The 56702-nt window shown below is 72.1% G+C and carries 47 protein-coding genes (1 of these 47 cut by a window edge); 28 read left to right on the plus strand and 19 right to left on the minus strand.

The window, feature by feature from the left end:
• Positions 1–153: 153 nt before the first annotated feature.
• Positions 154–954, plus strand: coding sequence for an SGNH/GDSL hydrolase family protein (locus ACWGKQ_RS25200; RefSeq protein WP_453294199.1), 801 nt, complete (start codon positions 154–156; stop codon positions 952–954).
• A gap of 11 nt (positions 955–965) precedes the next feature.
• Here the strand turns inward: ACWGKQ_RS25200 and ACWGKQ_RS25205 are convergent, their stop codons facing one another.
• From ACWGKQ_RS25205 to ACWGKQ_RS25220, 4 genes are all read right to left on the minus strand, one after another.
• Positions 966–2555 carry a serine/threonine-protein kinase gene (locus ACWGKQ_RS25205; RefSeq protein WP_453294200.1) on the minus strand — a complete coding sequence of 530 codons (1590 nt, stop codon included), beginning with the start codon at positions 2553–2555 and terminating at the stop codon, positions 966–968.
• A gap of 46 nt (positions 2556–2601) precedes the next feature.
• On the minus strand, positions 2602–4365 hold the full coding sequence (locus tag ACWGKQ_RS25210) for a nickel transporter (RefSeq protein WP_453294201.1): 1764 nt from the start codon (positions 4363–4365) through the stop codon (positions 2602–2604).
• A complete protein-coding gene (locus tag ACWGKQ_RS25215; RefSeq protein ID WP_453294202.1) occupies positions 4362–5777 on the minus strand; it encodes a tetratricopeptide repeat protein in 1416 nt (471 codons plus the stop codon). The genes ACWGKQ_RS25210 and ACWGKQ_RS25215 overlap by 4 nt, the downstream gene beginning before the upstream one ends.
• 121 nt (positions 5778–5898) lie before the next feature.
• Positions 5899–7425, minus strand: coding sequence for a DUF4331 domain-containing protein (locus tag ACWGKQ_RS25220; protein WP_453294203.1), 1527 nt, complete (start codon positions 7423–7425; stop codon positions 5899–5901).
• Between the two features lie 206 nt (positions 7426–7631).
• Between ACWGKQ_RS25220 and ACWGKQ_RS25225 the strand changes: the two genes are divergently transcribed.
• The 3 genes from ACWGKQ_RS25225 to ACWGKQ_RS25235 all read left to right on the plus strand — a co-directional run bounded on the left by ACWGKQ_RS25225 (position 7632) and on the right by ACWGKQ_RS25235 (position 9390).
• Positions 7632–8174 (plus strand): sigma-70 family RNA polymerase sigma factor, encoded by a 543-nt coding sequence (locus ACWGKQ_RS25225; protein WP_453294204.1) that lies wholly within the window; start codon positions 7632–7634, stop codon positions 8172–8174.
• Positions 8171–8983, plus strand: a complete 813-nt coding sequence (locus tag ACWGKQ_RS25230) for an anti-sigma factor (protein WP_453294205.1) — start codon at positions 8171–8173, stop codon at positions 8981–8983. Before ACWGKQ_RS25225 ends, ACWGKQ_RS25230 begins: the two co-directional genes overlap by 4 nt.
• Positions 8984–9120: 137 nt before the next feature.
• Entirely contained in the window at positions 9121–9390 is a 270-nt protein-coding gene (locus ACWGKQ_RS25235; RefSeq protein WP_189264881.1) for a hypothetical protein, read from the plus strand.
• 23 nt (positions 9391–9413) lie between these two features.
• On the opposite strand, the gene ACWGKQ_RS25240 is transcribed toward ACWGKQ_RS25235, so the two are convergent.
• The 3 genes from ACWGKQ_RS25240 to ACWGKQ_RS25250 are packed head-to-tail and all read right to left on the minus strand — an operon-like array spanning position 9414 to position 12352.
• Complete coding sequence (locus tag ACWGKQ_RS25240; RefSeq protein WP_453294206.1) at positions 9414–10610, minus strand: CaiB/BaiF CoA transferase family protein; 1197 nt, start codon at positions 10608–10610, stop codon at positions 9414–9416.
• Between the two features lie 33 nt (positions 10611–10643).
• Positions 10644–11420, minus strand: a complete 777-nt coding sequence (locus ACWGKQ_RS25245; RefSeq protein ID WP_453294207.1) for an ABC transporter permease — start codon at positions 11418–11420, stop codon at positions 10644–10646.
• A complete protein-coding gene (locus ACWGKQ_RS25250; protein WP_453294208.1) occupies positions 11417–12352 on the minus strand; it encodes an ATP-binding cassette domain-containing protein in 936 nt (311 codons plus the stop codon). The genes ACWGKQ_RS25245 and ACWGKQ_RS25250 overlap by 4 nt, the downstream gene beginning before the upstream one ends.
• Before the next feature lie 63 nt (positions 12353–12415).
• Between ACWGKQ_RS25250 and ACWGKQ_RS25255 the strand changes: the two genes are divergently transcribed.
• A complete protein-coding gene (locus ACWGKQ_RS25255; protein WP_453294209.1) occupies positions 12416–13120 on the plus strand; it encodes a TetR/AcrR family transcriptional regulator in 705 nt (234 codons plus the stop codon).
• A gap of 90 nt (positions 13121–13210) precedes the next feature.
• On the opposite strand, the gene ACWGKQ_RS25260 is transcribed toward ACWGKQ_RS25255, so the two are convergent.
• Genes ACWGKQ_RS25260 through hmgA form a run of 3 tightly spaced genes read right to left on the minus strand, consistent with a single transcriptional unit; the run spans position 13211 to position 16506 of the window.
• Positions 13211–14362: a type ISP restriction/modification enzyme gene (locus ACWGKQ_RS25260; RefSeq protein WP_453294210.1), complete on the minus strand. Its 1152-nt coding sequence runs from the start codon at positions 14360–14362 to the stop codon at positions 13211–13213.
• 12 nt (positions 14363–14374) lie between these two features.
• Positions 14375–15124: a GntR family transcriptional regulator gene (locus ACWGKQ_RS25265; protein ID WP_453294211.1), complete on the minus strand. Its 750-nt coding sequence runs from the start codon at positions 15122–15124 to the stop codon at positions 14375–14377.
• A gap of 26 nt (positions 15125–15150) precedes the next feature.
• Complete coding sequence (gene hmgA, locus ACWGKQ_RS25270) at positions 15151–16506, minus strand: homogentisate 1,2-dioxygenase (protein WP_453294212.1); 1356 nt, start codon at positions 16504–16506, stop codon at positions 15151–15153.
• Between the two features lie 166 nt (positions 16507–16672).
• Between hmgA and ACWGKQ_RS25275 the strand changes: the two genes are divergently transcribed.
• The 12 genes from ACWGKQ_RS25275 (at position 16673) to ACWGKQ_RS25330 (ending at position 34183) form a co-directional block, all read left to right on the plus strand.
• A complete protein-coding gene (locus ACWGKQ_RS25275) occupies positions 16673–17242 on the plus strand; it encodes a hypothetical protein (protein ID WP_453294213.1) in 570 nt (189 codons plus the stop codon).
• Positions 17243–17306: 64 nt separating this feature from the next.
• Entirely contained in the window at positions 17307–17924 is a 618-nt protein-coding gene (locus tag ACWGKQ_RS25280; protein ID WP_453294214.1) for a TetR family transcriptional regulator, read from the plus strand.
• 67 nt (positions 17925–17991) lie between these two features.
• Entirely contained in the window at positions 17992–18867 is an 876-nt protein-coding gene (locus tag ACWGKQ_RS25285; protein ID WP_453294215.1) for a hypothetical protein, read from the plus strand.
• Positions 18868–18939: 72 nt separating this feature from the next.
• Positions 18940–24336: a caspase family protein gene (locus ACWGKQ_RS25290; RefSeq protein ID WP_453294216.1), complete on the plus strand. Its 5397-nt coding sequence runs from the start codon at positions 18940–18942 to the stop codon at positions 24334–24336.
• A gap of 83 nt (positions 24337–24419) precedes the next feature.
• Positions 24420–26651, plus strand: coding sequence for a molybdopterin oxidoreductase family protein (locus tag ACWGKQ_RS25295; protein ID WP_453294217.1), 2232 nt, complete (start codon positions 24420–24422; stop codon positions 26649–26651).
• Positions 26652–26772: 121 nt separating this feature from the next.
• The gene (locus tag ACWGKQ_RS25300; protein WP_453294218.1) at positions 26773–28167 is read left to right on the plus strand and encodes a CitMHS family transporter; all 1395 of its coding nucleotides are present in this window, start codon (positions 26773–26775) and stop codon (positions 28165–28167) included.
• 95 nt (positions 28168–28262) lie between these two features.
• Positions 28263–29507 carry an MFS transporter gene (locus ACWGKQ_RS25305; protein WP_453294219.1) on the plus strand — a complete coding sequence of 415 codons (1245 nt, stop codon included), beginning with the start codon at positions 28263–28265 and terminating at the stop codon, positions 29505–29507.
• Positions 29508–29608: 101 nt separating this feature from the next.
• Positions 29609–30409, plus strand: coding sequence for a hypothetical protein (locus ACWGKQ_RS25310; protein ID WP_453294220.1), 801 nt, complete (start codon positions 29609–29611; stop codon positions 30407–30409).
• On the plus strand, positions 30396–31052 hold the full coding sequence (locus ACWGKQ_RS25315) for a class F sortase (RefSeq protein WP_453294221.1): 657 nt from the start codon (positions 30396–30398) through the stop codon (positions 31050–31052). Before ACWGKQ_RS25310 ends, ACWGKQ_RS25315 begins: the two co-directional genes overlap by 14 nt.
• A gap of 87 nt (positions 31053–31139) precedes the next feature.
• Entirely contained in the window at positions 31140–31592 is a 453-nt protein-coding gene (locus ACWGKQ_RS25320) for a DUF3574 domain-containing protein (protein WP_453294222.1), read from the plus strand.
• A 100-nt stretch (positions 31593–31692) separates the two neighbouring features.
• Positions 31693–33081 carry an aldehyde dehydrogenase family protein gene (locus ACWGKQ_RS25325; RefSeq protein WP_453294223.1) on the plus strand — a complete coding sequence of 463 codons (1389 nt, stop codon included), beginning with the start codon at positions 31693–31695 and terminating at the stop codon, positions 33079–33081.
• A gap of 13 nt (positions 33082–33094) precedes the next feature.
• A complete protein-coding gene (locus ACWGKQ_RS25330; protein ID WP_453294224.1) occupies positions 33095–34183 on the plus strand; it encodes a Zn-dependent alcohol dehydrogenase in 1089 nt (362 codons plus the stop codon).
• 7 nt (positions 34184–34190) lie between these two features.
• Here ACWGKQ_RS25330 and ACWGKQ_RS25335 read toward each other — a convergent pair whose 3' ends face one another.
• Both ACWGKQ_RS25335 and ACWGKQ_RS25340 read right to left on the minus strand, forming a co-directional pair.
• Positions 34191–35135, minus strand: a complete 945-nt coding sequence (locus tag ACWGKQ_RS25335) for a DMT family transporter (protein ID WP_453294225.1) — start codon at positions 35133–35135, stop codon at positions 34191–34193.
• A 287-nt stretch (positions 35136–35422) separates the two neighbouring features.
• Entirely contained in the window at positions 35423–36070 is a 648-nt protein-coding gene (locus ACWGKQ_RS25340; protein ID WP_453294226.1) for a TetR/AcrR family transcriptional regulator, read from the minus strand.
• A gap of 61 nt (positions 36071–36131) precedes the next feature.
• On the opposite strand from ACWGKQ_RS25340, the gene ACWGKQ_RS25345 reads away from it, so the two are divergent.
• The 3 genes from ACWGKQ_RS25345 to ACWGKQ_RS25355 all read left to right on the plus strand — a co-directional run bounded on the left by ACWGKQ_RS25345 (position 36132) and on the right by ACWGKQ_RS25355 (position 38366).
• Positions 36132–37283 carry an acyl-CoA dehydrogenase family protein gene (locus tag ACWGKQ_RS25345; protein ID WP_453294245.1) on the plus strand — a complete coding sequence of 384 codons (1152 nt, stop codon included), beginning with the start codon at positions 36132–36134 and terminating at the stop codon, positions 37281–37283.
• A gap of 59 nt (positions 37284–37342) precedes the next feature.
• A complete protein-coding gene (locus ACWGKQ_RS25350) occupies positions 37343–37630 on the plus strand; it encodes a YiaA/YiaB family inner membrane protein (RefSeq protein ID WP_453294227.1) in 288 nt (95 codons plus the stop codon).
• A gap of 112 nt (positions 37631–37742) precedes the next feature.
• Complete coding sequence (locus tag ACWGKQ_RS25355) at positions 37743–38366, plus strand: TetR/AcrR family transcriptional regulator (RefSeq protein ID WP_453294228.1); 624 nt, start codon at positions 37743–37745, stop codon at positions 38364–38366.
• A 14-nt stretch (positions 38367–38380) separates the two neighbouring features.
• On the opposite strand, the gene ACWGKQ_RS25360 is transcribed toward ACWGKQ_RS25355, so the two are convergent.
• A complete protein-coding gene (locus ACWGKQ_RS25360; RefSeq protein ID WP_453294229.1) occupies positions 38381–38842 on the minus strand; it encodes a MaoC family dehydratase in 462 nt (153 codons plus the stop codon).
• A 122-nt stretch (positions 38843–38964) separates the two neighbouring features.
• Between ACWGKQ_RS25360 and soxR the strand changes: the two genes are divergently transcribed.
• Positions 38965–39435, plus strand: coding sequence for a redox-sensitive transcriptional activator SoxR (gene soxR, locus ACWGKQ_RS25365; RefSeq protein ID WP_453294230.1), 471 nt, complete (start codon positions 38965–38967; stop codon positions 39433–39435).
• A 62-nt stretch (positions 39436–39497) separates the two neighbouring features.
• On the opposite strand, the gene ACWGKQ_RS25370 is transcribed toward soxR, so the two are convergent.
• Positions 39498–39944 carry a DUF2690 domain-containing protein gene (locus ACWGKQ_RS25370; protein ID WP_453294231.1) on the minus strand — a complete coding sequence of 149 codons (447 nt, stop codon included), beginning with the start codon at positions 39942–39944 and terminating at the stop codon, positions 39498–39500.
• Positions 39945–40062: 118 nt separating this feature from the next.
• Between ACWGKQ_RS25370 and ACWGKQ_RS25375 the strand changes: the two genes are divergently transcribed.
• The gene (locus tag ACWGKQ_RS25375) at positions 40063–43110 is read left to right on the plus strand and encodes a tetratricopeptide repeat protein (protein ID WP_453294232.1); all 3048 of its coding nucleotides are present in this window, start codon (positions 40063–40065) and stop codon (positions 43108–43110) included.
• A gap of 204 nt (positions 43111–43314) precedes the next feature.
• On the opposite strand, the gene ACWGKQ_RS25380 is transcribed toward ACWGKQ_RS25375, so the two are convergent.
• Positions 43315–44382 carry an RNA ligase (ATP) gene (locus tag ACWGKQ_RS25380; protein ID WP_453294233.1) on the minus strand — a complete coding sequence of 356 codons (1068 nt, stop codon included), beginning with the start codon at positions 44380–44382 and terminating at the stop codon, positions 43315–43317.
• 117 nt (positions 44383–44499) lie between these two features.
• On the minus strand, positions 44500–45408 hold the full coding sequence (locus ACWGKQ_RS25385; protein WP_453294234.1) for a helix-turn-helix domain-containing protein: 909 nt from the start codon (positions 45406–45408) through the stop codon (positions 44500–44502).
• Between the two features lie 269 nt (positions 45409–45677).
• Here ACWGKQ_RS25385 and ACWGKQ_RS25390 point away from each other — a divergent pair, with 269 nt between their 5' ends.
• On the plus strand, positions 45678–46484 hold the full coding sequence (locus ACWGKQ_RS25390) for a G1 family glutamic endopeptidase (RefSeq protein ID WP_453294235.1): 807 nt from the start codon (positions 45678–45680) through the stop codon (positions 46482–46484).
• An 80-nt stretch (positions 46485–46564) separates the two neighbouring features.
• On the opposite strand, the gene ACWGKQ_RS25395 is transcribed toward ACWGKQ_RS25390, so the two are convergent.
• Positions 46565–47167 carry a hypothetical protein gene (locus ACWGKQ_RS25395; RefSeq protein ID WP_453294236.1) on the minus strand — a complete coding sequence of 201 codons (603 nt, stop codon included), beginning with the start codon at positions 47165–47167 and terminating at the stop codon, positions 46565–46567.
• A gap of 268 nt (positions 47168–47435) precedes the next feature.
• Here ACWGKQ_RS25395 and ACWGKQ_RS25400 point away from each other — a divergent pair, with 268 nt between their 5' ends.
• Complete coding sequence (locus ACWGKQ_RS25400; RefSeq protein WP_453294237.1) at positions 47436–50222, plus strand: penicillin acylase family protein; 2787 nt, start codon at positions 47436–47438, stop codon at positions 50220–50222.
• A 53-nt stretch (positions 50223–50275) separates the two neighbouring features.
• Here the strand turns inward: ACWGKQ_RS25400 and ACWGKQ_RS25405 are convergent, their stop codons facing one another.
• Together ACWGKQ_RS25405 and ACWGKQ_RS25410 are read right to left on the minus strand one after the other, a co-directional pair.
• Complete coding sequence (locus ACWGKQ_RS25405) at positions 50276–51595, minus strand: serine-threonine protein kinase (RefSeq protein ID WP_453294238.1); 1320 nt, start codon at positions 51593–51595, stop codon at positions 50276–50278.
• Positions 51596–51675: 80 nt separating this feature from the next.
• Positions 51676–52917 carry an exo-beta-N-acetylmuramidase NamZ family protein gene (locus tag ACWGKQ_RS25410; protein ID WP_453294239.1) on the minus strand — a complete coding sequence of 414 codons (1242 nt, stop codon included), beginning with the start codon at positions 52915–52917 and terminating at the stop codon, positions 51676–51678.
• Positions 52918–53106: 189 nt separating this feature from the next.
• Here ACWGKQ_RS25410 and ACWGKQ_RS25415 point away from each other — a divergent pair, with 189 nt between their 5' ends.
• The 4 genes from ACWGKQ_RS25415 to ACWGKQ_RS25430 all read left to right on the plus strand — a co-directional run.
• Positions 53107–53871, plus strand: coding sequence for an SDR family oxidoreductase (locus ACWGKQ_RS25415; protein WP_453294240.1), 765 nt, complete (start codon positions 53107–53109; stop codon positions 53869–53871).
• Between the two features lie 8 nt (positions 53872–53879).
• Entirely contained in the window at positions 53880–55544 is a 1665-nt protein-coding gene (locus ACWGKQ_RS25420; RefSeq protein ID WP_453294246.1) for a class I adenylate-forming enzyme family protein, read from the plus strand.
• 29 nt (positions 55545–55573) lie between these two features.
• On the plus strand, positions 55574–56167 hold the full coding sequence (locus tag ACWGKQ_RS25425; protein WP_453294241.1) for a TetR/AcrR family transcriptional regulator: 594 nt from the start codon (positions 55574–55576) through the stop codon (positions 56165–56167).
• Between the two features lie 66 nt (positions 56168–56233).
• Positions 56234–56702 carry the 5' portion of a type 1 glutamine amidotransferase domain-containing protein gene (locus tag ACWGKQ_RS25430; protein ID WP_453294242.1) on the plus strand. It continues 227 nt past the right edge of the window, so only the first 469 of its 696 coding nucleotides appear in the window; the start codon lies at positions 56234–56236; its stop codon lies off the right edge, out of view.

Raw genomic sequence — 56702 nt, forward strand, 5'->3', positions numbered from 1 at the left:
GTCATGGCCGCGTAATCAAACGTGCCGGGAACGCGCAGGAACGGTCCGGTTAGGGCTGGTTGAGATCGTGAACAGTTTTGGCATGGACACTTCCCGTCAACACGCGTAGTTGCTACGACAGTTATGGCAGAGATCCTGCTAAAGGGAGGTTCCATGAGACGTTCCCGAATTACGGCATACGTGACTTCACTCCTCCTCGCCACCGGCCTCGCCCTCACCGGGGCGGCCGCGACGGAAGCGCAGGCCGCGACCGGGGGCTATGTGGCACTCGGCGACTCGTACTCCTCCGGTGTCGGCGCCGGCAGCTACATCAGCTCAAGTGGCAGCTGCGATCGCAGCACCAACGCCTACCCCTACCTGTGGAACGCCGCCCACAGCCCGTCCTCGTTCTCGTTCCTCGCCTGCTCGGGCGCCACCACCGACGACGTGCTCTCCGGCCAGCTCGGCACCCTCAGCTCCTCGACCGCCCTGGTCTCGATCACCATCGGCGGCAACGACGCGGGCTTCACCGACGTCATGACGACCTGTGTGCTCAACTCCGACAGCACCTGCCTGTCCCGGATCAGCACCGCCGAGGCCTACGTCGACTCCACGCTCCCCGGCAAGCTCGACAACGTCTACAACGCGATCAGCGCCAAGGCCCCCAACGCCAAGGTCGTCGTCCTCGGCTACCCCCGCTTCTATCTGCTGGGCACCACCTGCCTCGGTCTCTCCTCGACCAAGCGCTCCGCCATCAACGCCGCCGCCGACTACATCGACACCGCGATCGCCAAGCGCGCCGCCGACCACGGGTTCGCCTTCGGCGACGTCCGCACCGCGTTCTCCAGCCACGAGATCTGCTCCGGCAGCTCCTGGCTGCACAGCCTCAACCTGCTGGACATCACCGAGTCGTACCACCCCACCGCGGCCGGCCACTCCGGCGGCTATCTGCCGGCCCTGACCAGCAACGCGTGACCTTCGGTACGTCAGCCGGAGCTTGACGGCGAAGGCGAAGCGGAGGCCCCGTCGCTCGGGGTCTCCGTCGTCTTGGTGCAGGTCACCGTGAACGGCACCAAGTTGGACGTGGTCTCCACCGGGCTGCGCACCTCGACGGCGATCGCGTCGCTCAGCGTCCCGCTGTCGGACCAGGTCGTCACGGTCACCCTGGTCTGCCGGGTCTTCCCGCCGCCGTCCGGGAAGGACAGCGTCTTCCAGCCCTGGTCGTCGAGCTTCCCGTTCTTCAGCACCCACCGGTACTGCACGTCCTCGGGCACGCTCCCCACCGTGAACGTCGCCGTGAACGAGGGCGCCTGCGCGGTGGACGGCGGACAGGCCCCCGAATAGTCCGTGCCGGACCCGGCCACACTGACCTTCACACTCTGCGCGGGCGCGCTGCTGCTCGCGGACGCCGACGGGGACTGGGACTTGGTGCTGCTGCTCCTGCTGGGCGCCGGGGAGCTGAGGTTGCTGGCCGACTGGCTCGCCCCCGCGTTGCCGCCGCTGCCGTCGTTGTTGTTGCGGTTGAGGAGGGCGTACGTCAGCCCGCCGAGCGCGAGGACGACCAGCACCAACCCGATGAGCAGCACGGTACCGGCCCTGCGGTTGCCGTCGCGGTCGGAGACGGGCGGCCGGGTGTCGGCCGGGGTGGGCAACGGGGGCGTGGGGGAGGACGGCTGGGGCTGCCGGGCGACGAGGGTCGGTGTCTCGTACGGCCCCGGGACCGGGACGGTGGCGGCCGTGCTCGGGGTGCCCCCGGCCGCGACCAACCGCAGGTCGTGCTCCGCCTGTTCGGCCGGCAGCCGCTGCGCCGGGTCCTTGCGGAGCAGCCCCTCGATGACGGGGGCGAGCGGCCCGGCCCGGTACGGCGGCGGCAACTCCTCGTCCACCACGGCCCGCAGCGTGCTCAGCGGGGTGTCCTGCCGGAACGGCGAGGTGCCCTCGACCGCCGCGTACAGCAGCACACCGAGCGACCACAGGTCGGACTCGGGGCCGAACGCCCGCCCCAGCGCCCGCTCCGGGGCCAGGAACTCGGGTGAGCCGATCACCTCGCCGGTCATGGTCAGCGCCGAACTGCCCTCGACCGTGGCGATCCCGAAGTCGGTGAGCACCACCCGGCCGTCGTTCGACAGCAGTACGTTGCCGGGCTTCACGTCCCGGTGCAGCACCCCGGCGGCGTGCGCGGCCCGCAGTGCGGACAGCACCTCGGCGCCGACGCCCGCGGCCCGCTGCGGGGACATCGGCCCCTCCGCCTCCAGCACGTCGGCGAGGGACACGCCCTGGATCAGCTCCATGACGATCCAGGGCCGTCCGCCCTCCATCGCCACGTCGTACACGGTCACCACATTGCGGTTCGCGACCCGGGCCGCGGCCCAGGCCTCGCGTTCCAGACGGGCGTACATCCGCTCGACGTCGGAGCCGGACAGCCCGAAGGGAGCCCGCACCTCCTTGACGGCGACATCACGGCCCAGCACTTCGTCGCGGGCGCGCCACACGGTGCCCATGCCGCCCTCGCCGAGCGGGGACAACAGTCGGTAGCGGCCCGCGATCACTCGCTCACGGCCCGGCTCTTCGGTCACGGGTGCCCCCCACGGCAGCTCGCGCGAAATTCATCCCAAACGTAACTCACAGCAGTGCGGATGCGGCCCCCTTGACCACCAGTCCGACACCCAGGGCCACGACCACGAGCGCCGAGGCGAGCGGGGTGGTCCTGCGGATCAGGGTGGCCATGGGATGGGTGGTCCAGCGAGGGCGTTTGTCCATCACCCGAGTCATTCCCGTACCCAGCTTGACGACGGCGAACCCGGCGGCGGTCAGCGTCAGCGCGAGACCGACGCCGTAGGCGACGACCAGAAGCAGCCCGAACCAGGCCTGGCCGAGGGCGGCGGCCCCGATGAGTACGACCACGGCGGAGGGGCTGGGGACGAGGCCGCCGGCGAAGCCGAGGAGGATGGTGCCGCGGAGGGTGGGGGCCGTGGAGTGGGTGTGGGTGAATCCGCCGTGACTGTGCGTGTGCCCGTCGGTGTGGCCGTGCTCGGGGGCTGCGCCCCCGGACCCCCCTTCGGCCTGGACGGCCTCGTCCTCAAACGCCGGACGGGCTGAGTGGGGTGCGGGCCGGCCGTCGTCCTCGGACGACCGGGTGGCCAGGGAGTGTGGCCGGGCGCCGTGGTCGTGGTCATGAGCGTGGTCGTGACCATGGGCGTGGTCGTGCCCGTGGTCGTGCGTGTGGCCGTCGTCGTGCGGGTGGTCGTGATCGTGCGTGTGAGCGTGGGCCCGGGCGTGTCCGTGCGTCCCGACCAGGGCCAGCTCTCGCTTCTCGGCCACCTCGTGCTTGTGGTCGTGGCCGTGGTCGTGTGTGTGCTCGTGGGCCCTGCTGCGCCAGGCCCTGCGGGTCAGGTTCGCGCCTGCCGCGAGGACCATGAGGCCGCTCGCGATGCCCAGCCAGGCGATCACCGACGGCGTGGCCGCCGAGCCCGCCGTCACCAGGACGCCCAGGGCGACCACGCCCAGGGTGTGGGTGACCGTGACCGACGCGGCGAGCGGGAGGACGTCGCGAAGGCGGGCGCGGCCGCCCCGGGCCGCTGCCGTCGCCGCCATCAGGGTCTTGCCGTGGCCCGGTGCCAGGGCGTGCATCGCGCCCAGGCCGATCGAGATGAACAGCGCGAGCACCGCGAAGCCGAAGGTGAGGTGGTGGCGGGCGACCAGGTCGGTCAGCGCCTGGGTCCAGCGGTCGATGCCCCGGGGGAGGATTTCGGCACCCGGGGTGTCCTGCCGTTCCGCGCCGAGGGCGGGGCCGCCCGGCCGCACGTGGACGGCGGCGGTCGTGATGTCGGCCGGGGAGGAGAGCAGGTCCTTGGGGTAGCTGGTGAGCTCGTGCGAGAGGGACGTCTTCGGTACGTCCGTCTTCGTCAGCGTCATCCGGTCGCCGCGCGCCGTGATCTCCCGCCAGCCGGGGCCGGTGTCGGCGCCCGCGCTGTGGAAGCCGAGGGTGACGGTGGTGCCCTTCGGGAGGGGTGCGGTGAACCGGCACTCCACGCGCAGGGTGTTCAGCCCGGCCTGGCCGGGGCGGAGTTCGGCATGGCTGGTGCCGACGGTGAGCGGCGTCGCCCTGCCGTCGACCGTGAGTTCGCTGCCGTCCGCCGCCGTCGTGCACCGCTGCTCGGCCCACTTGGCGGCACCCAGCCGCTTCAGGTCCGGCTTGGCCTGGGTCGCCGGGATCTCGGCGAGGTCCTCGACATGGTCGACGCGGAGCTGACCGGGAGCGGCGACGAGACCGTCGTACTTGTTGACGGTGAAGTTGCCGAGCGGGTGCGCGCTCGCGGCCGTCCCGGACAGCAGCGTCGCGGCGCAGGCCAGGGTGAAGACGGCGGCGGTACGGCGGAGGTTCACTTCGAGGCCTCCAGCGCCTTGCGGGCCGTACGGGCGCCCAGCGGGGAGAAGCCGGGGTTGAGCTTGAGGGCCTTGGTGAGGGCGGCGCGGCCGGCCGCCTTCTCGCCGTTGGCCAGCTCGATCATGCCCTGGTGGTAGCTGAAGGAGGCGTTGTGGTAGCCGGTGGCGGTGGCCTGCCGGGTGTACGGGAGCGCCTCCTTGACGTGGCCGTTGACGTACAGGGCCCAGGCCAGCGCGTCCGCCGTGTGCACGGTGTGGCGGCGGGCCCACTCGGCGCGGGCGGCCTTCAGCGCCTCGGCCTTGTTGCCGTGGTCGGCGGCGGCGAGGGCGGTGTCGAGGTCGGCGTTCACGCCGTTGGCACGGGCGAGCGCGATCCAGGCCTCGACGAGCGCGTACTGGTCCTCGGCCTTCGCCTTGTCGCCCTTGGCGTTCCGGTCCTCGTACAACTCGCCGAGTTCGACGAGCTGCTGGGGGAGCGGATAGCGGGAGACGACCAGTTCCATGCCCTTGATCGCGTCGGCCCGGTCGCCGAGCGCCGCCTGGACACGCGCACGGCCCTCCAGCGCCGGGATGTAGGTGTCGTCGGCGGCCAGGGCGCGGGCGTAGTAGTCCTGCGCGGTCTTGTAGTCGCCCTGGTTCCACGCGAGCAGACCGAGCTGGGCGGCCACGTACGAGATGTCGCCCTTCGAGGTGGCCGTGGACAGGGCCTGCTGCAGCACCCGCTGCGCGTCCTTGACGTCACCGCGCAGCTCCCGCACATACGCGTAGCGCGTGAACACCGGTACGCCCGGCTTGCGCTGGTCGGCGAGGTCGGCCGCCTTGCTCGCCTCGTCGTAGCGGCCGAGTTCGACCAGGGCGTCGATGCGGGAGGCCAGGGCGTTCGCGTTGAACGGGTTCTGCTTCAGGGCCTGGTCCGCGTAGGTGAGCGCCGGCGCGAACTCGTGCCGGGCGGCGGCCAGCGCGGCCTCTGCGGCCAGCGCCTCGTCGTTGTCCGGGGTGATCTGGAGCGCGCGCTTGAGGGACTTCTCGGCCTGCGGGTAGCGGGACGGGTCGCCCTTGGTGCGCGCCTGCTCGACGTAGGCGAGGCCGAGGGTGGCCCAGCTGTCGGAGTCCTTCGGCTGGGTGCGGAGATGGGCCTGGAGAGAGGCGATGGTCGTGTCGAGGTCCCCGCTCGCGAGCAGCGCCGGGTCCACCGCGCTCGACGTGGCCACCGGCGCCGTACCGCCGTCCTGGGCGGACCCGAAGGCGATCGCCCCGCCGGTCAGCGCGATGGCCATCAGCACGGCCGAGCCGGCCAGTTGGGCCCGCCGCCAGTTCCGCCCCGCGGCGGCGAACCGGCGCAGGGCGGTGACGCGCTCGTCGTCCTTGTCCTTCGTCTCGGCGGGCTGCTTCTCGTTCGTACCCGGGGCCATGCCCTCTCCTAGTAGCTGTTCGCGCGGAGCGGCGCGGCCCGCGCCGTGGGGGATTGAGTGGGTGCGGGCCGCGCCAGTAAAAGGGGGGGCGCGTCGAGCGCCCCGTGAAGGGAAACGGCGATCAGTACGGCCGCTGCATCCGACGCCGCCACCAGCCGAACGCGATGCCGATCAGCAGCACACCCGCCGCACCCGCGGCCGCCGAGCCCGCGATCAGCGTCATGTTGCTGTCACCGGAACCGGTCAGGGCGTCGCCCAGCGCGCTCTTCGTGCTGCTGCCGGCCGCCGCCTTGGCGATCTTGCCGCGCGAACCGGCCGTCGGCTCGGCCACGTACGGGAAGTACTTCTCGAAGCTCTTGTCGTTCTTGTCGACCGCGTCGCCCAGGTCGTTCTTGGAACCGACCAGTTCGCCCTCCATGACCTGGAGCGCCTCGTCGATCACGTCGTCGGTGAGCCGGCGCCCGTTCGGGAAGCCCGCGTTGTCACCGTCCAGGACGCCGAGCCGCTTGGGCTTGGCGGTGGGCTTGATGGACGTGTTGAGGCGGAGCATCTCCGACGGCTTCGCCTGCGGCTGCTCCGTGTTGAGGCCCTTGACGCCCGTGAGGAACACGCTGACGAGGTCGTTGCGGGGCTCGGACGGCGCCTTGATGTTGTAGATCGCCTGGACGAGCTTCGGCAGCTCCGGGTTGGTGACGTTCTTCAGGAACTGCGCGTCGTCCTTGGGCTGGGACGCGTTGAACTTGTCCTTGTCCTTCTGCGGGTTGACGACCTCGTTGACCAGCGGGTTGCCGAGACGCGAGACCTGCGAGTAGTAGCCCTGCGCGTTCTTGCGCTGGGTCGTCGCGTAGATGCCGACGGTCGGACGCGAAGCCGACTGCCGGATCAGGGAGTTCGGCACCTGGAGGGCGATCGTGTTGACGTTGTAGCCCTTGAGGGTGTCGTTGCCGACCTCGCTGAGGTTGCCGCCGTACAGCAGGTCGAAGACGCGCAGGTCGGCGAAGAACGGGTCGTCCGCCTGGCCGGCGAAGGTCGCACCGCCGCCCACCGTCTTGTAGATGGCCTGGGAGCGCAGCTTCGCGTAGTCCGGCATCGACGCCTTGCCGACGTCCGACGGCGCCGCCGGGACGTCGCTGGCGATCCGCGTCGTGTGCTGCTGCTTGCCGTTCTTCAGCTTGATCAGATCGAGGTTGTACGACTGCGTGACGTTCAGGTCGGGGTCGGTCAGGTTGTCGACCACACCCGTGTTGTAGAGGAACGTCTTCTTGTTCTTGATCTGGGTCTTGAAGGTGTAGCGGAAGATCAGGTCGTCGAGCGCGTCACCGTTGTTGTCGACGTGGATGTCGTACTGGGCGTCGTCGGCGAACTGGTAGAAGTTCGGGCCGCCGGCCGGCTCCTCGAAGGGGATGTAGTCCGACACGATCGTGGTGGTGTCGGACTTGTCCGGGCTGACGAACGCGTACAGGTCGGTGTTGTCGTACTGCGGGGTGCCCGAGATGAGCGGGGCCTCCCGGTGGGAGGAGGCGGAGGCCGCCCCCGGTTCCAGCGCGGCGACGCTGGCGGCTGTGATCCCGCCGGTGGCCAGTGCCCCACAGATGAGCGTGACAAGGCCCTTGCGCCTCGCGCCGCCCCTGGAGTTTAGAGGTGTCATGCCGTCCGTCCCTCGGTCCCAACTTGCTTGACGGACGGGTATACGGAGCAGGAGGGCCGTTTGGATTGGTCCGAAGAAAAAAATCTTTTTTTCATGCTCAACCTGCGTTTCGGGCGCTCGCATACGTACTTCTGCCGGAGGTGCGTCAGTTGCGAACGCCTGGTGTGGGACGACGGTCCGGGTGCGGCCACAGAAGGGGGGACGGGGTGGAGGCGGACGAACTGCTGCAACTCGTCGCCGCCGGCGACCAGAAGGCGTTCGAGGACCTCTACGCACTGGTGTCCGGTCCGGTGTTCGGACTCGTACGGCGCGTGGTGCGCGACTCCGCCCAGTCCGAGGAGGTGTCCCAGGAGGTGCTCCTCGAACTCTGGCGCTCCGCACCCAAGTTCGACCCCGAGCGGGGCAGTGCCCTCTCCTGGATCCTCACCCTCGCCCACCGCCGCGCCGTCGACCGGGTGCGCAGCGCCCGCGCGGCCGGCGAACGCGAACAGCGCGAGGCGCTGCGTGCCGGCGAACCCGCCTTCGACCAGGTCGCCGAAACGGTGGAAGCCGGCCTGGAGCGCGAGTGGGTACGCCGCTGCCTGGACCGCCTCACCGCCCTCCAGCGCCAGTCCGTCACCCTCGCCTACTACGACGGCTACACGTACCGTGAGGTCGCCGAGCGGCTCAAGCTGCCGCTGGGTACGGTCAAGACACGGATGCGCGACGGACTCACCCGGCTGCGCGACTGCCTGGGGGGTGCCGCATGAGCCTGGTCGGCCGCCTGCTGCACCGCGAGGACCTGCACTCGCTGGCCGCGCCCTACGCCCTGGACGCCCTGGAGCCCGGCGAGCGGCGCCGGTTCGAGAAGCACCTGGGGGACTGCGACCGGTGTGCCGACGAGGTCCGGGCGCTGACCGAGGACGCGGTACGGCTCGCCTTCTCCGCCGCGGCCCCGCCGCCCCTGGCGATGCGCGACCGGGTGCTGGCCGCGGTACGGGCCACCCCGCAGGAGTCGGCTCCCATCCCCGAGCACACGCCCCAGCTGCCGCCGCACGTCTGGGGCGCCCAGCCGCCGCCGGACCGGGTCCGGGTGCGGACCCGCCGCCCCCTGTTCGTGCCGTTCGCCACCGCCACCGCGGCCGCCGCGCTGGTCGTCGCCTCGCTGTTCGCGGTGCAGGTCGGCCGGACGCAGGATCAGCTCGACGCCGAGCGGGCCCAGTCGCGTGAGATCGCCCACGTTCTGGCCGCGACCGACGTCCGCACGACCAGCTACGAAGATGCCCGGGGCCGAAGTATCGGAGCGGTGGCTTCCGTATCGGAGGGGCGGGCCGTCGTCACGCTCAGCGGGTACGGCACCCCGTCGAACGGCCGAGTGCACCAGCTCTGGCTCATGCGCCCCCGTGTGCAACCGCGCTCCCTCGGGCTTTTCAAGGCCGGCACGCCCTTGGTCGCCACGGGTCTGAGCAAGTCCGCGACGTCACTCGCGGTGACCGTCGAGCCTGCCGGCGGGTCAGCGCAGCCCACCAGCCAGCCCGTTGTCCAACTCGCCCTGAAATCGGTTGGATTCGGAGAGTAGTCGGAGTGTAGTTCAAGAGGGGTCGTCAACACCCTTGCGGGGAAGGTGAATCCTGTGACCGCGATACACGGGTGCCCCATCGGGGCGATAGGGTTACCCTGCCCGGGCCGGGTGGACTCGTACGGGTGGGGAGTGACATGGATCAGATAACACGCAGCAGGGCGAGGGTTCCTGCGATCACCTGCGGCAGCGGCGCGACCAGTTCGCGCCTCGACCGCCATCTGTCGGTGCTGGCGGGACCCGCCATACCGCAGCAGCAGGCGGTCGAGGCGACGTCACTGATGCGTGAGCTGACCGCGCGTGAACCCGCGCAGCGCAGCGACCGGGTCGCACGGGTCAGCCGTGTCTCCCTCTTCGCGCCACTGCGTCGGCTGCGCCGTTCGCTGTTCGGCGGCAGCAAGCACTGACCGCCTGACCGTCAGGCCCGCGCTCAGGCCGCGACACCGTCCCGGCGCAGCGCTGCGATCTCGGCGTCCGTCATCCCCACGGCACGCAGCAGCGCCCCGGTGTGCTGTCCGAGCGCGGGCACGTCCCCCATCCGAGCCTCGTCCCCGCCCGGCAGTGTGATGGGGGGCAGCAACGCACGCAGCGGCCCGACCGGCGACCCCACTTCCCGCCACCGCTCCCGGGCCGCCAGCTGCGGATGCCCGGCCAGTTCCCGCAGGTCCCGAAGCCGTGCGCACGCGATGCCCGCGGCCTCCAGCCGCGCCAGCGCCTCGTCGGCGCCGAGCGCCTCCAGGGCCGCCCCGACCAGTTCGTCGGTCCGCGCCCGGTTCGCCACCCGCGCCGCATTCGTCGCGAAGGCCGGATCCGCACCCAACTCCGGCCGTCCGATCACCTGTTCCGCCAGCCGCCGCCACTCCCGGTCGTTCTGCACCGACAGCAGCACCCGCCCGCCGTCCGCCGTCGGATAGGCGTCGTAGGGCGCGATGACGGCATGCGCCAGACCCGTGCGCCCGGGCGGTGTCCCGCCGTGCATCGTGTGGTGCAGCGGATGCCCCAGCCACTCGGCCAGCGCGTCCAGCATCGACACCTCCACCGGCCCGCCCCGCCCGGTCGTCCCGCGCCGCACCAGCGCCGCCAGGACCCCCGAGAAGGCGTACATGGCCGCCGCGATGTCCGCCGCCGGGATCCCCGCCTTCACGGGCTGTTCCGGCGTCCCCGTGACCGACACGAGCCCCGCCTCGCACTGCACGAGCATGTCGTACGCGCGTTTGCCGGCGTACGGCCCCGAAGCCCCGTATCCGGAGATGTCCACGGCGACCAGCCGGGGGTGCGCGGCGCACAGCGTGGCCGCGTCCAGGCCGAGCCGGGACGCGGCACCGTGGGCCAGGTTCTGCACGAAGACGTCCGCGCCCGCGACCAGCCGCCGTACGACGTCCAGGCCGCGCGGGTCCTTGAGGTCCAGCGCGATGGACTCCTTGCCCCGGTTGCACCACACGAAGTGCGAGGCGAGCCCCTGGGCGGCGGTGTCGTAGCCGCGGGCGAAGTCGCCGCCCTCGGTGCGTTCGACCTTGATGACGCGGGCACCGAGATCGGCCAGCTGCCGGGTGGCGAAGGGGGCGGCGACGGCCTGTTCGACGGCGACTACGGTGATGCCCTCCAGGGGCAGCGGGACACGGTCCATGGGCTGGATCATGTCCCGCGACCGGCGGATCTGTCAGCAGCGCCGGTACCGGCGGACGGCGAGGGGCAGACAGACGGCGATGAGGACCACGCTCCAGGCGACCGAGCCCGCGACCGGGTGCGCCACCGGCCAGGCCGCGTCCGCGGGGACGGGAGCGTTGCCGAAGAGGTCGCGCAGGGCGGTCGTCACCGCGCTGATCGGGTTCCACTCGGCCAGCGTGCGCAGCCAGCCCGGGAGATGCGCGGTGGGGATGTAGGCGTTGGAGAGCAGCGGCAGCACGAAGGTGGACGCGCCGAGCTGACCGGACGCCTCCTCACTGCGGGTGAGCAGGCCGAGCAGGATGCCGACGCTGGTGCAGGCGAACCGGAACAGCAGCAGGAGGCCCACCGCGCCGACCGCCGCGGCCGCCGATCCCTCGACGCGCCAGCCCACGGCCAGACCCACCAGCAGCAGCGGCACGGTCCCGATCGCCGTGACCACCAGGTCGGCCACCGCCTGCCCCAGCGGTACGGCGGCCGAGCTCACCGGCATGGTCCGGAAGCGGTCCATCACACCCCGGTGGGTGTCCTGGGCGGCCTGGAACATCCCCGTCATGACCCCGCCGGCCGCGGTCGCCACCAGCAGCCCCGGGACGAGGAAGGAACGGTACTCCGGGCCCGGCATCGCCAGTGCGCTGCCGAAGACGTAGCCGAAGAACAGCAGCATGTTGATGGGCATCAGCTGGGTGAGGACCGCGAGGCCCGGGCTGTTGCGGACCCGGCGCAGCTGCCGGCCCACCATCGTGACGCCGTCGTACGCGAGCGCGCTCATGCTCGGCTTCCCGTCAGTCGGAGGAAAACGTCGTCCAGGGTCGGCGGCCGGAGGCTCGCGTCGAGCAGGGGCACGTCCGCCGCGTCGAGCTCGCGCACCAGACGCGGGAGGGTGAGGGTCGGGTCCGTGGTCACGGCACCGACGGAGTGCCGGTCGTGGTCGAACTGCGGCTCCGTGCCGGTGAGGTGATCTAGCACAGCGGCCGCCTTCGGCAGCGCGTCCCGGTCGGCGACCACGGCCTCCGCGTACCAGCCGATCAGCGCCTTCAGTTCGGCGGGCGAGCCGGTCCGGGCCACCCGGCCGTGGTCCATCAGCACGATGTCGTCGGCGAGTTGGTCGGCCTCCTCCAGATACTGCGTGGTCAGCAGCACCGTCGTACCGTCCGCCGTCAGCTCGCGCACCGCCTCCCAGATGCCGTTCCTGCTGGCGGGGTCGAGGCCGGTGGTGGGCTCGTCGAGGAACAGCACGTCGGGACGGCGGACCAGGCTGGCCGCGAGGTCGAGCCGGCGGCGCATGCCGCCGGAGTAGGTGGCCGCCTTGCGGTCGGCGGCCTCGGTGAGGCCGAAGCGGTCGAGGAGTTCGGCGGCCCGGTCGTTCGGTCCCCGCACCCGGTGCAGCCGGGCGAAGAGGCGGAGGTTCTCGCGGCCGGTGAGGTCGCCGTCGACCGAGGCGTACTGGCCGGTGACGCCGATGCTGCGGCGCACGGCCGGGGCGTCCCGGACCAGGTCGTGCCCCGCGATGCGGGCGGAGCCCGCGTCGGGCCGGAGGAGGGTGGTCAACAGCCGTACGGCCGTCGTCTTCCCCGCCCCGTTCGGTCCGAGCAGTCCGCAGACCGTGCCCTGCCGGACGGCCAGATCGAGGCCGCGCAGGGCGTGCACAGCGCCGAAGCGCTTCTCCAGACCTTCACTAAGTACAGCGTACGTAGTTTCCATGTGCCGACCATAGCGCACTACGTACGCTGTACGTAACTAGCATGGTGGGCGAGGTGATGATCGATGGCAGTCCGAGGGGTCGAACCCGAGGTGATCTGGGCACGCCCCGAGCGGACCGGGCGGGGGCCGAAGCCGGCGTTCACCCGCGCCGACATCGCGGCGGTCGCGGTACGGATCGCCGACGAGCAGGGGCTGGACGCCGTGTCGATGCGGCACGTGGCGGCCGCGGTGGGGTGCGGGACGATGTCCCTGTACAACTACGTCCCGCGCAAGGAGGACCTGTACGAGCTGATGTTTGACGCGGTCGGCGCGGAGCACGAGCTGTGGGAGCCGACGGGGGACTGGCGGGCCGACATGATGCGGGTCGCCGAGCAGACGCGGGGGTTGATGCACCGGCATCCCTGGGTGCCGCGTCTGATGTCACCGGTCTACGGGTTCAGCCCCCATGCTCTGCGGTATCTGGAGCACTGTCTGGCCTGCCTGGATCCGCTGGACGCGTCCTACGGCACGAAGCTTGAGCTCATCGCCATGCTGAACGGTGTGGTGACGACCTATGTGCGGAACGAGATCGACACGGCCGAGCGGGTTCGCGGTCTGCCGTGGTCGGAGGCGCAGGAGAACGCGGTGCGGGTCGGTTATCTCGGGGGGCAGATCGCCTCGGGGGCGTATCCGCGGATGGCGGCGGCGTTCGCGGAGGGCTCGGGGCCGGTTGACATGGAGGCCGTTTTCAGGCGGATGCTGGAGAGGGTTCTGGGTGGGTTCGCGTAGTGGGAAGCTGCGGGTGCGTGGGGGCTGGTCGCGCCCACGCGGCGGCAGCCGCAAATCAAATACAGCCCCGCGCCCCTGAAACAAGGTCGGTCAGAGCAGCGTCAGTTGACCCGCTGGGCCTTCTTCCGTGTGCTCCAGGATCGACGCTGGTTTGCGGGACGTGTCCGGGGGTGGGAGTACGCCCGCTGCCGTCAGGTCGGCTGCCGTGATCGGAGACTTGATCTCCAGCTCGGTCCGCTGCGTGCGGACGTCCGCCAACAGGGTCAGGACCGTGATCAGTTCCAGCAGTTCCGAGGTCTGCTGCTGTGGCCAGGTCGTGGGGGCGATCGCCGACAGGGTGCCGGGTTCCGCCTGCTGGGTGCGGGTGGTGAACCACGCCTCCAGGACCCGTGCCTCACCCGTCCTGAAGTCCCACGCCTGCGGTGGCACCGGGGAGATGCGGCCCTCGTCCAGGTGGAGGGCCTCCTCCTCGGCGTCGTAGCGGATCGTCAGGGGGCGGGCGGGGAGCGGGGCCCGGACGTAGGGGCGGCGGCCGCCCGGGAGTTTGGGGCGTTCGCCGTCCCGGCGCATGAGCCACAGGGCTCGGTGGCCCAGTGCCACGCCGCTCGACCAGAGGTCGGGGTCCTCGGTGAGCGGGACGGTGTGGTCGGTGCGGATCGCCGCCAGGGCCCAGGCCAGGATGTCCGGCGGGGTGACGGCCCGGTCCAGCCGGCCGGCCAGGTAGGCCGCCAGGCCCGGGGCCAGGTTCGGTTCCGCGCCCCCCGGCCGGCGGTACAGCGGGCGGATCCGGCCCGCGCGCAGGGTGGGCAGGACGGAGGTCGTCAGCAACGGCATGCCCTCCGCCGATTCCACCGCGAAGATCTGGTGGTCGTCGGCCACCCGCCACAACTCCGGGCGGGCCGCGTCGATCAGGCGGTGGTCCGGGAGCAGCCACTGTTCGTCGAAGGGGGCGCAGAGGACCCGGACCGGGTCCGGGCAGGGGCCGGTGGCCTGCGCCAGCCGCTCCGTGCCGGTCGGCCGGCCCGGTAGCTGGGCCACCGCCGAATGGACCGTCCGGGCGCGCGTCGGCTCGAACAACGTCTCCCGGTCGGTGCCCTCGGCCCTGAGGAGAGCCTCCCAGCGGGCCTTCAGGGTCGCCGGGACGGGGGCCGTCGGCCACCCCCGGCCGAGCCGTAGCGGTGCGACGGACCACGGCATGAGGTCCGCCAGCAGCGGAGCGTCGTCGTGCGTCACGCCCGGCATCGTACGACGAGTTCAGGTGGCGTCGAGGGTGACCGTGAAGGAGAAACGGTCGCCCCGGTAGTGGATGACCGCCAGGTCCAGGACCCGGCCGGCGGTGTCGTAGGTGACGCCCGTGTAGTGCAGGATCGGGCTGAGGAGGGGGACCTGGAGCAGCCGGGCGGTCTCCGGGTCGGCCAGCCGGGCCTCCACCGTGTCCGTGATCCGGCTGATGTCCGCGCCGACGACGTCCCGGAGCACCCTGGTCATCGGCCACCGGGCGAGGTCCTCGGGGTCGATGCGCGCGGCGAGTTCGGGGCGGACGTGGTTGCGGGCGTGGTTGGTGGGCTCACCGGTCTGCTCGTCACTGCGCAGGCGGTGGTACGCCGCCACCTCCGCGAGATCCGGGAAGTACTCGGTGAGTTCGCCGGTGACGGGCACCGTGCCGTGGTCCAGCAGCCGCGCCGTCATCCCCGACTGCTGGGCCACGATCGCGTCCACCGAGCCCAGCAGCCGTACCGGGGCGCCGCGCCGGGCGTCCGGTTCGATGAAGGTGCCGCGGCGCCGGTGCCGGCTGATCAGTCCCTCGTCCTCCAGCTCCTTCAGCGCCTGCCGCATGGTCAGCACGCTGACGCCGTAGTGCTCCGCCAGCTGTTCCTCGGTGGGCAGCCGGAGCGGGTCCTGCGGCGAGCGGCCGAGTATCGAGGCGCGCAGCGACTGCGACACCTGGTACCAGAGCGGCAGCTTGCGGTTCAGGACGATCGAGTCCGGGGCGAAGGAGGTCACGGGCCATCCGTACCGGTGAGGGATCTTCAGTGCAAGGGGCGGAAGTGGCGTTCCAGGCCCTGCCACACGTCGTCGTAGCGCCGCTGGAGGTGCCCGGCGGTCGCCGCCTGCGGAGTGAGCGTCACCGGCCAGCGGGTCTCGAACATGAATGCCAGGCCGTCGTCCACCTTCTGGGGCTTCAACTCGGCCGTGCTCGCCCGGTCGAACGTCTCCCGGTCCGGACCGTGCGCCGACATCATGTTGTGCAGCGACCCGCCGCCCGGCACGAAGCCCTCCGCCTTGGCGTCGTACGCCCCCTCGACGAGCCCCATGTACTCGCTCATCACGTTCCGGTGGAAGTACGGCGGCCGGAAGGTGTTCTCGCCCACCAGCCAGCGCGGCGCGAAGACCACGAAGTCGACGCCCGCAAGGCCCGGGGTGTCGGACGGGGACGTCAGCACCGTGAAGATCGACGGATCGGGGTGGTCGTACGAGATGGAGCCGATCACATTGAAACGCCGGAGATCGTAGGCGTACGGCACATGTGTGCCGTGCCAGGCGACCACGTCCAGCGGGGAGTGGTCGTAGGTGGCGGTCCACAGGTTGCCGCAGAACTTGTTGACCACCTCCACCGGGCCCTCGATGTCCTCGTAGGCGGCGACGGGGGCCAGGAAGTCCCGGGCGTTGGCCAGTCCGTTGGCGCCGATCGGGCCGAGGTCGGGGAGGCGGAACGGCGAGCCGTAGTTCTCGCACACATAGCCCCGGGCCGTGGCATCCAGCAGCTCCACACGGAAGCGGACCCCACGGGGGATCAGCGCCACCTGTCCCGGTTCCACATGCAGCAGGCCGAACTCCGTGCGCAGCAGCAGTCCGCCGCGCTCCGGGACGATGAGCAGCTCGCCGTCCGCGTCGGAGAAGATCCGCTCCATGGTGGCGTCGGCGTGGTAGAGGTGCACGGCCATGCCGGTGCGCTGGGTGGCGTCGCCGTTGCCGCCCAGGGTCCACAGGCCGGCCAGGAAGTCCGTGCCGGGCAACGGCTCCGGCGGGGGGTTCCAGCGCAGCCGGTTCGGGTCCGGGGCGAGCTCCGTGAAGGGGGCGGTGCGCAGTCCGCCGTTGTCGGCGGCGCGGGTGAACGCCGGGTGGGCGGCCGAGGGGCGGATCCGGTACAGCCAGGAGCGGCGGTTGTGGGCCCGCGGCTCGGTGAAGGCCGTACCGCTGAGCTGCTCCGCGTACAGGCCGAGGGGGGCGCGCTGCGGGGCGTTGCGGCCCTCGGGCAGGGCGCCCGGCACCGCCTCCGAGGAGTGCTCGTTGCCGAACCCGGAGAGGTACGACAGCCCCTCGGCGGTCTTCCGCGCCTTCCCGCGCTCGAACTCGCTCGCGCGGGAGGTGACCCCATCGCTCATGATCGCTCCCTGAACCCGCTGGAACTGCCGGCCATCGATTCCTATGTATCACCGTAGGATTGCGCGGGATCGGGTGCAAGAGGGCCGGGATCATCCCGGCGGGGGACGGCGGGAAACCCGACTTCAGGGGGATCCGGTCGCCGGCGCGCTGTTCTACGCTCCGGGCATGTCGTGGACGCGTGGACTGCCGGGTGCGCTCGCGGTCTGCGTGCTGTTACTGGTCGCCGCGGCGGGGTGCGGGACCGGGGAGACGCACGGGCGCGGGGCGGAGTCGCCCTCACCGGTGGGCAAGATCCTCGACCACACGGACGAGGGCGGGCGCCACTACCGCGAGCTGGACAAGAAGCAGGCGCCCGAGGTGGACACGGTGGTCACCCCCGACGCGGCCGGCGGCTGGGACGTCCGGCTCGACGTGCGGCGCTTCCGCTTCTCCCCGGCGGCCACCGCCGCGAAGGCGGTCGCCGGCCGCGGCCTCGCCTACCTCTTCGTGGACGGCGGCCTGGTGACGCGGCTGCGCACCCCCACGTTCCACCTGCCCGCCGGCCTGGTCCCGCACGGCACCCACCACATCACCGCCCGGCTCTACGCGGACGACGGCACGGTGTGGGCCGTGCACGGCAAGCCGGTGGAGAGCACGGCGGACGTCACGGCGTCGGGCGCGGAGACGGCGACACCGCCTGCATCGGGGGCCGCGTCCCCCACCGGCAGCGGCGCGAGCAGCCCGGACGCCGGGTGAGTGTACGGGCCATCCGTCCGCGTACTGGGGGGCGAGGTTCACCTGATCCCGGCGGAAAGGCATCATGAAGCCCGTGCCCCCAGCGACATCGCTTCGCAAAGCGCCCGTGCAGCGCCGCAGCGCCGAACGGCTGACCAGGATCCTCGACGCCTGTGCCGACCTCCTCGACGAGGTGGGCTACGACGAACTGAGCACCCGGGCCGTCGCGGTGCGCGCCGGGGTGCCCATCGGCTCGGTCTACCGCTTCTTCGGCAACAAGCGGCAGATGGCCGACGCCCTCGCCCAGCGCAACCTGGAGCGCTACTCCGAGCGCGTCACCGAGCGCCTGAAGGAAGCCCCGAAGGGCGACTGGCGGGCGGCGATGGACGCGGTGCTCGACGAGTACCTGGCCATGAAGCGCACCGCCCCCGGCTTCTCCCTCGTCGACTTCGGCAACCAGATCCCGGTCGGCGCCCGCGACGCGGAGCCGAACCACCGGGTGGCCGACCGGCTGACCGACCTGCTGGCGGCGTACATCGGCCGCGCCCCCGACGACGCGCTGCGCCGCACCTTCCTGGTGGCGGTGGAGACCGCCGACGCCCTGGTCCACCTGTCCTTCCGGATGGCCCCGGAGGGCGACGAGTCGATCATCACGGAGACCCGCGAGCTGCTGCGGGCGTATCTGGCGCGGTTGCTGGACTGACCGGGGTCCCGAGGCCGTGCCGTTGCTAAGGTGAGCCCACGCTTGGGTCGCGCACGGGGGGAACGCCATGGCTCGGGTGGTCTGCATCCACGGCATAGGGCAACAGCACACGGGGGAGCGGGAGTTGCGGGGCTCCTGGCACCCCGCACTGTCCGACGGCCTGCTGCGGGCCGGCGCCGCCACCGCCCTCGCGGCGGACGACGTGCGCTGTGTCTTCTACGGCGACCTGTTCCGTCCGCCGGGCCGCACCCTCGCACTCGGCGACCCGCCCCTGGACGCCTCCGACGTCCAGGACGGCATCGAGACCGAACTGCTGCTGGCGTGGTGGGCGGAGGCGGCCCGCACGGACACCGCGGTGCTGCCGCCCGACTCCCGTACCCTGGCCCGCACCCCGCGGGCCGTGCAGCGCGCCCTGGACGCCCTCAGCCGTTCCCGGTTCTTCGCCGGTGTCGCGCTCCGCAGCCTGGTCCTCGACCTCAGGCAGGTCCGCCGCTACCTGTGCGACCCGGAGCTGCGCGACGCCGTCCAGCAGCGGGTCGCCGACGCGATCACGGACCGCACCCGGGTGGTCGTGGGCCACTCCCTGGGCAGCGTCGTCGCCTACGAGGCACTGTGCGCCCACCCGGACCTGCCGGTGCGCGCCCTGCTGACGCTGGGCTCGCCGCTGGGCATCCGCAACCTCGTCTTCGACCGGCTGCGCGTCGGCACCACGGGCTCGCCCGGCGACTGGCCGGGATCCGTACGGCACTGGACCAATCTCGCGGACGAGGGTGACGTCGTCGCCCTGGTGAAGGACCTGCGGCCGCTGTTCGGCGAGCGGGTCAGGTGTCAGGTGGTCCACAACGGGGCACGGGCCCATGACGCGACGCGGTATCTCAACACCGCCGAGGCGGGCCGGGCGGTGGAGGAGGCCTGCCGGGACACGGGGGAGGCCGGGGCATGAGCGACAGACGCCGGGCGGCGGACCGTGGGCGCGGCGCCGGGCCCCGCTGAGGCGACGGCCGCCGGCACCCCCGTGGGTGCTTCGCGCCGTTTCCTCATCGCCGCCGCCGTCACCTCCGTCGCCGCGCACCCCGAGGCGGAACGCGCCGAACTGGCCGACGACGTACGCCGGATCGAGGAACTCTTCCTCGGACCGCTCGGCTACCGCCGGGGCGCGGACCTCGCCCTCGACCCGACCCGCCGCCAACTCCAGGACGCGCTGCGGGCGTTCGCCACCGCCCCGGACCGCGGCCCGGAGGACTACGTGGTCCTCTACCTCGCCACGCACGGCGTCACCGCCGAGCACAGCGGACGCCACTACCTGCTGCTGCACGACAGCGACACACGCGATCTGCGCGGCACCGCCCTGCCGACCGAGGACCTGGTCGCCCAGCTCTGGGAGGACACCCCCGTCGAGCGGCTCCTGGTGCTGATCGACGCCTGCTACTCCGAAGAGGGTGCCGACAGGGCACTGCGCGGGGCGCTGGAGGCCCGCCGCTTCCGGGAGCCCGTCACCGAGTACGGCACCACCGGCCTGGTCCTCGTCTCGTCCTCGCGCCGCAAGGAGGAGGCATACACCGGCGCCCTGTCAGCGGCCTTCGACCGGGCCGTGCGCCGTACCGCCACCGCCGGGCACGCGCCCGCCCACATCAGTCTCGAACACGTCATGGCGGCCATCCGCAGCGACCCTGAGGTCCCCGCCGCCCAGCGCCCGGTCTGGTCCCTCACCCACGCCACCGGCGACATCCCGGCCTTCCTCCCCAACCCCCGGCACGTGCCCGACTCCGCCGGGCTCAAGCTGGAGGAGATCGACCGCATCGTCGACCTCGGCGCCCGTGAACGTGGCGCCCGCGACCAGGACATGCGGGAGTTCTTCATGCCCCGCGCCCGCGGCACCGACGTGCCCACCGAGGACGTCTGGGACTTCACCGGCCGCCACGCGGCACTGGGCGACATCACCACCTGGCTCGACCCCCGCCGCGTCGGGGAACGCCTGTGTGTGGTCACCGGGGACCCCGGGTCCGGCAAGTCCTCGCTGCTCGGCATGGTGGCCGTCCTCACCGACGACCACCGCAGCGGGTCCGTACCCCGCGCCGGGCTGCCCGCGCTGCTGCCCCGCCCCGGCGACGTGGACGTCCGCATCAACGCGAGCCACCTCTCCACCCGCGAGCTCCTGGACGCCCTGTCGGCGGCCGCCGGCTGCGCCGCCGACTCCCTCGGGGCACTCACCGCGCACCTGCAGACCAGGACCCGCCCGCTCGTCGTCCTGGTCGACTCGCTGGACGAGGCGCTGGCCCCGCACGAGGCCGTCGACGAACTGTTCCTCCCCCTCACCGACCCCGAACGCCGGCTCCAGCTGCGCCTGCTGATCGGCGCCCGCCCGCACGTCGCCGCCCGCTTGACCGCCGCCAGCCCGCGCATCGACCTCGACTCCGAGCGGTACGGCGACCCGGACGCCGTCCGCGCCTACACCCGCAAGCTGCTGTGCGTCGACGGCTCGGTCCTCAAGGCCGCCGCGCCCCGGCTGGTGGACGCGATCGCGGAGGCGGTCGCGGAGGCCGCCGGCCGTTCCTTCCTGGTCGCCCGGATCACCGCGCGCACCATCGCCCGCGAGCGCCGCCCACCGGATCCGTACGACCGGCGATGGCGCGACGAGCTTCCGCGACTGCCCGGCGAGGCGATGGAACGCGACCTGGTGCAGCGCCTCGGTCCGTTGGCTCGTCAGGCCCGTGACCTGCTCCTCCCGCTCGCCTACACGCAGGGTGCCGGCCTGCCCTGGGCCGGCGTCTGGCCACGGCTGGCCGCGGCGCTCACCGGCGAGCGGTACGGCGACGAACACATCGTGTGGCTGCGGCAGGCGGCTGGGTCGTACGTCGTGGAGAGCGTCGAGAGCGGCGGGTCGGTGTACCGGGTCTACCACCGGGCGCTCATCGAATACCTGCGTGAGGGTCGGGACGCGGCGGCGATCCAGCGCACGGTGACGCGGGTGCTGCGGGACATCGAACACCCTTATGCCCGCCGCTACTTGGCGCTGCATGCCGGCGAGGGCGGGGTCCTGGACCCGCTCGTCCAGGACGCGGCCTTCGTGCTGGGCGCCGAACCGGGCCCGCTGCTCGCCGCCCTGCCCGGCCTGCGCACCCCCGAAGGCCGCCGCGCCGGCCAGGCGGTACGGGACCTGGAGGAGCGGCTGCGGCACCGGGAGGGCGCGGGCGCGGACCCGGAGATCCGGGCGAGGCTGCGGCTGGCGGCGGTGTGCCGCAAGGCGCAGGCCCTGGCGGACTCCTGCGACACCGGAGAGGGCGCGCTTCCGTGGCGGGCCCGCTGGGCGGCGTGGAACCCGCACGAGGGGAACCGGCGGTACGCGGGGATGATGTTCGGGGTCGGCAACGGGGTGGTGGTGCCCCACCGGTACGGTGCCCGGTTCCTGGACCTGTCGCCCTGGGACGGGGCGATGTGGTGTGAGCTGGACCGGGGCACCTGGCACCAGGTGCACCCGCAGCGGGGCGACCCGTCCGCGTGGACGATCACGGTGACACCCCAGGTGGAGGGTGCGGCGGCCGGCCTGACCTGGACCACCCGCCCGGCGGTCGAGCAGGAGAAGGTCGTCACGAAGAACTACGCACGCCTGCTCTACCTGTGGACGGCTTACGGGCGTCGGACCTGGCTGCTGCCGCCCGCCCCGACGGACACCGAACCGGAGCGGCGCGTTCCGGAGTCGCCGTCGGAGGTGGCCGTGCTGGCGGATGCCGACGGCGAGGCCGCAACGGCGGTGCTGCGGCTCCGTGACGGCAGGCTGCTCGTCTACAAGCTCGGCGGCGTCCGCGCACACCCACCGCTGACGCGCGGACAGCGCCGGGCGCTGTGGGACTTCGAGATCAGGGACTGGGAGGAACGCGCGGAGGAACTGGCGGCCGAGTTCCTCTTCTCGGTCGACGGCGCAGGCCTGGGATCCCGGATCACCACCTGCGCGGCGCCGTCCGGGCTGCCGACGTCGTCGCTGCTCCTCGGACTCGAGGGCGGGGAGGTGGTGTGGTTCAACATCGGCAGCGGGGCAACGGACTTCGAGGTGCACCCCGGACACGAGGGACCGGTCACCCGGATCGAGCTGGTCACCGGCCATCCCCAGGGTGCTCTCCTGGTCACCGCCGGCGAGGACCGCACGGTCCGGCTCTCCTCCTTCACGGCCGGCAAGCCCCTGCGGACCCTGCTGAGGAGCACCTCCGCCGTCGCGTCCTTCGCGGTACACCGGGTCGGCCGGCAGTGGATCGTCGCCGTGGTCACGGCCGACGGCCAGTTGCACCGGATCGACCTGGACAGCGGCCGTCCGACCGGTCTGCCCTTGCGCGTCGATCCCGGCACCGCGAGCCGGGTGGCCGCCTTCGACCTCGGACCCACCGCCTGCGTCTCCGTCCAGGGGAACAACAGCGGCCTCCAGCTCTACGACCTGGTGTCCGGGGAGCGGGTGGGCGGCCAGGTCCGCAGACACGCCGCCGCGGCCGTCTGCGCGGCGGGCGGCACGGTCTGCGCGGGGGGTTCCGACGGGGTCGTACGGTTCTGGCCCTCCGTCCACGCCGCCGATTCGGTGCAGATCACCGCGCACCAGGGCCCGCTGCTGGCTGCCGGGGAGATCCGTGGCCCGGGCGGTGCGCCGGCGCTGGTCACGGTCGGTGAGGATGCCCGGATCCGCTGCTGGGACCTGGACCGGCCGCATGAACTGTGGCGCCGCCGGGTCCTCGACCCGGGCCTCTGGGAGGTCCCGCTGATCGGCTGTGCCGCCATCGGACACACCGCGGACGGCCGGTCCCTCGTGGTCACCGGCGAGCACGGCGGCCGGGTCGCGGTGCTCGTGCTGCGCGACGGACTCCCGGTGGCCGAGCAGGAGTTCACCCTTCCCGAAATCGTCACCGCCGTCACGGCCGGCCGGATCCGGGGCCGGGACGTGGTGGTCGTCGGAACCGGATCCGGCCGGCTCGCCTGCTGGGATGTGGGCGCGGGGCGGATGTACGCGCTGGGGCCGGACCCGGAGGAGCCGGTGTGGCTCACGGCGCTCGCCCTCACCCCCGACGGCTCGGGGCGGCTGGCGGCCGGCGCGTTCGACGGCTCCGTGCAGGAGTGGTCGCTGCCGGGGTACCGGCCGCTCGGACCGGCCCGCGCCGCACACCGGGGCACGGTCCTCGCCCTGTCCCATGCCGGCGGCCGGCTCTTCGGCTGCGGCACCGACTCCCGGCTGGTGTGCCTGGACGACGGCTGGGAGCGGCGGATGCCGCAGCCCGTCGGCTCGCTGCACGCCACCCGAGACGGACTGCTCTGCGGCGACGAGGCGGGACAGGTCTGGCAGGTACGGGAGACCCCCGAGGGCCGGCGCGCGGTGGAACTGCTGGACGCCGTACGGCCCGTGTCCGCGGTGGCGGCGGTGGCCCTGGACGGGGGCGGGGGCCTGGCGGTGGTCGCGGGGAGCGCCGACGGGTCGCTCCAGATACGGGACGGCGAGACCGGGGCGCTGGTGCGGCGGCTGCGCCCGGTCGGTGACGGCGGCGTGGAGCAACTCGCCACCGTCGCCTGGCGGTCGCCCGGCCGGGCGGTCCGCCCGCTGCTGTTCGCCCGAGGCACCGACGGCCTGCTGGAGTACTGGGACTTCGACGCCGGCGGAGCCGTCCCCTCCGCGGGACGGCCCCTGGTCACGCCCGTGCCGCACCAGCGCCGGGAGCGGGTACGGCTGGCCGTGCTCCCGGACGGCCCGGACGCCCAGGCACTTCTCTCCCTCGCGGTCTGGGACGCCCGGCCCAATCCCCTGGCCTACGGCACCCGCGCCGACCACCATGTCGCCGTCCACGACATCGCCAGCGGACCCCGGCACGACCAGCCGTGTGCGGCCGAGTCGGAGGAGGCTGACATCGGCGCGGTACGCGCGGTGCGCTGCGCGGGCCGGTTGCTCGTCCTGGTCCACGTCCACGGGGTGGGCGTACGGGTGCTGGACACGTCGACCCGCCGCTGGGCGGTCCTGCACGGGCTGGACATGACCGAGGCGTTCGCCCTGACGGGGCCGGGTGGTGACGAACTCCTGGTGACCGGGGGGCACCACACCCGCATCATCGCGTGGGAGGCCCTGCTGCCCCGCTTCACGCGTCCCGACGAGCGCCCGCCCCGGCATCGTCCCGCCACCGGCGGGCGCCGCCTGTACCGTCGTCCGCCGACTCCGCCGCCCGTGGCTCACGAGCACGTCACGCGGTTGGAGGTCGACCAGGCCGCCCTCCTGCCTGACGGCCTGTCCTACGCAGTGGCGTGCGGGGACGCGGTGGTCGTCCTGGGCACCCGCACCGGCGTCATCCACTGCGAAGTGGAGCTTCCCTCCCCGTGCACCGCCCTCGCCACCGGCCCCCATGGCGAACTCGTCGTCGGCACCCGCAACGGAATCATCCTCTTCGACTGAGACCTCGTCCTCGGAAGGGACTCCCCACGCGACATACCGATCGGTATGCTCGGCTCGAGTTCCGCGACTCCCGGGAGGCCCCCATGCCCCGCACCGCCCTCCGCATCTGCCCCCTGTGCGAGGCCACCTGCGGCCTGACCCTCACCGTCGAGGGCACCCGCGTCACCGGCGCCCGCGGGGACCGCGACGACGTGTTCAGCAAGGGGTTCATCTGCCCGAAGGGCGCCTCCTTCGGCGCCGTCGACGGCGACCCCGACCGGCTGCGCACCCCCCTGGTCCGCAGGGACGGCGAACTGCGCGAGGCCACCTGGGCGGAGGCCTTCGACGCGGTGGCCGCCGGGGTGCGGGGCGTCGTCGAGCGGTACGGCGCGGACTCCGTCGGGGTCGTCCTCGGCAACCCCAACGTGCACACCGTGGCCGGCGGCCTCTACCCGCAGGTCCTGGTCGGCGCCCTCGGCACCCGCAGCGTCTTCACCGCGTCGACGGTCGACCAGATGCCCAAGCACGTCTCCAGCGGACTGCTCTTCGGCGACGCCAACGCGATACCGGTGCCCGACCTCGACCACACCGACCACCTCCTCCTCATCGGCGCCAACCCCCTGGAGTCCAACGGCAGTCTGTGCACCGCCCCCGACTTCCCCGGCAAGCTCAAGGCGCTCAAGGCCCGCGGCGGCACCCTCACCGTCATCGACCCGCGCCGCACCCGCACCGCGAAGCTCGCCGACCGGCACATCGCCATCCGGCCCGGTACCGACGCCCTGTTGCTCGCCGCGATGGCCCAGGTCCTCTTCGAGGACGGCCTGGTGGACCTGGGGCACCTCGCCCCGCACGTCGAGGGACTCGACGAACTCCGGGCCGAACTGGGCGACTTCACCCCGGACGCGGTCGCCCACGCCACCGACGTCGACGCCGGCACGATCCGCGTCCTCGCCCGCGAACTCGCCGCCGCTCCCACCGCCGCCGTATACGGCCGGATCGGCAGCTGCACCGTCCCGCACGGCACCCTCGCCAGCTGGCTCGTCGACGTCCTCAACATCCTCACCGGCAACCTCGACCGGCCCGGCGGCGCGCTCTTCCCGCAGGCCGCCACCGACCGGACCCCGCGACCCGCCGGACCCGGCCGCGGCTTCGCGCTCGGCCGCTGGCACTCCCGGGTCAGCCAACACCCCGAGGCGAAGGGCGAGTTGCCGCTCTCCGCGCTCGCCGAGGAGATCGACACCGCGACCGCGGAGGGCGAGCCGATCCGGGCGCTCATCGCCGTCGCCACCAACCCGGTACTCTCCGCGCCCGACGGCGACCGCCTCGACAAGGCCCTGGGCTCCCTCGACTTCATGGTCAGTGTCGACCCCTACCTCAACGAGACCGCCCGCCACGCCGACGTCGTGCTGCCCCCGCCGCCGCCCTCGCAGAGCCCGCACCACGACTTCGCCTTCAACACCCTCGCCGTACGCAACCAGGTCCGCTACTCCCGCCCCGCCGTCCCGCTGGAGCCCGGCCGGATGGCCGAGAGCGAGATCCTGGCCCGCCTGATCCTCGCGGCCGGCGGCATGCACGGCGCCGAACCGTCCGCCGTGGACGACATGGTCATCGGCCAGACCCTCGGGAAGGCGGTCCGGGAGACCCACTCGCCCGTGCACGGCCGGGACCCGCAGGAACTCGCCGGCCTGCTCACCGGGGACACCGGCCCCGAGCGCCGGCTCGACCTCATGCTGCGCCTCGGCCCCTACGGCGACGGCTTCGGCGTCCGGCCCGACGGGCTCACCCTGGAGCAGCTGCTCGCCCACCCGCACGGCATCGACCTCGGGCCCCTCACCTCCCGCCTCCCGCAGCCGCTGAAGACCAGGAGCGGCAAGGTCGAACTGCTGGCGCGGCCGATCGCCGACGACCTGCCCCGGCTGCGCGCGGCCCTCGACACCAGCCCCGCGGCACTCGTCCTCGTCGGCCGCCGCCACCTGCGCTCCAACAACAGCTGGATGCACAACGTGCCCGCCCTCACCGGCGGCACCAACCGCTGCACCCTGCACATCCACCCCGAGGACGCCGAACGGCTCGGCGTGCGCGACGGCGCCGACGTACGCGTCAAGGGCGCCGGCGGCGAGGTGGTCACCCCCGCCGAGGTCACCGACGGCGTCCGGCCCGGTGTCGTCAGCCTCCCGCACGGCTGGGGCCACAACCGCCCCGGCACCCGGCTCAGCCACGCCGCCACCGCTCCCGGCGTCAACGTCAACCAGCTCCTCGACGGCAGCCTGCTCGACCCGCTGTCCGGCAACGCCGTCCTCAACGGCATCCCCATCGAAGTGACCGCAACCTCGTGACCTGGACTTTCGCGCTTATTGCTCGCGTGTCAACGTCTTGTTAACGACGTTTGACGCGACCTAACGTCGTCGCACCGCCGGCCCTGGTGGGAGTTCAAGGGCGAACGTTAGGTATCCACTCATGCTGACCATCCTCGGCTTCGCCATGATCGCGACCTTCCTGGTCCTGATCATGCTGAAGAAGATGTCGCCGATCGCGGCGCTCGTGCTGATCCCCGCGCTGTTCTGCGTGTTCGTCGGCAAGGGCGCCCACCTCGGCGACTACGTCATCGACGGCGTCACCAGCCTCGCGCCCACCGCGGCGATGCTCATGTTCGCGATCGTCTACTTCGGCGTGATGATCGACGTCGGCCTCTTCGACCCGGTCGTCAAGGGGATCCTGAGGTTCTGCAAGGCCGACCCGCTGCGGATCGTCGTCGGTACGGCCGTACTCGCCGCGATCGTCTCGCTCGACGGCGACGGCTCCACCACCTTCATGATCACCGTCTCGGCGATGTACCCGCTGTACAAGCGCCTGAAGATGAGCATGGTCGTGCTGACCGGTGTCGCCGCGATGGCCAACGGCGTGATGAACACCCTGCCCTGGGGCGGCCCCACCGCCCGCGCCGCGACCGCGCTCAAGCTGGACGCGAGCGACATCTTCGTGCCGATGATCCCGGCGCTGGCCACGGGCCTGCTGTTCGTCTTCGCCCTCGCCTACGTCCTCGGCCGCCGCGAGCGCAGGCGGCTCGGCGTGCTGACGCTGGACGAGGTGCTGGTGGAGGAGCCGGAGACGGTTCTCGTGAGTGCGGTCGCGGGCAAGACCCCCGCCCGCACCGGCGGTCCGGGCTCCGGAACCGGCGCGGACCTCCCCGACGAGCCCGAGGACGACGGCTTCCAGGGCCTCGACCCGCACCGCGAGACCCTGCGCCCCAGGCTGTACTGGTTCAACGCGCTGCTCACGGTCGCCCTGCTCACCGCCATGATCATGGAGTGGCTGCCGATCCCGGTGCTGTTCCTGCTCGGTGCGGCGCTCGCGCTGACCGTCAACTACCCGCAGATGCCCGCCCAGCGGGCCCGGATCGCCGCCCACGCCGAGAACGTCCTCAACGTCTCCGGCATGGTCTTCGCCGCCGCCGTCTTCACCGGCGTCCTCCAGGGCACCGGCATGGTCGACCACATGGCCGACTGGCTCGTCGGCAACATCCCCGACGGCATGGGCCCGCACATGGCCCTCGTCACCGGCGTACTGAGCATCCCCCTCACGTACTTCATGTCGAACGACGGCTTCTACTTCGGCATCCTCCCGGTGCTCGCCGAGGCCGGCCAGGCGCACGGCGTCTCCGCCGTGGAGATCGCCCGCGCCTCGATCGTCGGCCAGCCGCTGCACATGTCCAGCCCGCTCGTCCCCGCCGTCTACGTCCTGGTCGGCATGGCCAAGGTCGAGTTCGGCGACCACACGCGGTTCGTCGTGAAGTGGGCGGCGGCGACATCGCTGGTGGTGCTCGGGGCAGGAATCCTGTTCGGGACTATGTGACATAGCACTGTGTTGCGCGGCACCGGGTTGCGCGGCACCGGTCCCGCAGCACCGCGCGCACAGCACCATGTGACATAGCACTGGGAGGTCCCACCATGGCGCCCGGCAGGAACCGAGGCTGGCTGCTCCGTCTCGTCATAGCCTTCGGCTTCGCCCAGGGGGCGGTGTCGATGGCCCGCCCCGCCGTCTCCTACCGGGCGCTCGCCCTCGGCGCCGACGAACGGGCCGTCGGCGTCATCGCGGGTGTCTACGCCCTGCTCCCGCTCTTCGCCGCCGTACCCCTCGGCCGCCGCACCGACCACGGCCGCTGCGCACCCCTGCTGCCCGTCGGCGTCGTACTGATCTCCGGCGGCTGCGCGCTCAGCGGACTCGCCGGCTCCCTCTGGGCGATGGCCCTGTGGAGCGGGGTGATGGGCCTCGGCCACCTCTGCTTCGTGATCGGCGCGCAGTCCCTGGTGGCCCGCCAGTCGGCCCCGCACGAACAGGACCGCAACTTCGGCCACTTCACCATCGGGGCGTCGCTCGGCCAGCTGATCGGGCCGATCGCGGCCGGTGCACTGATCGGCGGCCACGACATGGCGGGCAGCAGCGCGCTGGCCCTGGTGGTGGCGGGCGCGGGCGCGGCCGTCGCGTTCACGTCGTTGTGGCGCATCGAGGACCGTACGGCGGTCAAGTCCCGTACCGCGGCGGGGGACCGGGTGCCGGTGGGCCGTATCCTCCGGGCCCGGGGTGTGCCCGCCGGCATGCTGATCAGCCTCTCGGTGCTGTCCGCGACCGACATCCTGACCGCGTACCTTCCCGTGGTCGGCCAGCACCGGGACATCACCCCGGCCGTGATCGGCGTGCTGCTCAGCGTGCGGGCGGGAGCGACGATCGCCTGCCGGCTCGTCCTCACCCCGCTGCTGCGGCTGCTCGGGCGGCCGGCGCTGCTGACCGTGACCTGCTTCCTGGCGGCGGTGCTGTGCGGGGGGATCGCGCTGCCGGTGCCGGTGTGGGCGCTGGCCATGATGCTCGCCGTGCTCGGCTTCTGCCTGGGGGTCGGGCAGCCGCTGTCGATGACGACGGTCGTCCAGGCCGCACCCGACGGCGCCCGTTCCACCGCGCTCGCCCTGCGGCTGACCGGCAACCGGCTGGGTCAGGTGGCCGCTCCGGCCGGGGCGGGACTGGTGGCGGGAGTGGCCGGGGTGGCCGCGCCGTTCGTGATGCTGGGCGCGTTGCTGCTGGTGTCGGCGGGGGTGGCGGTGCGCTCGCCGGGGGCGGCGGGGCGGCGCGCGGGGGCCGTTCGGGTGCCGTGGACGCGGCGCAAGGACCCGGCGTTGCGCCGCACGAGCGATATCTGACGGCGCGTCGGACGTGGCTGCCGCGGACCGAGGAGTGCATGAGTGACAGTCCAGACGAAAGGTCGATTTGTATGAAAATCATCTAAGTCGGAGGAGCCTGCATGCCCACGCTCACACTTCCACGCGCCGCCGGTTCCCGCGCGGGCGCCACCGTCCTCCTCGCCGCTCTGGCCGCTGCGGGCGCGTCGTGGGTGGCGGCGCCGAACGCGATGGCCCAGGGGGAGAACGGCGACATCAGGCTCCACCGTGTGGGTGTGCCCTTCGGTGTCTCGAAGGACGACCCGGTGGTCTGCAAGTTCTACCTGGACGCCGTCAACTTCGACATCCTCACGACGGTCGCCTACACCATCACGCCGCAGCCCCCGCTGCCCACCGCGGCCTCCGTCGCCGGCGTCATCCAACTCGCCGGAGGCGCCGGCCACACCGACCCGCTGGGGCTCGCGGACGGGCAGTACAAGATCACGTGGATCGTGGCCGGAGCGCCGAAGGAGAAGGTCTTCCGGGTCAACTGCCACGACGGCAACCAGGACGGACCGCAGGGCCAGAACGGCCAGAACGGCCAGGGTGGTCCGAACGGTCCGAATGGGCCGAACGGTCAGGACGGGCCGAACGGTCAGGACCGGCCGCAGGGCCAGAACGGCCAGAACAACCAGAACGGTCCGAACAACCAGAACGGTCCGAACGGACAGATCGAGGACAACCAGCGCGGCGACAGCGGCTCCTGGGCACAGGGCGGCGACCACAACGGCCCGCAGGGCGGTGTCCACGCGGGCGGCGGCGGCCTCGCCGACACGGCGGCCGCGTTCTCGCCCGTGGCCGCGGCCACGGCCGTGAGCCTGGTCCTGGCCAGCGGCGTGGTGTACGTCCGGCTGATCCGCCGTCGGCCCCATGGCGCCGCGTAGGCGCAGACGCAGGCCCTGGTACCGGACCCGCGCCTACCGCCTCGCCAGAACGGCCCTGCTGGCGATCGTCCTGGTGACAGTGGTCCGGTGGTGGGGGAGCGACGGGTCGACCACGCCCGACGGGTCGGACGCCTCGGCGGCCGCCGGTCAGGGCGCGGACCGGCCCGGCCCCCCGCCCCGCCCGCTGCCCCGGTCCCGGCCGACGTCGATGCGCATCCCGTTCCTGGGGGTCGACGCGCCGGTGACCGGGGTCCGGCTCGACCGGGGCTGGCGGTTGGAGACACCACCGGTCGACGACCCGAAGCTGATCGGCTGGTTCGAGGGCGGCGCCACGCCGGGCGAGTCCGGCCTCGCGGTCGCCGTCGGACACCGGGACACCAGGACCGGACCCGCCGTCTTCGCGGCGCTCGCCCAGGTGAAGCCCGGCAAGCGGATCGAGGCCGACCGCGCGGACGGCCGTACCGTCGTGTACACCGTGTACCGGGTGAAGGTCTACGACAAGGTCGGCTTCCCCGACAAGGAGGTGTACGGCCCGACCCGGCGCCCCGAACTCCGCGTGATCACCTGCGGTGGCCTCTTCAGCAAGCGGACCGGATACACCAGCAACGTGGTGGTCTTCGCCCGCCTGACCGCGACGGGGTGACCGGCTCCGGCCCCGCCGTTCGACCTGGACGAGTGAACCCGGTGGAAAGCCGGGACCGGAGCGGGGCAAACCCTCTAGGAAGGGGGCATGCCTACTCATTCTCTCCGTAACCGCTCCGTCCTCGCGGTGGCCGGAGTCCTGCTCGCCGGCGCCCCCACCGCGTACACCGCGCTGGCCGACGGCCGTTCCGCCGCCGTGCCGACACGCGGCAAGCCCTACATCGAGTCCCGGCTGTTCTTCGGCACCGCCCGCCCGGACGGCGGACCGGCCGTCACCGACCGGCAGTTCACCGCCTTCGTCGACAAGGAGGTCACCCCGGACTTCCCCGACGGGCTCACCGTGCAGAACGGGCGCGGGCAGTGGCGGGACGTGCACGGGACGATCGAGAAGGAGCGGTCCTACGAGCTGGTCCTGCTGTACCCGGAGACGGCGGCGAAGGCGAGCGACCGGAAGATCGAGGAGATCCGGCGGGCGTACGAGAAGGCCTTCGGGCAGGAGAGCGTGGGGCGGGTGGACGAACGGGCCCGGGTCGACTTCTGACCGCCCGATCCAGGCGGCCGTGTCTGGCGCGGTAAAACTATCGCCGCTAGTTTGTGATCCGGACGCCACAGCCACGCACCACCCGCCGGGAGGAAGCAGCATGAAGGCACACGACGGCCTGTACATCGACGGCGCCTGGCGCGCCGCCGAGAGCCAGGACGTGATCGAGGTCGTCAACCCGGTCGACGAACAGGTCGTCGGCCGGGTCCCGGCGGGTGGTGCGCTGGACGTCGACACCGCCGTGCGCGCCGCCCGTGCCGCCCTCCCGGCCTGGGCGGCCACCCCGCCTGCGGAGCGGGCCGCCCGGCTCGGCCGGCTGCGCGATGTGCTCGCGGCCCGCAAGGACGAGATCGCCGAGACCGTCACCGCCGAGCTGGGCTCGCCGCCGAAGTTCTCGCAGGCCGTGCACGCGAGCGTGCCCATCGAGGTCGCCGGTTCCTACGCCGAGCTCGCCGCGACCCATGTCTTCCGGGAACAGGTCGGCAACTCGACCGTCCTGCACGAGCCGGTCGGGGTCGTCGGCGCGATCACACCCTGGAACTACCCCCTGCACCAGATCGTCGCCAAGGTCGCCCCGGCGCTCGCCGCCGGCTGCACCGTCGTGCTCAAGCCCGCCGAGGACACCCCGCTCACCGCCCAGCTGTTCGCCGAGGCGGTGCACGAAGCCGACGTCCCCGCCGGGGTGTTCAACCTGGTCACCGGCCTCGGCCCGGTCGCCGGGCAGGCCCTCGCCGAGCACCCCGGCGTCGACCTGGTCTCCTTCACCGGCTCCACCGCCGTCGGCAGGCAGATCGGCGCGGTGGCCGGGGCGGCCGTGAAGAAGGTCGCCCTCGAACTGGGCGGCAAGTCCGCCAACGTCATCCTCCCGAGCGCCGACCTCGCCAAGGCCGTCAACGTCGGCGTGGCCAACGTGATGTCCAACTCCGGCCAGACATGCAGCGCGTGGACACGGATGCTGGTCCACACCGACCAGTACGACGAGGCGGTCGAGCTGGCCGCCGCCGCTGCCGCCAAGTACGGCGACCGGATCGGCCCGGTCGTCAACGCCAAGCAGCAGGCACGGGTGCGGGGTTACATCGAGAAGGGCATCGCGGAGGGCGCGCGGGTGGTCGCCGGCGGTCCCGAATCCCCGCGTGAGCAGGGCTACTTCGTCAGCCCGACCGTCTTCGCCGACGTCACCCCGGAGATGACGGTCGCGCAGGAGGAGATCTTCGGCCCGGTCCTGTCGATCCTGCGCTACGTCGACGAGGAGGACGCCCTGCGCATCGCCAACGGCACGGTCTACGGGCTCGCGGGCGCGGTCTGGGCCGGGGACGAGGCGGAGGCGGTGGCCTTCGCCCGGCGCATGGAGACCGGGCAGGTCGACATCAACGGCGGCCGGTTCAACCCCCGAGCCCCGTTCGGCGGCTACAAGCAGTCCGGTGTCGGGCGGGAGCTGGGCGAGGCCGGTCTCGCCGAGTACCTCCAGACCAAGTCCCTCCAGTTCTGAGGAGGTCGCTCCGATGACTTTCACGGTCCGAGCCGCCGTACTGCCCGCCGTGGGCGCCCCGCTGTCGGTCACCGCGATCGAACTCCCGGACCCCGGTCCCGGTCAGGTCCGGGTCCGGCTCGCCGCCGCCGGTGTCTGCCACTCCGACCTCTCCCTGTCCGACGGCACCATGCGGGTGCCGGTCCCGGCGGTCCTCGGCCACGAGGGCGCGGGCACCGTGGTGGCCGTGGGGGAGGGGGTCACCCGGCTGTCGCCCGGTGATCCGGTCGTCCTCAACTGGGCGCCGTCCTGCGGAAGCTGCCATGCCTGCGGGCTCGGCGAGGTCTGGCTGTGCGCCAACGCGCTGAACGGCTCAGCCGACGTCCACGCCCGTACGGCCGACGGCACCGACCTGCACCCCGGCCTGAACGTGGCGGCCTTCGCCGAGGAGACGGTGGTCGCCGAGTCCTGTGTCCTCCCGCTCCCCGCCGGTGTCCCGCTCACCGACGCGGCCCTGCTCGGCTGCGCGGTCCTCACCGGGTACGGCGCCGTCCACCATTCGGCGCGGGTGCGGAAGGGCGAGTCGGTGGCGGTGTTCGGCGTCGGCGGGGTGGGCCTGGCCGCCGTCCAGGCGGCCCGGATCGCGGGCGCGTCCAGGATCGTCGCGGTGGACGTCTCGGCGGAGAAGGAAGGGCTGGCGCGCGCGGCCGGCGCCACGGACTACGTCGTCGCCTCCGACACCACCCCCCGCGCGATCCGCGCCCTCACCGCCAAGCAGGGCGTCGACGTCGCCGTGGAGTGCGTGGGCCGCGCGGTCAGCATCCGCGCGGCCTGGGAGTCCACCCGCCGGGGCGGCCGTACGACGGTGGTCGGCATCGGCGCCAGGACCGAACAGGTCACCTTCAACGCCCTGGAGATCTTCCACTGGGGCCGCACCCTCTCCGGCTGCGTCTACGGCAACTCGGACCCGGCCCGCGACCTGCCGGTGCTCGCCGGACACGTCCGGGCGGGCCGCCTGGACCTGACCGCGCTGGTGACGGAACGGATCGGGCTCGAGGACATCCCCGTCGCCTTCGAGAACATGCTCGCGGGCAAGGGCGGCCGGGCCCTGGTCGTCTTCTGACCGGCCGTCACGGCACCTGTTCGGAACGGGGCTCCCCGGCCGTGGTCACGGTCCGGGGAGCACGGGCCCGCGCCCGGGACCGGGACACCGCCACACCGGCCAGGCACAGCACCCCGCCCGCCAGCGTGACCAGCCCCGGCACCTCGCCGAGGGCCAGCCACGACATCAGCACCACCAGCGCGGGCACGGCGTACGTCGTCGCGCCCATCCGGCTCGCGGTGGTCCTGGCCAGGGCATACGCCCAGGTCGTGAAGGCCAGCGCGGTCGGGAAGACGCCGAGGTACACCATGTTCAGGGTGGCGGACAGCGGCGCGTCGGCGGCCTGGTGCACCAGCTGCCCGGCGAACGGCAGACAGGCGACGGCGCCGACCAGACACCCGTAGGTCGTCGCCTGGAGCGCGCTCGCCCGGGCCAGCGCCGGCTTCTGCGAGACGACTCCGGCCGCGTAGGCCACCGCCGCGAGCAGGCACAGCACCACACCCAGCACCGAGGAGCCGCCCCCGCCGGCCATCGACAGGCCCACGGTCACGGCGCCCGCGAACGACACCGCCATCCCCGCGAGCAGCCGGGGCGGCATGGGGTCACCGAGCAGCCGGGCCCCGAGCAGGGCGATCAGCAGCGGGCCGACGTTCACCACGAGGGCGGCCGTCCCCGCGTCGACCTGCTGCTCGCCCCAGTTGAGGGCGACCATGTAGAAGCCGAACCACAGCACCCCGGATATCCCGATCCCGCGCCAGGCCGACCTGGGCGGCGGCGGTACCCGCCGTACGGCGCAGATGAGCCCGAGCGCGATCGCCCCGGCCGACATCCGCCCGAGCGCGAGCGCCCCCGGCGAGTAGGCCGACCCGGCACTGCGGATCGACACGAAGGCGGAGGCCCAGAGCACGACGGTGACACAGGCGGCGACGGTCGGAAGAAGGTGCGGTCGGGCCGGGGCGGCTGGGTTCGTCATACCGCCGAGGGTAGGGACCGCGACCGGCTCGGCGCTGGCGGATTTCGGACGGCTGCCCGGGGCCGGGGGGTGGGGACACTCACCGGCGCTCGCCGGGTGCCGCCCGCGCCCGCCCTCCCCCACTCTCGCCTTCGCTCGAGCGGGGGGACCCCCATCGCCCCAGCGGCACGACTGCCCGCGGCTGAAGCGCCCCGTAAGGGGCGCGGGGCTGTATCGATATGCGGCTCCGCCGCGTGGGCGCGATCAGCCCCCACCGGCCCGCAGCCGACGTCCGACCGAACCGCCCCTCACGTAGTCTCCCGCACCTTCTCGAATTGCTCCTGCAACCCATCCAGCAACGCCCGCAACCCCGTCTCGAACGCCCGCTCGTCGATCTTCTCCTGGCGCTCCGAGAGGAGATGCGCCTGGCCCAGGTGCGGATAGTCCGCCGGGTCGTACGCGCTCGCGTCGTCCACGAAGCCGCCGGCGAACGACCCCAGCGCCGACCCCATGATGAAGTACCGCATCAGCGCCCCGATCGACGTCGCCTGCGCCGCCGGCCACCCCGCGTCCACCATCGCGCCGTAGACCGCGTCGGCGAGCCGCAGGCCGGCCGGGCGGCGGCCGGGGCCCCGGGCCAGGACCGGGACGATGTTCGGGTGGTCGCGCAGTGCCGCCCGGTACGACACCGCCCAGTCGTGCAGCGCGGTCCGCCAGTCCCGGCCGTCGCCGTCCTCGAACATCGACAGGTCGACCTGCGCGCTGACCGAGTCCGCGACCGCCTCCAGGATCTCGTCCTTGGTGCGGAAGTGGTTGTAGAGCGAGGGCCCGCTCACCCCCAGCTCGGCCGCGAGCCGCCGGGTGGAGACGGCCGACAGACCCTCCGCGTCGACGAGTTCCCGTGCCGCCCGGACGATCCGGTCGGTGCTGAGGAGGGGCTTGCGCGGTCGGGCCATGGCGTACATAGTAGGGCTGCGGACAAAAACTAGCACTGCTAATTTAAAGGGTGATCGCATGGTGAACCTGGGACTCGGCGAGGAGCAGACCGCCGTACGGCGGCTCGCCCGGGACTTCGTCGAGCGCGAGATCACCCCGAACGTGATCGCCTGGGACCGCGCCGAGGAGGTCGACCGGGGCATCGTGAAGAAGCTCGGCGAGGTCGGCTTCCTGGGCCTGACCGTCGACGAGGAGTACGGCGGCTCGGGCGGTGACCATCTGTCGTACTGCCTGGTCACGGAGGAACTCGGCCGCGGGGATTCCTCGGTCCGCGGGATCGTGTCCGTCTCCCTGGGGCTGGTGGCCAAGTCCGTCGCCGCCTGGGGGAGCGAGGAGCAGAAGCGGCGCTGGCTGCCGGGCCTGACCTCCGGCTCGTACGTCGGCTGCTTCGGCCTCACCGAACCCGGCACCGGCTCCGACGCGGGCAACCTCACCACCCGTGCCGTTCGCGAAGGCGACGAGTACGTCGTCAACGGCACCAAGACGTTCATCACCAACGGCACCTGGGCCGACGTCGTCCTGCTCTTCGCCCGCTCCACCGACGCCCCCGGCCACAAGGGCGTCTCCGCCTTCCTGGTGCCCACCGACACCCCGGGCCTGACCCGCCGCGCGATCCACGGCAAGCTCGGCCTGCGCGGCCAGGCCACCGCCGAGCTCGTCCTGGAGGACGTCCGGGTCCCCGCCGCCGCGCTGCTCGGCCCGGAGGGCAAGGGCTTCTCGGTCGCCATGTCGGCGCTGGCCAAGGGGCGGATGTCGGTCGCGGCCGGCTGTGTCGGGATAGCGCAGGCCGCACTGGACGCGGCCGTGAGGTACGCCGGGGAGCGCGAGCAGTTCGGTACGCCGATCGCCGGTCACCAGCTGGTCCAGGAGCTGATCAGCGACATCGCCGTCGACGTGGACGCGGCCCGGCTGCTGACCTGGCGGGTCGCCGACCTCGTCGACCGCGGCCTGCCCTTCGCCACGGAGTCCTCCAAGGCCAAGCTCTTCGCCTCGGAGGCGGCCGTGCGGGCCGCCAACAACGCCCTCCAGGTCTTCGGCGGCTACGGCTACATCGACGAGTACCCGGTCGGCAAACTCCTGCGCGACGCCCGTGTGATGACCCTCTACGAGGGCACCAGCCAGATCCAGAAGCTGCTCATCGGGCGGGCGCTGACGGGTGTTTCGGCGTTCTGAGTACGTTCCTGAGTATCCCGGCGGATGTGGCGCGGGCCACGTTCGCCGATGCTCGACCCATGAGTGAGACACCAGTCAGACAGCAGAACACGGCCGCCTTCTACGGTCAGGCCGTCGCCTCCTTCGGCGTCGCCATCACGGCCACCGCCATCGGTATCTTCCGGCTGCACGCCGACGCCTGGGTCCGTGCCTTCCTCGGCATCGCCGTGCTCTACCTCGTCACCTCCGCCTTCACGCTCGCGAAGGTCATCCGCGACCGCCAGGAGGCCGGGCAGATCGTCAGCCGCGTCGACCAGGCCAGGCTGGAGAAGCTGCTCGCCGAGCACGACCCCTTCGAGAAGCTCTGACCGGCTCCGAGAAGCCCTGGGAAGCTCCGAAAAGCTCTGAGCGGGCACACTAAGCGCTCGCTCAGCTTCGGCGGTATGGTGGAGCTCCGGTATCGAGAGGGGCGAGCGAGCGATGAGTACGGCGGAGGAGACGACCGGCGGCGAGGTCGAGCCGTGGGAAGAGGTCACCCCTGACGCGGCCCGGCGACTGCTGGTCGCCGCCGTGGAGGCCTTCGCCGAGCGCGGCTACCACGCCACCACCACCCGCGACATCGCGGGCCGGGCCGGCATGAGCCCGGCCGCGCTCTACATCCACTACAAGACCAAGGAAGAGCTGCTCCACCGGATCAGCCGCATCGGTCACGACCGGGCCCTGGAGATCCTCCAGACGGCCGCCCGGCGCGAGGGCACCGCCACCGAGCGGCTCGCCGACGCCGTCGGCTCCTTCGTCCGCTGGCACGCCGGGCGGCGCACCACCGCCCGGGTCGTGCAGTACGAACTCGACGCCCTCGGCCCCGACGCCCGCGCCGAGATCCTCGACCTGCGCCGCCAGGTCGACGCCGAGGTGCGCGGGATCATCCAGGAGGGCGTCGAGACGGGTGAGTTCGACGTCATCGACATCCACGGCACCACCCTCGCGGTGCTCTCGCTCTCCATCGACGTCGCCCGCTGGTTCAACGTGAACGGCCCCCGGACTCCCGAGGAGGTCGGCGCGCTCTACGCCGACCTCGTGCTGCGGATGGTCGGGGCCAAGTAGCGGCCCCGCCGCCCTCAGAGGTAGTACCGGGACACCGACTCCGCGACGCAGACCGGCTTGTCGCCGCCCTCGCGTTCCACGCTGAAGGCGACGGTCACCTGGACGCCGCCCGTGACGTCCTCCACGCCGGTGATCTTCGCGGTGGCGCGCAGCCGGGAACCGACCGGGACGGGGGCGGGGAAACGGACCTTGTTGGTGCCGTAGTTCACGCCCATCCGCACGCCCTCGACCTTGATCAGCTGGGGGCCGAAGAGCGGGAGCAGCGACAGGGTCAGGTAGCCGTGCGCGATGGTCGTGCCGAACGGGCCGGCGGCCGCCTTCTCCGGGTCGACGTGGATCCACTGGTGGTCGCCGGTCGCGTCCGCGAACAGGTCGATCCGCTTCTGGTCGACCTCCAGCCAGTCGGTGTGGCCCAGCTGCTCGCCCACGGCCGCCTTCAGCTCGTCGGGGGAGGTGAAGATCCTCGGTTCTGCCATGTTGCCGGCCCTCTCGCACTCACGGGTCACGCGTGCATTGTCTAAGCAACTGCTTAGCATGGTCCGATGCGAGTCCCCTGTCAACGGACCGCGACGCGTACCCGGTGGGTAGTGTCTGCGGGGTGCCGCAGATTCCCGAGAAGATCCAAGAGCTGAGCGTGGGCCAGCTGTCCGCACGCAGCGGCGCCGCCGTCTCCGCCCTGCACTTCTACGAGTCCAAGGGCCTCATCAGCAGTCGCCGGACCTCCGGCAACCAGCGCCGCTACCCGCGCGACGCGCTGCGCCGGGTGGCCTTCGTCCGGGCGGCACAGCGCGTCGGCATCCCCCTGGCGACGATCCGCGAGGCCCTCGCGGAACTCCCCGAGGAGCGCACGCCGACCCGGGAGGACTGGGCCCGCCTCTCGGAGGCGTGGCGCGCCGAACTCGACGAACGCATCAGGCAGCTGAACCGCCTCCGCGACCACCTGACGGACTGCATCGGCTGCGGGTGCCTGTCCCTGAGCAGTTGCGTGCTGTCCAATCCGGACGACGCGTACGGCGAGCGGCGGGCGGGGTCGCGGCTGCTGCCGGAGCGGACCGTCCAGGGACGGTGAAGGACTGTGCGCGGGCGCCGCGACCCCCGTGCGCCCCGCCCGCGCACCAGCCGGCGGCCCGGTCAGTAGGCGCCGGTGGAACCGCTCCAGGTCCGCGCACCGCCGTCGTAGAAGCCCTTCGCGAGCGACTTCACGCCAATGTCGTTGACCATCTTGGTGTAGCAGCCCGTGTTGCCGTTCAGCACGGTGCAGGGATACTCCACGCCGTCGCTGGTCCGGTGGACGGCGACCCACGGGGCCGACTGGTCCTGCGGGACGTAGGCGGCGCGTGAGATCCGTGCCCAGGCCGCGCGGCAGCTGGGGCTGTAGCGCAGTTCCACGTAGGCCGAGCCGAGCCAGATGGCCCCGTTCGAAGGCGTGATGGCGTCGCTCTGGCAGTAGGTGGCGGGGTCCTTGCCCTCGCAGGTGGAGCCGTAGCAGCCGGCGGCGTTCGCGGGCGTGGCGATCGCGGTACCCGCCGCGGCGAGGGCCAGGACGGTCAGCGTCGTGGCCCAGTTGCGAACCTTCACTGTCTTACTCCTCATCAATCTGCCTGCCCCGTAAGGCAGTTGGTCCGGTCGTCCCCCTGACGACCGGTGACGTGAGGATTTAGGATCGGTCTTGCGAAAACCTTGTGACGGAGGTCCGTTGAAGCTCCTTCTGCTCGGTCCGCTGGAACTGCGTGTCGCGGGGGCCGGGACGGACTTGGGGCAACCGCGCAGACAGGCGGTGCTCGCCGCGCTGGCGGCCGACGCCGGACGGCCTGTCACTTTGGAGACGCTGGTCGGCCGGCTCTGGGACGGCGATCCGCCGGACGCCGCGCGATCCGTCGTCTACTCCCACATCAGCCGCCTGCGGCGGCTCCTGGACGAGGCCGCGGCCAAGGAGGGCGGCGGGGCGGCGGCACGGCCGTCGATCCGCCTCGGCAAGGTCTCCGGCGGATACCTGCTGGAGGCGGACGAGGACGCCGTCGACCTGGCGCGGTTCCGCTCCCTCGTCGCGCGCGGGCGTGAGCCGCTGTACTCCGACACGGAGCGCGCCGGCCACCTGGAGGAGGCACTGCGGCTGTGGCGGGGCGCTCCGCTCCCGGGACTGTCCGGGGCCTGGGCCGAGCGGATGCGTACGGCCTGGAGCCAGGAGCGGATCGAGGCCGCGCTGGCCTGGGCGCAGACCTGTCTGCGGCAGGGCAGCCCGGAGCGGGTGCCCGAACTGCTGCGGCCCCTGCTGGCCGACCACCCCCTGTCCGAGCCACTCGCCGTGCTCCTGATGCGCTCGCTCGCCGCCGTCGGCTCGACCACCGACGCACTGCACGTCTACACCGGCATCCGCCGGCAGCTGGCCGACGAGCTGGACCTGCCGCCCGGTCCCGAACTGCGGTCGGCGTACGAGGAGGTGTCGAGCACAACCGCCGTACGGGAACGACGGGCCCCGCAGCCGCCCGCGCCCCCCGTTCCCGCCCAACTGCCCATGGACATCCGGCCCTTCACCGGGCGCGACGCACAACTCGGCGACCTGACCCGGGCCCTGGTCCCCGGCGCCGGCCCGGACGGGGCCACCGCGGCGGTCGTGTCCGCCGTGTCCGGCACTGCGGGCGTCGGCAAGACCGCGCTCGCCGTGCACTGGGCCCACCGATCGCGCGGCGCCTTCCCCGACGGGCAGCTGTACGTCGACCTCAGGGGCTACGACCCGCAGAAACCGGTGTCCGCCGCCCAGGCGCTGACCGGATTCCTCACCGCCCTCGGGGTGCCCCGGCAGGAGATCCCGCTGCGTCTGGAGGACCGGGCGGCACGCTACCGGACGGCCCTCGACGGACGCCGGCTGCTGGTCCTGCTGGACAACGCCGCGTCGGCCGCCCAGGTCAGGCATCTGCTGCCGGGCAGCCCGGACTGCCGGACGCTGATCACCAGCCGGGACTCGCTGGGCGCCCTGGTCTCGGTCAACGGCGCCCACCGTGTGCTGCTCGACGCGCTCTCCCGCACCGACTCCCTCGCCCTGCTGCGGGCGTTGATCGGGGAGCGGATCGACGCGGAACGCTCCGTCGCGCTCGACCTGGCCGACCAGTGCGCACGGCTGCCGCTCGCCCTGCGGGTGGCCGCGGAGCTGGTGCTCTCCCGGCCCGCCGAGCCGCTCAGCCGGCTGGTGGCCGAACTCCACGACCACCAGCGCCGGCTGGACCTGCTGGACTCGGGCGACGATCCGCGGGCCGCCGTACGTGCCGTCTTCTCCTGGTCCTACGCACGCCTCGCCGAACTGCCCGCCCGGCTCTTCCGGTTGCTCGGCCTGCACCCCGGTCCCGACACGGACGCCCACGCGGCCGCCGCACTGGCCGGCGAGTCCGTGGCAGCGGTACGGCGGGCGCTCGACCTGCTGGCCCGCGCCCACCTGCTGAACCGCACCGCCGCCGGCCGGTACGGCATGCACGACCTGCTGCGCGTGTACGCGGCGGAGCTGGCCGCCCGCCACGACCCGGCGGTGGAACGCGAGGCCGCCCTCACCCGGCTGCTCGACCACTGCCTCGCCGCGTCCGCGGCCGCCATGGACGTCCTCTACCCGGCCGAACGCCATCTGCGCCCCGCCGTCGAGCGGCCCGGCACCGGGCTGCCGCCGTTGCGGACCGCCGAGGAGGCCCGCGCCTGGCTCGCCGCCGCGCAGCCCACACTGGTGGCGCTGTGCTCACGCACCGAGGAGCCCGGCCCGTCCGGGCACACCGTGCGCATCGCCACCACCCTGCACCGCCACTACGAGCGCTCCGGGCACTACACGGACGCCCTGACCGTCCACACCTACGCGCTGCGGGCCGCACGGTCGGTGGGGGACGCGCGGGGCGAGGCGGACGTTCTCGTCTGCCTCGGCGCCGTGCACCGCAGGCTCGGCGACTACGACAGCGCGCAACAGCTCCACGACACCGCCCTCGTGCTGTGCCGCCGTATCGGCTACGCGGCGGGCGAGGCCCGGCACCTCACCAATGTGGGGGTCCTGCACGAACTGCGCGGACGCTACCGGGAGGCCGCCGAGCAGCACGAGCGTGCGGTCGTGCTGTTCCGTTCGGTCGGCGACGCGCACGGCGAGGCGGACGTGCTCAACAACCTCGGTATCGTGCTGGAACTGCTGGAGGACTTCGAGGCGTCGGTCGAACGCTACGAGCGGGCCCTGGAGCTGTACCGGGCCGTGCACCACCCCCTCGGGGAGGCCAGCGCCCTCGGCAACCTCGGCATCCTGGTGGCCCGGCTGGGCGACCACGCGGCGGCGGCCCGGCACTTCGAGCGCGCGCTGACGCTGTTCCGGCGGCTGGCGAACGCGGCGGGCACCGGGCACGCCCTGTCCAACCTCGGCAACGCGCTCAGCGGTCTGGGCCGGCACGAGGAGGCGGCCGGACACCAGCGCGAGGCCCTGGACCTGTTCCGCCGGATCGGCGAGCGCTACGGCGAGACCGGCGCGCTCAACGGCCTCGGCGAGGCCCTGCACGGGCTCGGGCGGGCCGCCGAGGCGCTGGAGGCGCATGCGGAGGCGCTGGAGGTCGCGCGCGAGATCGACGAACAGGAGGAACAGGCGCGGGCGCACGTGGGGGCGGCGGTGGTGTTGCGGGACGCCGCCCCGCAGGAGGCCGACGCCCGTCTCCGCGAGGCCCTGGACCTCTACACGACGCTGGGCTCACCTCGGGCGGAGGAGGTCCGCGAGCTGCTCGACGACCGCTGACCGTGGCCGTTCGGGTGCGGGCCGGTGGGGGCTGATCGCGCAGTTCCCCGCGCCCCTAAAAGCATCAGCCGCGGGCAGTCGTGCCGCTGGGGCGATGGGGGTCCCCCCGCTCGAGCGAAGCCGAGAGTGGGGGAGGGTGGGCGCGGGCGGCACCCTGCCAGTGCCGGTAAGCGACACCCCCCGCCCCGCCCCCGCCCCGGGCGCCTACTCGAACTCGGTCCCGCCCTTCCGGGTCAGGTACGCCCCGCTCACCGCCTTCGCGATCGCCCGCCCCCCGGTCACCGCGCTGTACCGCTCCACCACCGGACGGATCACCACGCCCTCGCGCAGGTGCAGCCCCCGCCCCGACACGGTCTCCCGACCGCTCGCGGTCTCCAGCACCCGCCCGATGTCGTACGGTCCCTCGAACAGCCGTGGCACCAGCGGCAGTTCGCCCGCCAGGAACTCCGCCGCGTCCAGCCACCGCACCGCCCCGCCGACCTCGGCCGACACGTCGAACGCGGCGTACCCGAGCGACTCGCGCCGCCCGTCGGCGCCGTACGTCAGGTCCTGGACCCCCGCCCCGTACACCTCCCCGAATATCCCGACCCGGCGCGCGCCGAGCCGTTCGGCGAGGCGTCGGGCCGCCTCGGCGACGCCGTGGCCGCGGATCGCCCGCCAGTAGAGGTTGCGCGGGTCCTCCTTGAGGGCCAGGGACTTCGCGCCGAAGCCCTTGGAGGACACGTACACCCGGTCCTCGTCGGCGACATACGTGAGCAGGCACGCCGAACCGTGCAGTTTCTCGGTGAGGACCACCGGCTCGCCGGGCTCGAAGATGCCGGGGTAGCGCTGGATGTTCTCGATGTCGACCCAGGGCAGCAGATCCGGCGCCGACTCGACGTCCCCGTCCATCGTGGGCGGGATCGGCGGCACCCACTTGGTGATGCCGAGGACCTCCGCGAAGTCGGTGCCCTCCGCCGCCGCCCGCGCCAGGTCGACGCCGGCCAGCGCCTTCGGCCGGCACACGATGCCCTGCGACAGCTCACCGCGCAGCCGCACCGCCCTGACCCGGTCCGCCCTGCTTCCCGCCAGCCGCCCGGTCAGCCCCAGTTCCTCGATCAGTCCGGCCGGCAGCACGGCCTGTTCGGGGATGTACAGGGCGGTCTCGCCGGTGCGGTACACGCCCTTGGCGACGACCGCGCGGTAGAGGCCCACCTGGGCCAGGTCCAGCGCGTCGGCGTTGGGGTGTTCGTGCACGGTCAGCACTTCGGCGGTGACGCGCAGCGTCGACATCGGTACTCCTCGCTCGGAGGGAACCCGCGGGGTTCCTCGACCCGGTCTCCTCAGTTGGGTTTCATCGCGCCCAACTCTCCGCGCGGGAAACGGGTGGAACCAGCGGTTTAGCCGCTGCTATGGCGTCGCGGGCCATTCCCACCGGATGCCGAAGCGGCAGGGTCCGGCTGCCAGCGCCACCGCGTGCACCGAGCCCGCGGCGTCCAGGCGGAGCGGGTGGGTGCGCGGATGGGCGTCCAGCGCCGTGGTGCGGAAGGCGTAGCAGGCCGACGGCAGCGCCCCGGCGGCGAAGCGGACCTCCAGCAGGTGCTCGCGCATGGGCACGTGGATGGCGGTCTCCAGCCGCTGCGAGTACGGCCGGGGTTCGCGGTGTTCGAGGGTGTAGTCGACGATCACCGTCTCCCCGCGGGCCAGCGGGTGGTCGAACAGCATCTCCGCCGCCACCAGGCCGTCCTCCGGGATCTCGACGACCCGGCCCAGGCGGCAGGGCGGCGCGAGCCGGACCCGGGGCGGCGGACCGGGGGAGTCCAGCCGGTACAGCGCGATCCAGCGGTCCGCGCCGTCGGCCTCGGCGCGCAGCAGCCGTCGGCTGGCCAGCGAGGCCGGGCGGCGGTCCGGGCCGACCTCCAGGCGGTTGTGGCAGCTGAGCCGGGTCAGGCTGTCGTCCCAGCGGGTGTCGATCGTGTCCAGGACGGCGCTGATGTCACGGCGGCCCGACCAGGTCTCGGCCAGCCCGGGATGACTGGGCGGCGGGGGCAGCCAGCGGCCGCGCGGGCGGGGCGGGCCGAGCAGGCCGCTGAGCGCGGCCGGGGGCAGCCGCAGGACGTCCTCCAGGGCGGCCAGCGCGGCCAGTGACTGTTTGCGCTCGGGACGGTAGCGCCCGGACTGCCAGGAGCTGAGCGTCGCCGGTGCCACCGGAGTGCCCCGCCGCCGCAGCCGGTGGTGGATCCGGTCGAGGCTCAGCCCGCTGGCGGCGATGGCGGCCCGCAGCGCCTCGGGGAACGGCCCTTCCGGTCTTGATGTCACATGCACCAGTCTTGGCCGGGGGGTGTGCGGGGGCGGAACCCCGTTGCCGGGATGTTGGAGCAGTGTTGCCCGACATTTGATCGAACTTGGGTGAACCTGTCGGGCCTCTGTCGAATTTCCGCCGCGTTTCGGCGTCAAATCCCGCAATACTGAACGCCCTTGGCAGGCTTGTCATGGTCATGGACTGAGCGGAAGCTGCTGTCGTCCCCGGTGGAAGATCGCTCGGACCGCCGGAGGCGCCCCCCCACTCCCTTCCGTGACGGAGAGTCATGTCAGCGAGAGCTTCCGCCAGTATCGTCATCGCCGCCGCGGCCGCCTTCAGCGCCGCCCTCGCCACCCCGGCGCTCGCCGCCGCCCCGCACCTCACCGCGCACACCCCCGCCCAGCTCACCCAGGCCGTCGCGAGCCACGAGAGCCACACCCTGCGCGGTCTGTCGAAGCCCGGCACGACCAACGCCACCGTCTCCTCGACCAACTGGTCCGGCTACGCGGCCACCGGCTCCTCAGGCGCCTACACCTCGGTGACCTCGTCCTGGACCCAGCCGTCCGTCAGCTGCGGCTCGGCCACCACGTACTCCTCGTTCTGGGTCGGCCTGGACGGCTACAGCAACTCCGCGCTGGAGCAGACCGGCACCGAGGCCGACTGCATCAACGGCACGGCCGTCTACGGCGCCTGGTGGGAGGTACTGCCCGCCTCCGAGAGCGCCTACTCCGGCGTCACCGTCAAGGGCGGCGACAAGTTCACCGCCACCGTGACCTACAACGGCAGCACCTTCGCCATGACCCTCACGGACTCCACCCAGGGCTGGACGAAGACCACCACGCACGCCGGCTCCTCCGGCTTCAAGAACGCCTCCGCCGAGGTCGTCGCGGAGGCCCCCGAGGTCGGCGGCTCGGTCGCGAGCCTCGCCAACTTCGGCACCGTGACCTTCACGGGCGCGAAGGCGAACGGCTCCAACCTCGACAGCTTCTCGCCGACCGAGATCGTGATGACCAAGAGCAGCAGCTCCGCCGTGCGCGCCCAGCCGGGCACGATATCCGGCGGCAGCTTCGCGGACACCTGGAAGGCCAGCTGACCATCGCTTCCTGAGCGGCCTTCTGTCCAGGGCCGCCGGGCAGTTGGGGGGTGCGGCATCCCCGGCGCACCCCCACGTGGTCAGGCCGACATGAGCAGCCGCCCGCGCCTGGCATAGGCCAGGGCCTCGGGGGTGAGCACCGGACGCGGCACCAGGATCCCGCAGTCCGTGCAGACCGGACCGGCGGAGGGCTCGTGGTCCAGGTCGTACTTCCAGATGAGGCGCTCCCCGGCGCACACCGGGCAGACCGCGCCCGGTTCGCGCTCCAGGGCGGCGATCAGCCGTCGCAGCACCTCGGCGAGTGGTTCGTCGGGATGGACCCGTGGGTCGTCGCACCAGGCCACTCCGAATCCGCCCCAGGTCAGCCGGTGCCAGTCGTCCACGCTGCCCGGGCGGCGCAGCCCGTCGTGCTTCTCCTTCTTGCGGCGCTCGGCGAACCCGCCCTCATAGGCGAGCCATACCGTCCGCGCCTCCTCCAGCTCCTCCAGTGCGCCCACGAGACGCACCGGATCGGGGGACCGGTCCTCGGGACCGAACCCGGCCCGCGAGCAGAGATGGTCCCAGGTCGCGCGGTGCCCGTAAGGAGCGAACCGCTCCAGGCACTTGCGCAGCGAGTAACGCCGTAGCGCCAGATCGCACCGTGGGTCTCGCACCTGTCTCGCCAGACTCCGGAAACCGGCCATCGCCCTGCACCTCCGTCACACCTGCACCTGTACTTCGGTCACTTCGGTGTCGCCGCACGGGCTGCGCGCGGCGTTGCCGTATAGACGTATCGACACTCGAATCGGCTCCATCCGATTTCCGATGCCGTCCATAAGGCCGCCCGCCTTGACCGACGGCCGGTGACGCCACCGACGCGGGCGACCACTCCAAAACTTGACGCATGTTCATCTTCAATCCCGGGGATACCGGCGGTAACGTCCGGCACCACCCCCGTCGTGAGGAGCCGCCATGCCCCGGCGCACCAGACATCACGCGTTGTTCGACAAACTGAGAACTCCCCGCAAGCTCCCCGGGTTCCTGAAAGCCGCATCCGTATGCGTCCTCATCGCCGGCCTGCTCTCCCCGCTGGCCCAGGGGACGCCGGCGGCGGCCGCGGCCTCCAACGACTACTGCGGCGGCCAGTGTTCGGACATCCTGCCGCCCGGTGAGAACGGCAACGCCACCCTGGCCCAGATCCTGCTCAACCAGGCCTTCGGCGTCGAGCCCGATCACGCGGAGGACCAGCTCGGCACGTACAACAGCCTGGCCACGGGCTACTCCACCCTCACCGACGCGAAGATCAACACGTTCTTCAACGACTCGTCGTTCGGGGTCGCTTCCGATCAAGTCGCCTCCTCGGAGAGTCCGGCCGGCCGCAGCGACGTCACCATCGTCCGCGACAAGAAGACCGGTGTGCCGCACATCACTGGTACAACCAGATACGGCACCGAGTTCGGCGCGGGGTATGCCGCCGCTGAGGACCGGCTGTGGCTCATGGACGTGTTCCGGCACGTCGGCCGCGGCCAGCTCACCACCTTCGCCGGCGGCGTGGCCTCCAACCAGGGCCTTGAGCAGGAGTTCTACCGCAACGCCCCGTACTCCGAGGCGGACCTCCAGGCGCAGATCGACAACGCCGTCGCCAACAACGGCGCCCGCGGCCAGCAGGCCCTCGCGGACGCCGACGCCTATCTCGACGGCATCAACTCCTACATCGACGCCTCCGACAGCGGCCGGTACTTCCCCGGCGAGTACGTGCTGACCGGGCACAAGGACTCGATCACCAACGCCGGCACGATCGACCACTTCAAGATCACCGACCTGGTGGCGCTGGCCTCCGTGATCGGCGCGCTGTTCGGTTCCGGCGGCGGTGGCGAGGTCAACAACGCCATCTCGATGCTCGCCGCCCAGGAGAAGTACGGTGTGACGGAGGGCACCAAGGTCTGGGAGTCGTTCCGCGAACGCAACGACGCCGAGGCCGTGCTCACCGTCCACAACGGCGAGAGCTTCCCGTACGGCACCAAACCCGACAACCCGCAGGGCGAGGCGCTGCCCGACGCCGGGTCGGTGACCACCGAACCGCTGGTCTACGACGCCACCGGCACCGGCGCCGACCAGAGCGCCACCGCGGCCGCCGAGACGGCGACCAAGACCGCGCTCAGCTCTGCCAGGCGCGGCATGTCCAACGCCCTCGTCGTCAGCGGAAAGTACACCGCGAGCGGTCACCCGATCGCCGTGTTCGGACCGCAGACCGGCTACTTCGCCCCGCAGCTGCTCATGCTCCAGGAGATCCAGGGCCCGGGCATCAGCGCCCGCGGTGCCTCCTTCGCCGGCCTGAGCATGTACGTCGAGCTGGGCCGCGGCCAGGACTACGCGTGGTCGGCCACCACCTCCGGCCAGGACATCATCGACTCCTACGCGGTCGAACTCTGCCAGGACGACTACCACTACCTGTTCCACGGCACCTGCACGGCCATGGACGAGGTCCAGCAGACCAACTCCTGGAAGCCGACCACGGCCGACGGCACGGCCGCCGGCTCGTACACCATGAAGGTGTGGAAGACGAAGTACGGCCCGGTCGAATACCGGGCCACCGTCGGCGGGAAGAAGGTCGCCTACACCACCCTGAGATCCTCCTACATGCACGAGGCCGACTCGATCATCGGCTTCCAGATGCTCAACGACCCCGACTACGTGAAGAGCCCGCAGACCTTCCAGAGCGCGGTGCAGCACATCAACTACACCTTCAACTGGTTCTACGCCGACTCCTCGCACACCGCGTACTACAACAGCGGCAACAACCCGGTGCGGGCCAGCGGGGTCGACTCCGAGTTCCCGGTCTGGGGACAGGCCGCCTACGAGTGGCAGAACTGGGACCCGGCCACCAACACGGCCGACTACACCCCGGCCGCCCAGCACCCCCAGTCGATCGACCAGGACTACTACATCTCCTGGAACAACAAACAGGCACTGAACTACACGACCGCGAGCTGGGGTGACGGCTCGGTCCATCGCGGCAACCTGCTCAACGACCGGGTCAAGAGACTCGTCGCCGCCGGCGGTGTCACCCGCTCTGCGCTTGTCAAGGCCATGGCAGACGCATCGCTCACGGACCTGCGTGCCGAGGACGTGCTGCCGGACCTGCTGAAGGTGATCAACAGCAGTACGGTCACCGACTCCACGGCCGCCGCGGCCGTCACCAAGCTCCAGACCTGGCTGACCGCGGGCGGCAAGAGAACGGAGACCTCGGCGGGTTCGAAGACGTACGCCAACGCCGACGCCATCCGGATCCTGGACGCCTGGTGGCCGCTGCTGGTGAAGGCCGAGTTCCAGCCCGGCCTCGGTGACGACCTGTACACCGCGTTCACCAACAACCTGTACATCGACGAGACCCCGTCGGCCGCCCACGGACCGACCGGTGCGCATGCCGGAAGCTCCTTCCAGTACGGCTGGTGGAGTTATGTCGACAAGGACATCCGGTCGGTGCTCGGGCAGACCGTGTCGGGACCGCTCGCCGAGCAGTACTGCGGCGGCGGCAGCCTCAGCTCCTGCCGGGACATCCTGATCAGCACCCTGAAGACGGCGGCCGGCACCAGCGCGTCCACCGTCTACCCCGGGGACTCGCTGTGCTCGGCGGGCGACCAGTGGTGCGCCGACTCGATCGTCCAGCGCACCCTGGGCGGCATCAAGCACTACAACATCAGCTGGCAGAACCGGCCGACCTTCCAGCAGGTCGTGGAGTTCACGTCACACCGGTGAGCTGTACACCGGTGAGCCGAACGCCGGTGAGCTGATGCGCCACGGCGGCGGGGTCACGCGATGTGCCCCGCCGTCAGCACCACCCGGGCCAGTTCGGGGTGCACGATGTCGCTGTGTGCCCCGGACGGCGGCCCGCCCTTCTTCACGACCGCCGCCGCGTCGACGTTCACGCAGCCCGGCGCGGCGAGCGGGCCGTGCAGCGCCGACGCCAGGTCCAGCGAGCGGGTGCCCGGCACCTCCTGGACGCCGTCATGACCCATCGCGCCCCACTTGTCGCCCAGCATCCGTCCCACGTCCGCGCCCAGCGCCGACTCGCAGTCGTCCGCCATCCGCGAGGCCAGCGGGTACATCGTGCCGAGCGCCTCGTCGAAGTGGGAGTAACAGCACACCAGCGGGCCGTCGATCCGGTTCTGCTGGCCCTGCAGCACCCCGCCGGCGCGCGGGTCGTGGGGCAGCCGGGCGGCGAACGCGTAGTGCGAGAAGGCCCCTTGCAGCAGGGTCACGGACTTCACCGTGCGCACCCCGTCCGGCAGCCCGCGCAGCGCGAACGACACCAGCCGGCCGCCGAAGCTGTGCCCGACCAGATGCACCCGCACCTGCGGTGCCGCCCCGGCCAGCTGTCCGATCACCCGTCCGAGCCCGCGCTCCCCGACGGTCCCGGCGCGCCGCTTCATCGCGTAGTACGTCGCCTGTCTGAGCAGCTCCTTGGCGCCGTCCCAGGGGTTCGGCAGCGTGAACCCGGCCGCGGCGCCGCTCCCGTGCAGGGCGGTCAGCGCCGCCGCGAACTCCTCGCACAGGGCCGTGGTGTCCCCGGTGAACAGCACCGGGTCGCTCTGCGGGACACCCTCCGCGAGCGTGTCCGCCGCGAACAGCGGCTGCGGGCCGCCGGGCAGCACCTCGACCAGCAGCCGGACAAGGCGCCCGAACTCCTCCAGTTCGTTCGCCGGCCGCTGGTCCAGCATCCGCGCGATCTGGTCGACCACGGTCGCCCGTCCCGGGAACGTCTCCAGGAGCGCGTGCCGGGTGTCCTTGTCGAGGACGGGCGCGGGTGACTCCTCCGCCTCCGTGGCCACCACGGACTTCGGGAAGTCGGGGATCGGCTCGTCGCAGAACCGCATCGACGGCCAGATCACCCCGGCGTACCCGATCCGCGCCTTCGGCGCGAGGTTCGGGATCGGCGCGAAGAACCGCCGGTACAGGGCGGTCGCCCCCGAACGGTCGTTGTTCCAGCCGTGCGCGAAGACGATCAGGTCGTGGACACCGTGACCGCCGATCTCGCTCAGCAGCCGGTCGCGTTCGGCGCCGTCCGGGTCCCCGTCCGCGTCGAAGGTCAGCTCCCAGTAGGGAGTCACACTCATCCCAGGATCCGCCATGACAGGCTCCTCGTCCCCCGAACCGGTGCGATGTGCGCGCATCGTCCCGCCGCGGGGCAAGGTTGGCCATACACCGCGCCTCACCTGTAGAGGAGAAATTCCTTTCGGACCCGGCGGAATGCGGCGAGTTCGCCCTGCCAGGCGCCGACGATCTCGTCCGGGCCCGCCCCGGCGTCGATCATCGTGCGTACCCGGGTGGATCCGGTGAGCTTGTCGATCCAGCCGTCCTCGCGCCAGGCGAAGCCGCTCCACACCTTCTTCGCGGTGACCAGGAGGGCGATTCCGGTGCGGACCGGGTCGTAGGCGGCCCGGTCGTGCACATGGATCTGCACCCCGCCGACGGTCCTGCCCTGGAACTTGGAGAACGTGGGCGCGAAGTACGCCTCCCGGAACCGCACGCCCGGCAGCGCGAGCGCGTCGGCCGCGGCCGCCCAGCGCGCGTCGATGCCCTCCGCGCCCAGCAGCTCGAAGGGGCGGGTGGTGCCCCGTCCCTCCGACAGGTTCGTGCCCTCGAAGAGGCAGGTCCCCGAGTAGACCAGGGCGGTGTCCGGGGTGGGCATGTTGGGGCTCGGCGGCACCCACGGCAGCCCGTACGCGTCGAAGAAGCGGGAGCGCCGCCAGCCCGTCATCGATACGACGTCCAGGGCGGCCGGCGGGTCCAGGAACTCCGCGTTGAACAGCCGCGCGAGCTCGGCGACCGTCATCCCGTGCGCCTGCGCGATCGGCTGCCGGCCGACGAAACTGGCGAACTCCCGGTGCAGGACCGGGCCCAGGGCAGTGCGGCCGGTCACCGGGTTCGGGCGGTCGAGGACGACGAAGCGTTTGCCGGCGAGCCGGGCGGCCTCCATGCAGTCGTACAGCGTCCAGATGTAGGTGTAGAAACGGGCGCCGACGTCCTGGATGTCGAAGACGATCGTGTCCACGCCGGAGGCGGTGAAGACGTCGGCCAGCGGCTGTCCGCTCTTGAGGTACGTGTCGTAGACGGGGAGGCCGGTCGCCGGGTCGTCGTGGCGGCCCTCGGAGCCGCCGGCCTGGGCGGTGCCGCGGAAGCCGTGTTCCGGGCCGAAGACCGCCGTCAGCCTGACCCTGGGGTCGGCGTGCATGACGTCGACGATATGGCGGACGTCCTGGGTGATGCCGGTGGGGTTGGTGACGATGCCGACCTTCTGGGCGGCGAGGAGGGTGTAGCCGCCGGCGGAGAGACGGTCGAAACCGGTCTTGAGGGTGCCGTGGGCGTCGGCTGTCGTTGCCGTGGGCAGGGCTGCCACGGCCGCTGCCGTGGCCGTGGCCGCGGTGAGCAGACTTCGTCTGGACGGGCGCATGGGGGTGGCCTCCGTGGTCGTCCGGGTGCGGGTCGCTTGTGGCTGGTCGCGCAGTTCCCCGCGCCCCTTTGGGGCGCGTTGCAGTGGCCGCCCCTTGAGGGTGTATCGACCACCCTTCCCTGAAACATACCGACCGGTTAGTGTGTCCGTGCTGAGCCGAGTCTGGTCGCGTCGTGTCGAAGGAGACCGATGGTGGGAGCCGTGCAAGATGCCCGAGTCGTCGTCACCGGGGCGGGAGGGGGCATCGGGGCCGCCCTGGCCCGTCGGTTCGCCGCCGAAGGCGCCCGCGTCGTCGTGAACGACCTGGACGGGGACAAGGCGGCCGCCGTCGCCGCGGAGATCGGCGGGATCGCCCTTCCGGGGGACGCGTCCGGCATCGTCGGCGCCGCCCGGGACGCGCTCGGCGGGAGCGTCGACGTCTACTGCGCCAACGCCGGGCTCGGGTCCGGTGGGTCCGAGGCGGCCGACGCGGCCGTGTGGAGCTCGGCCTGGGACGTCAACGTCATGGCTCACGTGCGGGCCGCCCAGGAGCTGGTGCCGCAGTGGCTGGAGCGGGGGAGCGGGCGGTTCGTGTCCACCGTGTCCGCCGCCGGGCTGCTCACCATGATCGGGGCCGCGCCCTACAGCGTGACCAAGCACGCCGCCTACGCCTTCGCCGAGTGGCTGTCGCTGACCTACCGGCATCGTGGCCTGAAAGTGCACGCCATCTGCCCACAAGGCGTCCGTACCGACATGCTCGCCGCCACCGGCAGCGCGGGCGATATCGTGCTTCAGCCGACCGCCATCGAACCGGAGGCCGTCGCCGACGCGCTGTTCAAGGGGATGGCGGAGGACCGGTTCCTGATCCTGCCGCATCCCGAGGTCGCCGACTTCTACCGGGCACGGGCCACCGACCCGGACCGCTGGCTGACCAGCATGAACCACATCCAGCAGAAGTGGGAGGGCACCCGGTGAGCGAGTCGGTGACCGAGTCCGTCTACGCCGCCCGGCCCTGGGTGGGGCTGCTCAACGACGCCCAGCGCGGGCCGGTCGATCCGCCCGCCTCGCTGGTGCACGCGCTGCGGGCCGCCGTCGCCGAGGCACCCGACCGCACCTGCCTCACCTACTTCGACGCCCGTCTCGGCTTCCGCGAGGTCGACGAGCTGAGCGACTCGGTCGCCGCGCATCTCGCGGAGCGGGGACTGGAGCGCGGGGACCGGGTCGCCGTGATCCTCCAGAACTCGCCGCACTTCGTGCTCGCGGTGCTGGGCGCCTGGAAGGCGGGCGCGACCGTCGTGCCGGTCAACCCGATGTACAAGTCGGGGGAGGTCTCCCACGTCCTGCGGGACGCCGAGGTGACCGCGCTGGTCTGCTCGCAGCGGGCCTGGGAGTCGTATCTGCGCGACACGGCCGCCGACTCGCCGGTGCGGATCGTGCTCACCGCCAGCGAGCTGGACTTCCAGACGCGGGACGACCCGCGCGTGCTGACCTTCGAGCGGCTGCCGCAGGCCGAGGACGCCGAGGACCTGGTCGCCGTCGCGCGGCGGGGCGGGAAGGCGCCGGAGGGGCGGGACCCGGAGCCCTCCGACATCGCGCTGATCAGCTACACCTCGGGGACCAGCGGCACCCCCAAGGGCGCCACCAACCTGCACAGCAACATCATGTACAACGCGGAGCGGCAGCGCCTCGGGCTCGCGCTGCCCGACGCGCCGGTCTACTACGCCCTCGCGCCCCTCTTCCACATCACCGGCATGGTCTGCCAGCTCGGCGCCTGCCTCACCAGCGCCGGCACGCTCGTGCTCACCTACCGCTTCGAGGCGGGCCTGATCCTCGAGGCGTTCGCCGAGCACCGGCCGCAGTACACGGTGGGGCCGTCCACCGCCTTCATGGCCCTGGCCGCCCACCCGGACGTCACCCCGGAGCACTTCGCCTCCTTCGTCAACATCTCCTCGGGCGGCGCGCCGCTGCCGCCGGCCCTGGTGGAGAAGTTCCGTGCCGGGTTCGGGCCGTACATCCGCAACGGCTACGGACTGACCGAGTGCACCGCGCCCTGCGCCTCCGTGCCGCCGGACCTGGAAGCGCCCGTCGACCCGGTCTCCGGGACCCTCGCGGTCGGCGTGCCCGGCCCGGACGGCGTCGTCCGCATCATCGACGAGCAGGGCGCGGAGGTGCCCTTCGGCGAGCAGGGCGAGATCGCCGTCCGCGGGCCGCAGGTGGTGCCCGGGTACTGGCGGCGGCCCGAGGCCACCGCCGAGACCTTCCCGGACGGCGAACTGCGCACCGGCGACATCGGGTTCATGGACCCGCAGGGCTGGCTGTACGTCGTCGACCGCAAGAAGGACATGATCAACGCGTCCGGGTTCAAGGTCTGGCCGCGTGAGGTCGAGGACGTGCTGTACACCCACCCGGCGGTGCGCGAGGCCGCCGTCGTCGGGATTCCCGACGGATACCGCGGGGAGACCGTCAAGGCCTACATCAGTCTTCGCCCGGGTGCTGCAACCGATCCGGACGATCTCGCCCTCTATTGCAAGGAGAGACTGGCGGCCTACAAGTATCCGCGCCAGGTGGAGATCCTGCCCGACCTGCCGAAGACGGCAAGTGGGAAGATCCTCCGACGGGAACTGCGTTCCCGACCGCAACAGAGTTAGCAGACATACGAGAAAGGCAGGTGGCGGCTGTGTCCAGAACGACGGACGGAGACGGGGCTCCTGTTCCGCAGCGGCTCCTCGCCGCCGCCACCCGGCTCTTCGCGGAGCAGGGGTACGACCGGACCTCGGTGCAGGAGATCGTGGAGGCGGCCGGCGTCACCAAGGGGGCGCTGTACCACTACTTCGGTTCCAAGGACGACCTCCTGCACGAGGTGTACGCGCGCGTGCTGCGCGTCCAGCAGGAGCGGCTCGACGCCTTCGCGAACGCGGACGAGCCGATCGAGAAGCGGCTGCGCGGCGCGGCGGCGGACGTGGTCGTCACGACCATCGAGAACCTCGACGACGCGATGATCTTCTTCCGGTCCATGCACCACCTGAGCCCGGAGAAGAACAAGCAGGTGCGCGCCGAGCGCCGGCGCTACCACGAACGCTTCCGCGCGCTCGTCGAGGAGGGCCAGCGCGAGGGCGTCTTCTCCACCGCGACCCCGGCGGACCTCGTCGTCGACTACCACTTCGGCTCGGTCCACCACCTGTCGACCTGGTACCGCCCCGACGGCCCGATGGCTCCCCAGGAGGTCGCGGACCACCTGGCCGACCTGCTGCTGCGGGCACTGCGCCCCTGATACGCCGTAGGCTGGAACGGCTGAATTCCTCTACGAGTCGACTCGGGGGGAAGGAGACCGAGTGCGATGGCGAAAGTCCTCTTCATCGTCAGCGGGGCCACTTACTGGGTGCTCAAGGACGGCACCAGATACGCGACCGGCTACTGGGCCGAAGAATTCGCCATGCCCTACAAGAGGATCACGGAAGCCGGTCACGAGGTCGTGGTCGGCACGCCCGGCGGGGTGACCCCGAACGTCGACATGATGAGCCTGCGTCCGTCGATGGCCGGCGGTGAGGAGATGGCCCTCGAACTGGAGGAGATCATCCGTTCCGCCGAGGTGATGCGGCGGCCCCTCAAGCTCTCGGACATCCGCCTGGAGGACTACGACGCGGTGTACCTGCCCGGCGGCCACGGCCCCATGGCGGACCTGGCGTTCGACGCCGACTGCGGCCGCCTGCTGACCGCCCAGCTCGCCTCCGGCAGGCCGCTCGCGATCGTGTGCCACGCCCCCGCCTCGATCCTCGCCACCAGGATCCACGGCAGGTCGCCCTTCG

The sequence above is a fragment of the Streptomyces sp. NPDC054770 genome, assembly GCF_053611985.1.

Coding starts and splice junctions, on each gene's coding strand:
- ACWGKQ_RS25310 (WP_453294220.1), top strand. CDS start 29,609: ATGCCCACGCTCACACTTCCACGCGCCGCCGGTTCCCGCGCGGGCGCC.
- ACWGKQ_RS25330 (WP_453294224.1), top strand. CDS start 33,095: ATGACTTTCACGGTCCGAGCCGCCGTACTGCCCGCCGTGGGCGCCCCG.
- ACWGKQ_RS25360 (WP_453294229.1), bottom strand. CDS start 38,842: ATGGCAGAACCGAGGATCTTCACCTCCCCCGACGAGCTGAAGGCGGCC.
- ACWGKQ_RS25300 (WP_453294218.1), top strand. CDS start 26,773: ATGCTGACCATCCTCGGCTTCGCCATGATCGCGACCTTCCTGGTCCTG.
- ACWGKQ_RS25230 (WP_453294205.1), top strand. CDS start 8,171: ATGAGCCTGGTCGGCCGCCTGCTGCACCGCGAGGACCTGCACTCGCTG.
- ACWGKQ_RS25335 (WP_453294225.1), bottom strand. CDS start 35,135: ATGACGAACCCAGCCGCCCCGGCCCGACCGCACCTTCTTCCGACCGTC.
- ACWGKQ_RS25235 (WP_189264881.1), top strand. CDS start 9,121: ATGGATCAGATAACACGCAGCAGGGCGAGGGTTCCTGCGATCACCTGC.
- ACWGKQ_RS25320 (WP_453294222.1), top strand. CDS start 31,140: ATGCCTACTCATTCTCTCCGTAACCGCTCCGTCCTCGCGGTGGCCGGA.
- ACWGKQ_RS25355 (WP_453294228.1), top strand. CDS start 37,743: ATGAGTACGGCGGAGGAGACGACCGGCGGCGAGGTCGAGCCGTGGGAA.
- ACWGKQ_RS25255 (WP_453294209.1), top strand. CDS start 12,416: ATGGCAGTCCGAGGGGTCGAACCCGAGGTGATCTGGGCACGCCCCGAG.
- ACWGKQ_RS25280 (WP_453294214.1), top strand. CDS start 17,307: ATGAAGCCCGTGCCCCCAGCGACATCGCTTCGCAAAGCGCCCGTGCAG.
- ACWGKQ_RS25325 (WP_453294223.1), top strand. CDS start 31,693: ATGAAGGCACACGACGGCCTGTACATCGACGGCGCCTGGCGCGCCGCC.
- ACWGKQ_RS25395 (WP_453294236.1), bottom strand. CDS start 47,167: ATGGCCGGTTTCCGGAGTCTGGCGAGACAGGTGCGAGACCCACGGTGC.
- ACWGKQ_RS25400 (WP_453294237.1), top strand. CDS start 47,436: ATGCCCCGGCGCACCAGACATCACGCGTTGTTCGACAAACTGAGAACT.
- ACWGKQ_RS25405 (WP_453294238.1), bottom strand. CDS start 51,595: ATGGCGGATCCTGGGATGAGTGTGACTCCCTACTGGGAGCTGACCTTC.
- ACWGKQ_RS25250 (WP_453294208.1), bottom strand. CDS start 12,352: ATGGAAACTACGTACGCTGTACTTAGTGAAGGTCTGGAGAAGCGCTTC.
- ACWGKQ_RS25380 (WP_453294233.1), bottom strand. CDS start 44,382: ATGTCGACGCTGCGCGTCACCGCCGAAGTGCTGACCGTGCACGAACAC.
- ACWGKQ_RS25275 (WP_453294213.1), top strand. CDS start 16,673: ATGTCGTGGACGCGTGGACTGCCGGGTGCGCTCGCGGTCTGCGTGCTG.
- ACWGKQ_RS25245 (WP_453294207.1), bottom strand. CDS start 11,420: ATGAGCGCGCTCGCGTACGACGGCGTCACGATGGTGGGCCGGCAGCTG.
- hmgA (WP_453294212.1), bottom strand. CDS start 16,506: ATGAGCGATGGGGTCACCTCCCGCGCGAGCGAGTTCGAGCGCGGGAAG.
- ACWGKQ_RS25410 (WP_453294239.1), bottom strand. CDS start 52,917: ATGCGCCCGTCCAGACGAAGTCTGCTCACCGCGGCCACGGCCACGGCA.
- ACWGKQ_RS25350 (WP_453294227.1), top strand. CDS start 37,343: ATGAGTGAGACACCAGTCAGACAGCAGAACACGGCCGCCTTCTACGGT.
- ACWGKQ_RS25200 (WP_453294199.1), top strand. CDS start 154: ATGAGACGTTCCCGAATTACGGCATACGTGACTTCACTCCTCCTCGCC.
- ACWGKQ_RS25415 (WP_453294240.1), top strand. CDS start 53,107: ATGGTGGGAGCCGTGCAAGATGCCCGAGTCGTCGTCACCGGGGCGGGA.
- ACWGKQ_RS25340 (WP_453294226.1), bottom strand. CDS start 36,070: ATGGCCCGACCGCGCAAGCCCCTCCTCAGCACCGACCGGATCGTCCGG.
- ACWGKQ_RS25220 (WP_453294203.1), bottom strand. CDS start 7,425: ATGACACCTCTAAACTCCAGGGGCGGCGCGAGGCGCAAGGGCCTTGTC.
- ACWGKQ_RS25260 (WP_453294210.1), bottom strand. CDS start 14,362: ATGCCGGGCGTGACGCACGACGACGCTCCGCTGCTGGCGGACCTCATG.
- ACWGKQ_RS25285 (WP_453294215.1), top strand. CDS start 17,992: ATGGCTCGGGTGGTCTGCATCCACGGCATAGGGCAACAGCACACGGGG.
- ACWGKQ_RS25315 (WP_453294221.1), top strand. CDS start 30,396: ATGGCGCCGCGTAGGCGCAGACGCAGGCCCTGGTACCGGACCCGCGCC.
- ACWGKQ_RS25295 (WP_453294217.1), top strand. CDS start 24,420: ATGCCCCGCACCGCCCTCCGCATCTGCCCCCTGTGCGAGGCCACCTGC.
- ACWGKQ_RS25240 (WP_453294206.1), bottom strand. CDS start 10,610: ATGGACCGTGTCCCGCTGCCCCTGGAGGGCATCACCGTAGTCGCCGTC.
- ACWGKQ_RS25305 (WP_453294219.1), top strand. CDS start 28,263: ATGGCGCCCGGCAGGAACCGAGGCTGGCTGCTCCGTCTCGTCATAGCC.
- ACWGKQ_RS25390 (WP_453294235.1), top strand. CDS start 45,678: ATGTCAGCGAGAGCTTCCGCCAGTATCGTCATCGCCGCCGCGGCCGCC.
- ACWGKQ_RS25215 (WP_453294202.1), bottom strand. CDS start 5,777: ATGGCCCCGGGTACGAACGAGAAGCAGCCCGCCGAGACGAAGGACAAG.